The organism is Dactylosporangium sp. NPDC051087 (assembly GCF_055586325.1).
Window position 1 is genome coordinate 1 of record NZ_JBVJIJ010000027.1, and the last position, 56784, is coordinate 56784.

55 protein-coding genes (1 of these 55 only partly in view) are annotated in these 56784 nt (G+C 71.4%); 30 read left to right on the top strand and 25 right to left on the bottom strand.

The window, feature by feature from the left end; genetic code table 11:
* Positions 1–302: 302 nt before the first annotated feature.
* Genes ACZ6TV_RS40770 through ACZ6TV_RS40785 form a run of 4 tightly spaced genes read right to left on the bottom strand, consistent with a single transcriptional unit; the run spans position 303 to position 5304 of the window.
* Complete coding sequence (locus ACZ6TV_RS40770; protein WP_465304316.1) at positions 303–3125, bottom strand: Hsp70 family protein; 2823 nt, start codon at positions 3123–3125, stop codon at positions 303–305.
* A 51-nt stretch (positions 3126–3176) separates the two neighbouring features.
* Positions 3177–3368, bottom strand: coding sequence for a DUF5703 family protein (locus tag ACZ6TV_RS40775; protein ID WP_327010753.1), 192 nt, complete (start codon positions 3366–3368; stop codon positions 3177–3179).
* A gap of 12 nt (positions 3369–3380) precedes the next feature.
* The gene (locus ACZ6TV_RS40780) at positions 3381–4322 is read right to left on the bottom strand and encodes an NHL repeat-containing protein (RefSeq protein ID WP_465304318.1); all 942 of its coding nucleotides are present in this window, start codon (positions 4320–4322) and stop codon (positions 3381–3383) included.
* 10 nt (positions 4323–4332) lie between these two features.
* Positions 4333–5304, bottom strand: coding sequence for an aldo/keto reductase (locus tag ACZ6TV_RS40785; protein WP_465304320.1), 972 nt, complete (start codon positions 5302–5304; stop codon positions 4333–4335).
* A 106-nt stretch (positions 5305–5410) separates the two neighbouring features.
* Here ACZ6TV_RS40785 and ACZ6TV_RS40790 point away from each other — a divergent pair, with 106 nt between their 5' ends.
* The 8 genes from ACZ6TV_RS40790 (at position 5411) to ACZ6TV_RS40825 (ending at position 11708) form a co-directional block, all read left to right on the top strand.
* A complete protein-coding gene (locus ACZ6TV_RS40790) occupies positions 5411–6460 on the top strand; it encodes an LLM class F420-dependent oxidoreductase (RefSeq protein WP_465304322.1) in 1050 nt (349 codons plus the stop codon).
* On the top strand, positions 6457–7155 hold the full coding sequence (locus tag ACZ6TV_RS40795) for an MSMEG_4193 family putative phosphomutase (protein WP_465304324.1): 699 nt from the start codon (positions 6457–6459) through the stop codon (positions 7153–7155). Before ACZ6TV_RS40790 ends, ACZ6TV_RS40795 begins: the two co-directional genes overlap by 4 nt.
* A 140-nt stretch (positions 7156–7295) precedes the next feature.
* Complete coding sequence (locus tag ACZ6TV_RS40800) at positions 7296–7859, top strand: DUF3090 domain-containing protein (RefSeq protein ID WP_465304326.1); 564 nt, start codon at positions 7296–7298, stop codon at positions 7857–7859.
* A 5-nt stretch (positions 7860–7864) separates the two neighbouring features.
* The gene (locus ACZ6TV_RS40805) at positions 7865–8668 is read left to right on the top strand and encodes an SCO1664 family protein (protein WP_465304328.1); all 804 of its coding nucleotides are present in this window, start codon (positions 7865–7867) and stop codon (positions 8666–8668) included.
* Between the two features lie 83 nt (positions 8669–8751).
* A complete protein-coding gene (gene mshC / locus ACZ6TV_RS40810) occupies positions 8752–10002 on the top strand; it encodes a cysteine--1-D-myo-inosityl 2-amino-2-deoxy-alpha-D-glucopyranoside ligase (RefSeq protein WP_465304330.1) in 1251 nt (416 codons plus the stop codon).
* Positions 10003–10267: 265 nt separating this feature from the next.
* On the top strand, positions 10268–10606 hold the full coding sequence (locus tag ACZ6TV_RS40815; RefSeq protein WP_465304332.1) for an ArsR/SmtB family transcription factor: 339 nt from the start codon (positions 10268–10270) through the stop codon (positions 10604–10606).
* Positions 10603–11085, top strand: coding sequence for an SRPBCC domain-containing protein (locus ACZ6TV_RS40820; protein WP_465304334.1), 483 nt, complete (start codon positions 10603–10605; stop codon positions 11083–11085). Before ACZ6TV_RS40815 ends, ACZ6TV_RS40820 begins: the two co-directional genes overlap by 4 nt.
* Positions 11082–11708 (top strand): dihydrofolate reductase family protein, encoded by a 627-nt coding sequence (locus ACZ6TV_RS40825; RefSeq protein ID WP_465304336.1) that lies wholly within the window; start codon positions 11082–11084, stop codon positions 11706–11708. The genes ACZ6TV_RS40820 and ACZ6TV_RS40825 overlap by 4 nt, the downstream gene beginning before the upstream one ends.
* Positions 11709–11734: 26 nt before the next feature.
* On the opposite strand, the gene ACZ6TV_RS40830 is transcribed toward ACZ6TV_RS40825, so the two are convergent.
* Entirely contained in the window at positions 11735–12637 is a 903-nt protein-coding gene (locus ACZ6TV_RS40830) for a LysR family transcriptional regulator (RefSeq protein ID WP_465304338.1), read from the bottom strand.
* A gap of 71 nt (positions 12638–12708) precedes the next feature.
* Between ACZ6TV_RS40830 and ACZ6TV_RS40835 the strand changes: the two genes are divergently transcribed.
* From ACZ6TV_RS40835 to mctP, 3 genes are all read left to right on the top strand, one after another.
* Positions 12709–13623, top strand: coding sequence for a threonine ammonia-lyase (locus ACZ6TV_RS40835; protein ID WP_465304340.1), 915 nt, complete (start codon positions 12709–12711; stop codon positions 13621–13623).
* A gap of 313 nt (positions 13624–13936) precedes the next feature.
* Positions 13937–14158 carry a DUF3311 domain-containing protein gene (locus ACZ6TV_RS40840; RefSeq protein WP_465304342.1) on the top strand — a complete coding sequence of 74 codons (222 nt, stop codon included), beginning with the start codon at positions 13937–13939 and terminating at the stop codon, positions 14156–14158.
* Between the two features lie 6 nt (positions 14159–14164).
* On the top strand, positions 14165–15832 hold the full coding sequence (gene mctP / locus ACZ6TV_RS40845; protein ID WP_465304344.1) for a monocarboxylate uptake permease MctP: 1668 nt from the start codon (positions 14165–14167) through the stop codon (positions 15830–15832).
* Between the two features lie 51 nt (positions 15833–15883).
* On the opposite strand, the gene ACZ6TV_RS40850 is transcribed toward mctP, so the two are convergent.
* The 3 genes from ACZ6TV_RS40850 to ACZ6TV_RS40860 form a co-directional block, all read right to left on the bottom strand.
* Positions 15884–16996 (bottom strand): hypothetical protein, encoded by a 1113-nt coding sequence (locus ACZ6TV_RS40850; protein WP_465304346.1) that lies wholly within the window; start codon positions 16994–16996, stop codon positions 15884–15886.
* Positions 16932–17522 carry a sigma-70 family RNA polymerase sigma factor gene (locus tag ACZ6TV_RS40855; RefSeq protein ID WP_465304348.1) on the bottom strand — a complete coding sequence of 197 codons (591 nt, stop codon included), beginning with the start codon at positions 17520–17522 and terminating at the stop codon, positions 16932–16934. Before ACZ6TV_RS40855 ends, ACZ6TV_RS40850 begins: the two co-directional genes overlap by 65 nt.
* A gap of 1370 nt (positions 17523–18892) precedes the next feature.
* The gene (locus ACZ6TV_RS40860; RefSeq protein WP_354784580.1) at positions 18893–19687 is read right to left on the bottom strand and encodes a GntR family transcriptional regulator; all 795 of its coding nucleotides are present in this window, start codon (positions 19685–19687) and stop codon (positions 18893–18895) included.
* 162 nt (positions 19688–19849) lie between these two features.
* Here ACZ6TV_RS40860 and ACZ6TV_RS40865 point away from each other — a divergent pair, with 162 nt between their 5' ends.
* Entirely contained in the window at positions 19850–21064 is a 1215-nt protein-coding gene (locus ACZ6TV_RS40865; RefSeq protein ID WP_465304351.1) for a pyridoxal phosphate-dependent aminotransferase, read from the top strand.
* A gap of 19 nt (positions 21065–21083) precedes the next feature.
* Here ACZ6TV_RS40865 and ACZ6TV_RS40870 read toward each other — a convergent pair whose 3' ends face one another.
* Both ACZ6TV_RS40870 and ACZ6TV_RS40875 read right to left on the bottom strand, forming a co-directional pair.
* Positions 21084–21299, bottom strand: a complete 216-nt coding sequence (locus ACZ6TV_RS40870; RefSeq protein WP_465304353.1) for a hypothetical protein — start codon at positions 21297–21299, stop codon at positions 21084–21086.
* Positions 21300–21537: 238 nt separating this feature from the next.
* Positions 21538–22422 (bottom strand): PAC2 family protein, encoded by an 885-nt coding sequence (locus ACZ6TV_RS40875; protein WP_465304355.1) that lies wholly within the window; start codon positions 22420–22422, stop codon positions 21538–21540.
* An 87-nt stretch (positions 22423–22509) separates the two neighbouring features.
* Here ACZ6TV_RS40875 and ACZ6TV_RS40880 point away from each other — a divergent pair, with 87 nt between their 5' ends.
* The gene (locus ACZ6TV_RS40880) at positions 22510–24066 is read left to right on the top strand and encodes a DUF2142 domain-containing protein (RefSeq protein WP_465304357.1); all 1557 of its coding nucleotides are present in this window, start codon (positions 22510–22512) and stop codon (positions 24064–24066) included.
* A gap of 23 nt (positions 24067–24089) precedes the next feature.
* Here ACZ6TV_RS40880 and ACZ6TV_RS40885 read toward each other — a convergent pair whose 3' ends face one another.
* Complete coding sequence (locus ACZ6TV_RS40885) at positions 24090–25796, bottom strand: hypothetical protein (protein WP_465304359.1); 1707 nt, start codon at positions 25794–25796, stop codon at positions 24090–24092.
* A 61-nt stretch (positions 25797–25857) separates the two neighbouring features.
* On the opposite strand from ACZ6TV_RS40885, the gene ACZ6TV_RS40890 reads away from it, so the two are divergent.
* On the top strand, positions 25858–26844 hold the full coding sequence (locus ACZ6TV_RS40890) for a ketopantoate reductase family protein (protein WP_465304361.1): 987 nt from the start codon (positions 25858–25860) through the stop codon (positions 26842–26844).
* An 18-nt stretch (positions 26845–26862) separates the two neighbouring features.
* Positions 26863–27537, top strand: a complete 675-nt coding sequence (locus tag ACZ6TV_RS40895) for an HAD family hydrolase (protein ID WP_465304576.1) — start codon at positions 26863–26865, stop codon at positions 27535–27537.
* 109 nt (positions 27538–27646) lie between these two features.
* On the opposite strand, the gene ACZ6TV_RS40900 is transcribed toward ACZ6TV_RS40895, so the two are convergent.
* The 7 genes from ACZ6TV_RS40900 to ACZ6TV_RS40930 form a co-directional block, all read right to left on the bottom strand.
* Positions 27647–30202: an ABC transporter permease gene (locus ACZ6TV_RS40900; RefSeq protein ID WP_465304363.1), complete on the bottom strand. Its 2556-nt coding sequence runs from the start codon at positions 30200–30202 to the stop codon at positions 27647–27649.
* A gap of 5 nt (positions 30203–30207) precedes the next feature.
* Complete coding sequence (locus tag ACZ6TV_RS40905) at positions 30208–30975, bottom strand: ABC transporter ATP-binding protein (protein ID WP_465304365.1); 768 nt, start codon at positions 30973–30975, stop codon at positions 30208–30210.
* A 221-nt stretch (positions 30976–31196) separates the two neighbouring features.
* Complete coding sequence (locus ACZ6TV_RS40910) at positions 31197–33746, bottom strand: ABC transporter permease (RefSeq protein ID WP_465304367.1); 2550 nt, start codon at positions 33744–33746, stop codon at positions 31197–31199.
* Between the two features lie 3 nt (positions 33747–33749).
* Positions 33750–34535: an ABC transporter ATP-binding protein gene (locus tag ACZ6TV_RS40915; protein WP_465304369.1), complete on the bottom strand. Its 786-nt coding sequence runs from the start codon at positions 34533–34535 to the stop codon at positions 33750–33752.
* A 104-nt stretch (positions 34536–34639) separates the two neighbouring features.
* The gene (locus ACZ6TV_RS40920) at positions 34640–35311 is read right to left on the bottom strand and encodes a response regulator (RefSeq protein ID WP_465304371.1); all 672 of its coding nucleotides are present in this window, start codon (positions 35309–35311) and stop codon (positions 34640–34642) included.
* Positions 35312–35330: 19 nt separating this feature from the next.
* Positions 35331–36539 (bottom strand): sensor histidine kinase, encoded by a 1209-nt coding sequence (locus ACZ6TV_RS40925; RefSeq protein ID WP_465304373.1) that lies wholly within the window; start codon positions 36537–36539, stop codon positions 35331–35333.
* 1037 nt (positions 36540–37576) lie between these two features.
* Positions 37577–38440, bottom strand: coding sequence for a RecB family exonuclease (locus tag ACZ6TV_RS40930; RefSeq protein WP_465304375.1), 864 nt, complete (start codon positions 38438–38440; stop codon positions 37577–37579).
* Positions 38441–38519: 79 nt separating this feature from the next.
* Here ACZ6TV_RS40930 and ACZ6TV_RS40935 point away from each other — a divergent pair, with 79 nt between their 5' ends.
* From ACZ6TV_RS40935 to ACZ6TV_RS40945, 3 genes are read left to right on the top strand one after another with little or no spacing between them, the layout of a single operon-like run.
* Positions 38520–39710: a site-2 protease family protein gene (locus tag ACZ6TV_RS40935; RefSeq protein ID WP_465304377.1), complete on the top strand. Its 1191-nt coding sequence runs from the start codon at positions 38520–38522 to the stop codon at positions 39708–39710.
* The gene (locus ACZ6TV_RS40940) at positions 39707–40642 is read left to right on the top strand and encodes a tRNA (adenine-N1)-methyltransferase (RefSeq protein ID WP_465304379.1); all 936 of its coding nucleotides are present in this window, start codon (positions 39707–39709) and stop codon (positions 40640–40642) included. The genes ACZ6TV_RS40935 and ACZ6TV_RS40940 overlap by 4 nt, the downstream gene beginning before the upstream one ends.
* Positions 40620–41189 (top strand): hypothetical protein, encoded by a 570-nt coding sequence (locus ACZ6TV_RS40945; protein ID WP_033362888.1) that lies wholly within the window; start codon positions 40620–40622, stop codon positions 41187–41189. Before ACZ6TV_RS40940 ends, ACZ6TV_RS40945 begins: the two co-directional genes overlap by 23 nt.
* Here the strand turns inward: ACZ6TV_RS40945 and ACZ6TV_RS40950 are convergent.
* Positions 41184–41459, bottom strand: a complete 276-nt coding sequence (locus tag ACZ6TV_RS40950) for a ferredoxin (protein ID WP_465304381.1) — start codon at positions 41457–41459, stop codon at positions 41184–41186. The two genes, ACZ6TV_RS40945 and ACZ6TV_RS40950, sit on opposite strands and share 6 nt — an antisense overlap.
* Before the next feature lie 146 nt (positions 41460–41605).
* Between ACZ6TV_RS40950 and arc the strand changes: the two genes are divergently transcribed.
* Positions 41606–43372 carry a proteasome ATPase gene (gene arc / locus ACZ6TV_RS40955; RefSeq protein ID WP_033362890.1) on the top strand — a complete coding sequence of 589 codons (1767 nt, stop codon included), beginning with the start codon at positions 41606–41608 and terminating at the stop codon, positions 43370–43372.
* 196 nt (positions 43373–43568) lie between these two features.
* Here the strand turns inward: arc and ACZ6TV_RS40960 are convergent, their stop codons facing one another.
* A complete protein-coding gene (locus ACZ6TV_RS40960) occupies positions 43569–44837 on the bottom strand; it encodes a condensation domain-containing protein (RefSeq protein WP_465304384.1) in 1269 nt (422 codons plus the stop codon).
* 107 nt (positions 44838–44944) lie between these two features.
* On the opposite strand from ACZ6TV_RS40960, the gene dop reads away from it, so the two are divergent.
* The 6 genes from dop to ACZ6TV_RS40990 all read left to right on the top strand — a co-directional run bounded on the left by dop (position 44945) and on the right by ACZ6TV_RS40990 (position 49732).
* Entirely contained in the window at positions 44945–46462 is a 1518-nt protein-coding gene (dop, locus tag ACZ6TV_RS40965) for a depupylase/deamidase Dop (RefSeq protein WP_465304386.1), read from the top strand.
* Positions 46463–46508: 46 nt separating this feature from the next.
* Positions 46509–46724: a ubiquitin-like protein Pup gene (locus tag ACZ6TV_RS40970; RefSeq protein ID WP_033362892.1), complete on the top strand. Its 216-nt coding sequence runs from the start codon at positions 46509–46511 to the stop codon at positions 46722–46724.
* 98 nt (positions 46725–46822) lie between these two features.
* Positions 46823–47662: a proteasome subunit beta gene (gene prcB / locus ACZ6TV_RS40975; RefSeq protein WP_465304388.1), complete on the top strand. Its 840-nt coding sequence runs from the start codon at positions 46823–46825 to the stop codon at positions 47660–47662.
* 46 nt (positions 47663–47708) lie between these two features.
* The gene (gene prcA / locus ACZ6TV_RS40980; protein ID WP_465304390.1) at positions 47709–48545 is read left to right on the top strand and encodes a proteasome subunit alpha; all 837 of its coding nucleotides are present in this window, start codon (positions 47709–47711) and stop codon (positions 48543–48545) included.
* Between the two features lie 594 nt (positions 48546–49139).
* A complete protein-coding gene (locus ACZ6TV_RS40985; RefSeq protein ID WP_354784621.1) occupies positions 49140–49415 on the top strand; it encodes a hypothetical protein in 276 nt (91 codons plus the stop codon).
* On the top strand, positions 49412–49732 hold the full coding sequence (locus ACZ6TV_RS40990; protein ID WP_465304392.1) for a hypothetical protein: 321 nt from the start codon (positions 49412–49414) through the stop codon (positions 49730–49732). Before ACZ6TV_RS40985 ends, ACZ6TV_RS40990 begins: the two co-directional genes overlap by 4 nt.
* A gap of 54 nt (positions 49733–49786) precedes the next feature.
* Here the strand turns inward: ACZ6TV_RS40990 and ACZ6TV_RS40995 are convergent, their stop codons facing one another.
* Genes ACZ6TV_RS40995 through rfbB form a run of 4 tightly spaced genes read right to left on the bottom strand, consistent with a single transcriptional unit; the run spans position 49787 to position 52725 of the window.
* A complete protein-coding gene (locus tag ACZ6TV_RS40995) occupies positions 49787–50488 on the bottom strand; it encodes a glycosyltransferase family 2 protein (protein WP_465304394.1) in 702 nt (233 codons plus the stop codon).
* Positions 50475–50867, bottom strand: coding sequence for a DUF2304 family protein (locus tag ACZ6TV_RS41000; protein ID WP_465304396.1), 393 nt, complete (start codon positions 50865–50867; stop codon positions 50475–50477). Before ACZ6TV_RS41000 ends, ACZ6TV_RS40995 begins: the two co-directional genes overlap by 14 nt.
* A complete protein-coding gene (gene rfbD, locus ACZ6TV_RS41005; RefSeq protein ID WP_465304578.1) occupies positions 50864–51745 on the bottom strand; it encodes a dTDP-4-dehydrorhamnose reductase in 882 nt (293 codons plus the stop codon). Before rfbD ends, ACZ6TV_RS41000 begins: the two co-directional genes overlap by 4 nt.
* A complete protein-coding gene (gene rfbB / locus ACZ6TV_RS41010) occupies positions 51742–52725 on the bottom strand; it encodes a dTDP-glucose 4,6-dehydratase (RefSeq protein ID WP_465304398.1) in 984 nt (327 codons plus the stop codon). Before rfbB ends, rfbD begins: the two co-directional genes overlap by 4 nt.
* A 73-nt stretch (positions 52726–52798) precedes the next feature.
* Between rfbB and rfbA the strand changes: the two genes are divergently transcribed.
* The 5 genes from rfbA (at position 52799) to ACZ6TV_RS41035 (ending at position 56548) form a co-directional block, all read left to right on the top strand.
* Positions 52799–53668 (top strand): glucose-1-phosphate thymidylyltransferase RfbA, encoded by an 870-nt coding sequence (gene rfbA, locus ACZ6TV_RS41015; RefSeq protein ID WP_465304400.1) that lies wholly within the window; start codon positions 52799–52801, stop codon positions 53666–53668.
* Between the two features lie 64 nt (positions 53669–53732).
* Positions 53733–54332 (top strand): dTDP-4-dehydrorhamnose 3,5-epimerase family protein, encoded by a 600-nt coding sequence (locus tag ACZ6TV_RS41020; protein ID WP_465304402.1) that lies wholly within the window; start codon positions 53733–53735, stop codon positions 54330–54332.
* 35 nt (positions 54333–54367) lie between these two features.
* Entirely contained in the window at positions 54368–55726 is a 1359-nt protein-coding gene (pafA, locus tag ACZ6TV_RS41025) for a Pup--protein ligase (protein ID WP_465304404.1), read from the top strand.
* Positions 55727–55751: 25 nt separating this feature from the next.
* Entirely contained in the window at positions 55752–55973 is a 222-nt protein-coding gene (locus ACZ6TV_RS41030) for a hypothetical protein (RefSeq protein ID WP_465304406.1), read from the top strand.
* Entirely contained in the window at positions 55970–56548 is a 579-nt protein-coding gene (locus ACZ6TV_RS41035; RefSeq protein WP_465304408.1) for a hypothetical protein, read from the top strand. Before ACZ6TV_RS41030 ends, ACZ6TV_RS41035 begins: the two co-directional genes overlap by 4 nt.
* Here ACZ6TV_RS41035 and ACZ6TV_RS41040 read toward each other — a convergent pair.
* Positions 56534–56784, bottom strand: partial view of a DUF3866 family protein gene (locus ACZ6TV_RS41040; RefSeq protein WP_465304410.1) — the 3' end only. The gene runs 832 nt beyond the window's last position; 251 of the gene's 1083 nt are visible here — the last part of the coding sequence; its start codon lies off the right edge, out of view — the gene reads right to left on this strand; it ends in the stop codon at positions 56534–56536. The genes ACZ6TV_RS41035 and ACZ6TV_RS41040 overlap by 15 nt on opposite strands.

Here is a 56784-nt window from a genome sequence, read left to right on the forward strand (position 1 = left end):
AGTTGTGTCCACAACGCACAGACGATCACGCGGTGGCCGTGCTCTGTCCAGCCCCGTCAACCAGCAACATCCCGAACGGCGGCTGCCGTACTAGCTCGGCCGTCGCGCTCAGCCCCGCCGTCGCACCCGGCCCGGTCGGCCCGGCGCGACCGTCGTTTCGGCCCGGTCGAATCGTCCGGCCGGGTGTCGTGGGGTTCGCTGCGGCGGGTTTTGGGGCATCTCCGCGGGACGGGTCGACGGTGTCCGGGGTGGTCTGTCAGCGGAGGTCAGCTGTGCGTCCGTGGCTTCATGCCGTGGGTGAACTACAGCAGGCCGGTGGTGTCGAAGATGCGGCTGGTGCTGTCCAGGCCGCCGACGATGAGGCGGGTGCCGTCGGGGGTCACCGTCAGGCAGTCGGCGGAGATCCACTGGGATGTCGCGAGCAGGTCGTAGGTGGTCGCGTTCCAGAGGCGGAGCTTGTGGTCGCTGGACGTGACGGTGACGAACGCGGTGCCGGCCGGGCCGAACAGGACCCGGCTGACGAGTTCTTGGCCTGATTCGACGGACTTCAGTTCCTTGCCGTCGGCGATGTTCCAGATCCGGATCCTGCCGTCGGAGCCGCCGGAGAGCAGCTTCGTGGCGTCGGGGTTGAACGAGACGTCGTGGGCGCGGCCGGTGTGGCCGGGCAGGGTGCTGCGGAGGGTGCCGTCGGCGACGGTCCAGATGCGGAGCTTGCCGCTGTCCGCGGCGGCGGCGGCGAGGGTGCCGGATGTGTCGAAGGCGAGGGCGCGGACGCCGTCGCTGCCGGTGCTGAGGGTCCGGCGTTCCTTGCGGGTGGCGACGTCCCACAGGACGATTCCGCCGTCGGCGTGGCCGATGGCGAGGGTGCCGCCGTCGGGGCTGAACCTGACCGACGAGCCGGGGCCCGGGTACTTGGCGATCCGGCCGATCTGCGCCTTCGAGGCGACGTCCGTCACGGTCACGCCGCCCTGTACGGCGAACGCCACGACCCGGCCGTCCGGGCTGAGCGCGACCGTGTCGACGGTGACCATGGCGTCGCCCGTCTGGTGCAGGACCTCGGAACCGGTGCTGCCCAGCTGGTGCAGCTGGACCTTGCCGTCGAGGCTGCCGGTGGCGTACCTGGTGCCGTCCGCGGTGACGCTGACGCCGGTCACGTAGCTGTCGTTGGACTGGGTCATCGCGATCTGCCGGAACTCGGGGGTGGCCGGCGCCCGGGACGCCGACGGTCCCGGTGAGGCGCCGCTGCCGGTGGGTGCGTCGTTACCGTCGCCGGTGCCGGGCAGGTAGATGGCGGCCGCGACGATCGCCGCGACGAGGGCGAGGACCGCCACGACCCACCGGGCACCCTTGCCCGGCGCCGGCGGCGGGTCCGCCGTCACCACCGGCGCGGCAGGCGAAACCGGCAACGCCCCGGCAGCAGGCGAGACACCAGCCGCCGGCGAATCCGGTCCGGCGGCTGAAACCGGGACGGCAGGCGAATCCGGACCGGCAGGCGAGGCCAGCCCGAAAGGCAGAACCGGCGCGGCAGGCGAAACCGGCGAGGCGGCGAGAGCGGGCGAGACCGGCGAGGCGGTGGCAGCGGGCGAGACCGGCGAGGCGGTGGCAGGGGAAGCGGTGGCAGGGGAAGCGGCCGGCGACGTGGGCGCAGAAGCAGCAGGCGGGGCGGCGGGTGAGGCAGATCCGGCGGTAGCGGGGAAGATCCGCCCGGCGGCCGCAGGGGAGACCGGCCCGGCGGCGGCGAACGTGGAAGCGACCAGATCGGCGAACCCGCCGGAGACCGGCTCCGCGGTGCCACCGCCGACCGGCGCCGACGACTCCGCACCCCGCGGCCCGGGCAGAAGCGGTCCGGCCGGAAGCACCGCGGCCGGCAGCGACTCGGGCGGAACCACCGAAGGCGGCAGCGACTCGGGCGGAACCACCGAAGGCGGCAGCGACTCGGGCGGATGCCCAGCGGGTGGAAGCGACCCGGCCGGAAGCCCCCCAAGCGGCAGCGGCCCGGCCGGAGGTCCCGCAGACGGCAGCGCCCCCGGCGGCAGTGACCCGGGCGGCAGCACCGCCGGCGGAAGACCAGGGGACGAGGGAGTCGCGAGCAGGCTGCCCTCGGCGACCATCAGCTCAGGACGCTCCCGTACGACGGGCACGACGCCCAGCGTCTGATGCAGCAGGGTCGCCGCCAGCGGCATCCGCGACGAGCCGCCCACCAGGAACAGGGCGCGGTCCGGGGCGTCGCCCGCGGCCCGGATGACGGCCCGCGTCGCGGCGACGGTCCGGTCCAGGATCGGCCGGGCGAGCTGCTCCAGCTGGTCGCGCCCGAGGGGTACGGCGGTGTCGAACAGCGGCACGTGGATGAGGGTGGAGGAGGCGCGGGACAGCATCTCCTTGCCGGTGCGCACGTCGTCCCACAGCATCCGGGCGAGCCGCCGGTCCTGCCCGGTCGCCGGCTCGGTCAGCCGGGCCCAGCGCCGCGCGTCCTGGGCGGCGAAGACGGTGCCGAGGTACGCCACGACGGCCGCGTCGACGTCGAGGCCGCCGGTGTCCTCCAGGCCGCGTTCGGCGAGGACCTCGAACCCGGTGCCGGTGCGGCGGACGACGGTGGCGTCGAAGGTGCCGGCGCCGAAGTCGTACACGACGATGTGCGAGCCGGCGGGATGCTCGCCGGCGAAGGCGTGGGCGGCGGCGACGGGCTCGGCGACGAGGGTGACGGTGCCGAACCCGGCGGCGGCAGCGGCGGTGCGCAGCAGTTCACGGCGGGAGGGGCCCCAGCCGGCGGGGCAGGTGAGTGCGGCGTCGGCGACCGGCGCGCCGGCGACCCGGGCGGCTTCGGCGGCGACTCTGCGCAGGACGGCGGTGACCAGGTCGACCGCGGCGACCTCGGCCCCGCCGAGCAGGACGGTGCCCTCGTCGATGACGCGTTTCGGGTTGGGTTCGAAGGCCTCGGGCAGGGCCCGTGCGGCGTGCAGGGCGTCCCTGCCGACGAGCAGGTCCCCGTCCGCCGAGCGGCACACCGCAGACGGCAGCAGCTCCGCGCCGTCGAACTGCAGCGGTCTGGGCCGTTCGCCGGCGGTGGCGAGCACCGCGACGGTGTTGGACGTGCCGAAGTCGATGCCGATCCGGGTGCCTGCCACAGCAGGACTATAGGGGGCCGGATCGATGCGACGGCGGCCCTGGAAGCGGTTTTACGTGCTGAGGCCGGGCATGGCGTCGCTGGTGAGTTTGCGGCGGAGCATGACCTGGCGGGTGCCGTCGGCGTAGAGCCGCACCCTGGCCAGTTCCCAGCCGCCGTATTCGGCCTGGATCGTCAGCTGTGCGTTGGCGGTGAGGCGGTCCACGTTCGACGGCAGCCGCAACGGCACGTACTCGTAGTCCATGAACCGATATTGCTACGGCGTAATCCGCTGCACCAGCCCTTCAGCCGACCCGGCGACGACGACGGTGCCGGTGGCGGGGTCGGCGGCGACCGCGATCGGCAGGCGGACCGTGGGGTGGCGGGTGACCTCCCGGGGGGTGCCGCCGGACAGGTCGTAGCCCACCACCTGGTTACGTTCGGTGACCGTGACCCAGAGTGTCCCGCGGGCGAATGCGAGGGCGTAGGGGGTGCCGGCGACGGGGAAGCGCTGGCGCAGGAGCAGCGGGCCGGTCTCGAAGACCAGCAGCTCGCCGTCGCGGGCGTCGATGACGAGGAAACGCCCGGCGTCGTCGGTGGTCACGCTCACCGCTCCGTCGCCGGCGCGCAGCCCTTCGCGGCGGGTGCCGGAGGTGGCGTCGTACACGGTGAGTGACGTGTCGGAGGGGTCCAGGATCCCGATGAGGTCACCGGTGACGGCGACGCCACCGGGCTTCCCGCCGGTGTGCAGGGTCCGGGTGACGGCGCCGGTGGTGGAGAGGATGATCACGTCGCCGGTGGAGGGGGCGGTGACCGCGGTCCACCCGGACGGGTGCACGGCGAGCGCGGTCCCGGGCGCGGGGAGCTCCCAGCGGTCGACCGCGGTGCCCCGGACGGTGAGGACGGTGTTGCCGGCCACGGCCCGGAACCCGCCGCCTGGCAGCGCCACCACGGCGCTGACGGCCGAGGGCGTGGAAATGAGTGGATTATCCAGAATGGCCAGGCCGGTGGGCAGCGCGACCGCGGTCAGCGCACCGGACACGGCAACGGCGGCCGGCGGCCCCCCGGCAGGCACCGCGACGCCGGCGGGCGAGGCGGTGGGCGCAGGCGCCCACGTCGGGGTGGGGACCGTGGCGTCAGGGTGGTTCACCGGGGGACCGGCGTCGCAACCGGCCAGGAGCGCCACCAGTACCAGCGACAACACAGCGGAACGGGTCATGGTCCGGCAATTATGTCTGGCGCTCCGGATAGCCCGACGTCGGTGCCGACACGTCGTCGAGGGCGGCGCGGATCTCCCGCGGCAGTTCGATCTCCTCGGTCTGCAGGGCGCCGAGCAGCTGCCCGACGGTGCGGGCGCCGAGGACGGGCGCGACGACGCCCGGCCGGTCGCGGACCCACGCGAGCGCGACCTCGAGGGGCGACACGCCGAGGCCGCCGGCCGCGGTGGCGACCGCCTCGACGATCCCGGCGCAGCGGTCGTCCAGGTACGGCGCGACGAACCGCTCGAAGTGCGGCGACGCGGCCCGCGAGTCGGCGGGGACGCCGCCGCGGTACTTGCCGGTGAGGACCCCGCGGCCGAGCGGCGACCAGGGCAGCAGACCGATGCCGAGCGCGGAGCAGGCGGGCACGACCTCGCGCTCGATGCCGCGTTCGAGCAGCGAGTACTCGACCTGGGTGGAGACCAGCGGGGCGCGGCCCGGCCAGGCGGCCTGCCAGGTGGCGGCGCGGGCGGTCTGCCAGCCGGAGAAGTTCGACACACCCGCGTAGCGGGCGCGGCCGGACGACACGGCGGTGTCCAGGGCGCTGAGCGTCTCCTCGAGGGGCGTGTCCGGGTCGTACCCGTGGACCTGCCAGAGATCCACGTGGTCGGTGCCGAGTCGCTCCAGGGACGTGTCGAGCGCGCGCAGCAGGTGGCTGCGGGACCCGTCGCGGCGGCGCGTCATCCCCGGGCGCAGGCCCGCCTTCGTGGCGATGACCAGCTCGTCGCGGGGCACGAGCCGGCCGACCAGGGCGCCGATGACGGACTCGGCCTCGCCGTCGGCGTAGACGTCGGCCGTGTCCAGCAGCGTGCCGCCCGCGTCGCGGAACGTCTTGAGCTGGGCGGCCGCATCGTCGGCGTCGGTGTCACGGCCCCAGGTCATGGTGCCGAGGGCCAGCCGGGATACCGCCAGCCCGCTACGGCCGAGCGGTCGCTGTTGCATAGGTGGAACGATACGGCCGGATCCCACCGAAGGCGGGTAGGTGGGCCCCCCGCTACCCTTGGTGCCGCCCCGTGCAGGGTCGCACGGGGGACCCTGGGAGGCTGTTGTGCGACTCGCGTTGAACCTCGGATATCTCGCCGCGTGGAATGAACCCGCCGGTCACCTGGCCCTGGCCCAGGAGGCGGACCGGCTCGGATTCTCCTGCGTATGGGTCGCGGAGGCCTACGGGTCCGACGCGCCGTCGATGCTCGCGTGGTTCGCGGGGCAGACGGAGCGCATCGAGCTGGGCTCCGCGGTGTTCCAGATCCCGGCCCGCACCCCCGCCATGGCGGCCATGACCGCGGCCACGATCGACAAGCTGTCCGGCGGCCGTTTCCGGCTCGGTCTCGGCGTGTCGGGGCCGCAGGTGTCCGAAGGGTGGCACGGTGTCCGGTTCGGCAAGCCGCTGCAGCGCACCCGCGAGTACATCGACATCGTCAACCTCGCGCTGACCCGCAAGACCGTCGCCTACGACGGGCAGCACTACACGCTGCCGCTGCCCGACGGACCCGGCAAGGCCCTCAAGCTGACCCTGCACCCGACCCGCGACCACGTGCCCGTGTACCTCGCCGCCGTCGGCCCGAAGAACCTCGAGCTCGCCGGTGAGGTCGCCGACGGGTGGCTGGCGATCTTCTTCTCCCCGGAGTTCGCGCCGGAGTCGCTCAAGTCGATCGAGGCGGGGCGGGCCAAGGCCGGCAAGACGATGGACGGGTTCCAGATCTCCGCGGGTGTACCGGTCGTGATCGGCGACGACCCGCAGATGTGCGCGGAGCTGGTACGGCAGTACGCCGCCCTCTACGTCGGTGGCATGGGCAGCCGCGAGCAGAACTTCTACAACGCGCTCGCCACGCGGATGGGCTACGGCGACGCGGCCCGCGAGGTGCAGGACCTCTACCTGGCCAAGAAGCACCGCGAGGCGGCGGCCGCGATCCCGTTCGAGTTCATCGACCGTACGTCGCTGCTCGGGCCCGTCGAGCGGATCGCCGAGCGGCTCCAGGCGTACAAGGAGGCCGGTGTCACCGAGATCGCGACACTGATCTTCGGCGACCACGAGCACGGCATCCAGACCATGCGGGAGCTCGCCCGGGCGTGGGAGATGGCAGGCTTGTCGCTGTGACGACGCTCCTGCTGCTCCGGCACGGCCGCACCACCACCAACGCCAGCGGTGTCCTCGCCGGTCACCAGCCCGTCGGCCTCGACGAGGTCGGGCAGGCGCAGGCCCGCTCGGTCGGCGACCGGCTCGCCGCGGCGAAGCTGCCCCTGGCGGCGGTGGTGTCCAGCCCGTTGCCGCGCTGCAGGGAGACGCTGTCCCTCGCCCTGCCCGACTTCACCGACGTCACGGTCGACGAGGGGATCGTCGAGTGCCGGTACGGCGACTGGACCGGCCGGCCCCTCAAGGAGCTCGCGAAGGAGCCCCTCTGGGCCACCGTCCAGGCGCACCCGTCGGCGGCCGTGTTCCCAGGGGCCGACGGCGAGTCGATGGCCGTCATGTCGGCCCGCGCGATCGCCGCGGTCCGCTCCTGGGACGCCCGGCTCACCGGGTCGCACGGCGCCGACGCGGTCTGGCTCGCGTGCAGCCACGGCGACATCATCAAGGCGATCGTGGCCGACGCCCTCGGCATGCACCTGGACCTGTTCCAGCGCATCGCCGTCGAGCCCGCCTCGGTCACGGTGATCCGTTACACGCCGTTGCGGTCCTTCGTGCTCCGGCTCAACGACACCGGCGGCGACCTCTCGCCTTTTGTACCGAAGGTGGACGAGGAACCGACCTCCGATGCCGCCGTCGGGGGCGGTTCGGGCGGTTCTGTGTGATCTTGCTGCCTGGCGTGAGCGTTGACCGAAGGGTGCGGATAGAGTTCTTAGCATGAGCGGTCCGGAGCGAAGCGGCGGCGTGCTCATCATGGGCGCAGTTGGAGCTCGCTCCGTCGCTGGAGCGCAGCGGAGGTGACGGAGTGAGCCACCAGGTGTACGCATTCGAGCCGCCGGAGCGGTTCGTCGCGGGGACCGTGGGTGCGCCGGGGGAGCGGACCTTCTTCCTGCAGGCCCGCGGTGGGGGGCGGCTGGTCAGCGTCGCCCTCGAAAAGGTGCAGGTGACCCTCCTCGCCGAGAAGCTCGAGGAGCTCCTGCTGGAGGCGCAGCGCCGCTTCGGCGTCGACCTGCCCGAGACCGCGGCCGTCGACACCAGCGACAACGAGCCGCTGGACACGCCGCTCGACGAGGAGTTCCGCGTCGGCACGCTCGGCCTCGCCTTCGACGTCGACACGGCCACCGTGGTCATCGAGGCCATCGCCGTCGGTGACGAGGAGGTCGAAGCGGCCGAGGAAGAGGACGACGACGAGCTCAGCACCGCCGACCGGGACCGGCTCCGGGTCCGGCTGACCCCGCAGGCGACCCGCGCGTTCATCGACCGGGCCAAGCGCGTCGTCGCGTCCGGCCGGCCGCCGTGCCCGCTGTGCGGACAGCCCCTCGACGCCCGCGGGCACCTCTGCCCGCGCCACAACGGCTACCGCCGGTAGACGCCGTGCCGGCACTGCCCCAGGACGAGGCGCTGGAGCTGCTCCGCCACGGCACCATGGAGCTCGAAGGCCGGCTGATGGACGCGTCCAACGCGACCCTGCGCGCCGTCATCACCCACGGGTCGACCGTCGCCCGCTGCGTGTACAAACCCGTCAGCGGGGAGCGCCCCCTGTGGGACTTCCCCGACGGCACGCTCGCCGGCCGGGAGTATGCGGCCTGGCTGCTGTCCGAGGCCACCGGCTGGTCCGTCGTCCCGCCGACCGTCCTGCGCGACGGGCCTCTCGGCCACGGCATGGTCCAGCTGTGGATCGACGACGAGCTGCAGTGCGACGACGCGATCCTTGGCTTCGTCCCCGCCCGCAAGGTCCCCCAGGGCTGGAAGCGGATCCTCACCGCGCACGACGAGCGCGGCCGGCCCTTCGTCCTCGCCCACGACAACGACCCGCGGCTGGCCCGGATGGCCGTCTTCGACGCCGTCGCCAACAACGCCGACCGCAAGGGCGGGCACATCATCGACACCGTCGACGGCCGCGTCCACGGCGTCGACCACGGCATCTGCTTCCACGCCGAGGACAAGCTGCGCACCATCCTGTGGGGCTGGGCCGGCGAGCCGCTGCCCGACGAGGCCGTCGAGGTCCTGGAGAAGCTGCGTGCGCAGTACACCGCCGGGCTCGCCGAGGCGCTGTCGGAGCACCTGACGGCCGCCGAGGTCGGCACCGTCGCCCTGCGGATCACCCAGCTGCTGCAGGACAAGCGGTATCCGGCGCCCGACGAGGACCGGCACGCGATTCCGTGGCCGCCGATGTAAAGCCTGTCCAGGGCTATCTGGGCTAGGTTCGTCACACCGGTTTCCCCCGTGTTTCGGCCGGGCACCGCGGATAGTCTTGGCGGATGGATTCATGGTCGGCACCGGCGGTGCCCACGCTGCCCCGCACCGCTGCCGGTGCGACCACCCTCGCCCTCTTCGACTCGGCGCGCCGCGAGACCGCGCCGACGCTGATCGAGGGCAGGCCCGCCACCATGTATGTCTGCGGCATCACGCCCTATGACGCGACCCACCTCGGCCACGCCGCGACGATGATCGCGTTCGACCTGGCCAACCGCGTCTGGCGCGACGCCGGCCACGAGGTCGACTACATCCAGAACGTCACCGACATCGACGACCCGCTCCTGGAGCGCGCCGCCCGCGACGGCGAGGACTGGGTCGTCCTCGCGATGCGCGAGACCGCCCTCTTCCGCGAGGACATGGAGGCGCTGCGGATCATCCCGCCGAAGCGCTACGTCGGCGCCGTCGAGTCGATCCCGCAGATCGCCCGGCAGGTGTCGTCGCTGCTCGCGACCGGCCACGCCTATGTCCTGGAGGACGGCACCCGCGACGTCTACTTCAGCGTCGCGACCGCGCCCAGCTTCGGCAGCGAGTCCAACCTGTCCCGCACCGAGATGCTGCGCCTGGCCGCCGAGCGCGGCGGCGACCCGCAGCGCCCCGGCAAGCGCGACCCCCTCGACCCGCTGCTGTGGCGCGGCGTGCGCGAGGGCGAGCCCGCCTGGGACGGCGGCGACCTCGGCCCCGGCCGCCCCGGCTGGCACATCGAGTGTGCCGTCATCGCCCTGAGCCTCCTCGGCGACACCATCGACGTGCAGGGCGGCGGCAACGACCTGCTCTTCCCGCACCACGAGTGCTCCGCCGCCCACGCCGAGGCCCTCAGCGGCCGGACCCCCTTCGCCTCGCACTACGTGCACGCCGGCATGATCGGCCTCGACGGCGACAAGATGTCCAAGAGCCAGGGCAACCTCGTCTTCGTCTCCCGCCTCCGCGCCGACGGCGTCGACCCCATGGCGGTGCGGCTCGCCCTGCTCGCCGACCACTACCGCAACGACCGCCAGTGGACCGACGACATCCTCAAGACCGGCCAGCAGCGCCTGTCCCGCTGGCGTGCCGCCGCCAAGGCGAACGTCGGCCCGTCCGGGATCGAGCTGCTGGAGCAGCTCCGCGAGCGCCTCGCCGACGACCTCGACTCGCCGGGCGCCCTGGCCGCCGTCGACGCCTGGGTCGACGCGACCCTCGCCGACGCCGGCGAGGACCGCGACGCCCCGGCGGTGCTCCGCCTCGCCGTCGACGCCCTCCTGGGCATCAAGTTGTAGCCCGCTTCGTTGAGCACAGTGCGGGGTCGTTGCAGAGCTGTGCAGGATCGCGTGGGCGGGCAGGCCTGATCGCCGCGCCCGGGACCGTCGGACGTCCCGGGTCGCCATGAGCGGAGGCCTCCCCGCCCGCGCCGTTTTCGCCTCCGGAGACGTCATGAACTTCCTGGCCGGCGACCCGGCGCAGACCGAGGTCCTCGGCGACTCCTGACGCGCCCACGACACTTAGCTCTTGCGCTAACTGTTTTCGGCCCGAATACTTAGCTCCATGGCTCAGTATTCGGCGCAGCTCGACGACGTGTTCGTCGCCCTTGCCGACCAGACCCGGCGGGCCGTGATCCGCCGGCTGGGGCGGGGACCGGCCAGCGTCGGCGACCTCGCCCGCGAGTTCCCGATGGCGCTGCCCTCGTTCATGAAGCACGTGCGGACCCTGGAGGGCAGCGGCCTGATCCGCACGGCCAAGTCGGGCCGGGTGCGCACCTGCACGCTCAACCGTGAGCGGCTCGCCCTGCTCGACGACTGGCTCGCCGAGCAGCGCGGGATCTGGCAGGACCGCACCGACCGGCTCGAGCAGTTCGTCACCGACCCCGCGAAGGACCAGCCGTGAACCCAGCGCTCGACCTCACCCTGACCAGGGTCATCCGCGCCCCCCGCAGCACGGTGTGGAGCGCCTGGACCGACCCCGACCGCCTCGCGCAGTGGTGGGTGCCGGCGCCCGCCCGGACCCGCGTCGAGCGCCTCGACGTCCGGCCCGGCGGCGGGTTCGTGACCCGGCTCAGCGAGGACGGGGTCCGGTTCGCCCCGCACATCGACGCCTGCTTCCTCGTCGTGGAGGACCTCCGGCGGATCGTGTTCACCAACGCGGTCGACAGCGAGTGGCGCCCCGCGACCCCGGACCCGGTGGCCATGACCGCCGAGATCTCGTTCGGCGACCACCCGGACGGCACCGACTACCGCGTCGTCGTCCGGCACGGCGACCCGGCCGCCCGGCAGCGCCACGAGACCCTCGGTTTCATCGACGGCTGGGGTACCGTCACCGGCCAGCTCACGCGCCTCGCCGAGCGGGAGAGCGGAGCCGTCCGGTGAAGGTAACGGTCACGCAGTTCGTCACGCTGGACGGCGTCAGCCAGGGCCCCGGCTCGCCCGACGAGGACACCAGCGACGGCTTCACCGGCGGCGGCTGGCTCGTGCCGCACATCGACGCGCAGTTCGTCGACCGGGCGTCCGAGTGGCTCGGCCGCGCCGAAGGGCTGCTGCTCGGCCGGCGGACCTACGAGGCGTTCGCCCGCGACTGGCCGCGGATCACCGACCCGGACGACCCGTTCACCGAGCGGATGAACGGGCTGCCCAAGTATGTCGTGTCGGCCACCCTCACGGACCCCGCCTGGAACCCCGTGACGGTCCTGCGGGGCGACCCCACGCTGACGGTCGCGGCGCTCAAGGCGCGGCCCGGCCGGGAGCTGCAGGTGCACGGCAGTGCCCGGCTCGGCGCCGCGCTGCTGTCGGCCGGTCTCGTGGACGCGCTGCGGCTCGTCGTCGCCCCCGCCGTGGCGGGGTCCGGCCGCCGGTTCCTCACCCACCCGGCGCAGACCGCCGGCGTGCGGCTCGCCCACCACGAGGCGACCGCGAAGGGCCTGCTCCTGCTGGAGTACGAGACCACCGGCGACGCCCCGATCGGCACCTACACGGGCGCACACGTCACGTCCTAGCGCGGCACCCCGGGGTGCGTCGCGTCCTAGCGGGGCGCCCCGGGCGGCTCGCCGCCGCCCCGGGTGTCGTGGAGTGCGTCGAGGAGGGCGTCGAGCAGCGCGGCCGGGCCGGGAGGGTCCGGAGGCGCGCCGTACAGGGCGGCGCTCACGTGGCGGCCGTCGCCGGGGAGCCGCACCGCCCGGACGTCCGGCGAACGGTGCGCGCGCAGGGCCAGGTCCGGCAGGATCGTGACGCCGAGACCCGCCGCGACCAGGGCCTGGACGGCGACGTAGTCGTCGGTGGTGAAGGCGATCTCCGGCTCGAACCCCGCCGCCGCGCACCGCTGGACCAGGCTGGCCCGGCAGCGTTCGCAGCCGGCGATCCAGCGGGCGCCGGACAGGCCGGGCAGGTCGCGGGTCTCGTCCGGGCCGGTGACCAGGTGCAGCGGCTCGGCGAACAGCGGGGTCAGCCGCACCCCGTCCAGCGGCCCCGGCTCGGCATAGTCGAAGACCACGGCCAGGTCGACCTCACCGGCTCTGAGCAGCCGCAACGCCTCCGGCGGCTCCGCCTCGGCCAGGCTCAGCGCCACCCCTGGATGCGCCGCCGCGAAGCGGGCCGCGGCGAGCGGCACGAACGACCCCAGCGCCGACGGGAACGCGGCGAGGCGCACCCGGCCCGCGGTCAGGCCGCTGAGCGACTCGAGCTCCGCCTCCGCCGCGTCGAGCCGGCCCAGGATCTCCTCCGCGCGCTCGGCGAGCAGCAGCCCGGCGGGCGTCAGGCGGACGCCCCGGCCGACCCGCTGGAGCACGCGGGCGCCGGTCTCCGCCTCGAGGCGGGCCAGGTGGTGGCTGACGGACGGCTGGGCGTAGTGCAACGCCTCGGCGGCCGCGGTCACCGAGCCGTGCCGGGCGACCGCGAGCAGCACCCGCAACCGCGTCACGTCAAGCATCGACCGCACCTATGATTTTCCAAGAAACTCGGCATTAGCTTTATATATGGTACCGGCAGCAGGCTGGACCCATGATGAGCCTCAACGACGTGCTGCGGGCCAAGCGGCTGATCGGGACGTATCTTCCGGTGACGCCGTCGTGGTCGTATCCGCTGCTGGACGAGATCGCCGGGCGCAGCGTGGTGGTCAAGCACGAGAACGCGCAGCCGACGGGCGCGTTCAAGGTCCGCGGCGCGCTCAACCTCCTCGCCGGCCACCGGGGCGGGGAGCCGGTCGTGACGTACTCGACGGGCAACCACGCCCGGTCGGTCGCCTACGCGGCCCGCGTTTTCGGCGTCCCTGCGCACATCGTCATGCCGGTCGGCGCCGCCGAGTTCAAGGTCCGCGCCGTCCGGGCGCTCGGCGCGACGGTGACCCTGCACGGTGACGACATGGCCGGCGCGGAGGCGCACGCGGCGACCCTCGGCGGGCGGCTGATCAGCCCCGGGGACGAGCCGGCCGTGATCGCCGGGGTAGGGACCGTGTACCTGGAGCTGTTCGAACGGCACCCGGACCTCGACACGGTGGTGGTGCCCGTCGGCAGCGGGACGGGCGCGGCGGCCGCGTGCCTCGTCGCGGCCGCCGTCGCGCCCGGGTGCCGGGTCGTCGGGGTGCAGTCGGCCGCCGCGCCGGCCGCGCACGACTCGTGGCGGGCCGGTTCCTGTGTACGCCGGGACAACCGGACCCGGGTCGACGGGCTGGCGACCGGGCGCGGGTTCGAGGTGCCGCAGGCGCTGCTGCGGGCGCACCTCGCCGAGTTCGTGCTCGTCGGCGACGACGAGATCGACGCGGCCCGGCGGGTGCTGGCCGGGGCCGCGCACACGCAGGCGGAGGGGGCCGGGGCGGCGGCGCTCGCGGCGGTGCTCGCCCGGCCGGAGCTGATGGGGGAGCGGGTGGCGGTCGCTTTGACCGGCGGCAACGCCACGCCGGCGGAACTGTCCCGCTGACGAGGAGGATCGGTGATGACGGCCGGGGAACGGGCCGGGGACGACGGACGGGCCGCCGGGCCGCCGGCGCTCGGCACCTGTCCGTCCCGGCCGGGCGCCGCGCAGCGGCAGTGTCCCGCCCCGCAGGGTCGTACACCTGCCGCGAACGACACCGGATCGGCCTTTGGTGTGACGTGGGACACCGTCCGGCGCGCGGAACCGACCGTTCGCCGATCAGGGCTCCCGTCGATGCGCGGCCGGGCATTTGATCAGGTTACGTCGATCTGCCCCGGGCCGTCCGCCAGGCCCGGACACCCCGTGAAGGAGGTCTGCCGTGACCGGTCCCGAAAGGCCCGAAACCCCCCGGGCCGCGGACAAGAGTCCGTGGAACTGGCTGCTGTTCATCCCGATCGTGCTGCCGCTGGTCACCGTCTGGTACAACGCCGACAGCCCCAGGCTGCTCGGGTTCCCGCGGTTCTACTGGATGCAGCTGGCGATCATCGTCGTGGGCGTCAGCACCACGACGCTCGTCTACCAGATGACGAAGCGGCGGTGACCGGCCATGTGGCGTGACCATCAGCTCGAGATCGCGATCTTCGTCATCCTGTTCATCGGGGTGAGCGCCGTCGGGTTCGTCGCGGCCCGCTGGCGCCGGCCCGACAACCTCAACCACCTCGACGAATGGGGGCTCGGCGGCCGGAACTTCGGCGGCTGGATCACCTGGTTCCTCGTCGGCGGCGACCTGTACACGGCGTACACGTTCGTGGCGGTGCCCGCGCTGCTGTTCGCGGCCGGCGCCGCGGGGTTCTTCGCCGTGCCGTACACGGTGATCATCTACCCGCTGGTGTTCCTGGTCCTCGTCCGGATGTGGTCGGTGTCGCACCGGCACGGGTTCGTCACGCCGGCCGACTTCGTGCGGGCGCGGTTCCAGTCGCCGACCCTGGCGCTGCTCATCGCGATCACCGGGATCGTGGCGACGATGCCGTACATCGCGCTGCAGCTCGTCGGCATCGAGTCCGTGCTCAAGACGATGGGCGTCACCGGGTCCGGGACGATCGCCCGGCACCTGCCGATCATCATCGCGTTCGCGATCCTCGCCGCCTACACGTACTCCAGCGGGCTGCGGGCGCCGGCACTCATCGCGTTCGTCAAGGACACGCTGATCTACGTCGTCATCCTCGTCGCCGTGTTCTACCTGCCCTACAAGCTCGGCGGCTGGGGCGCGATCTTCGACGCCGCCGACGCGAAGTTCGACAAGACACCGGCACCGGGCGACGGCATCCTGCTCAACGCCAACAACCAGCTCCAATACATCACGCTCGCCCTGGGCTCGGCGCTCGCGCTGTTCCTCTACCCGCACAGTCTCACGGGTGTACTGGCCAGCAAGAACCGCGACGTGATCAAGCGCAACATGTCGGCGCTGCCGGCGTACTCGCTGCTGCTCGGCCTCATCGCCCTGCTCGGGTACGCCGCGATCGCCGCCAACGTGACGCCGCTGAAGAACCCGAACGGCACCAACGACAACAACACCGTCGTGCCGCTGCTGTTCGACAAGCTCTTCCCCGACTGGTTCGCCGGCATCGCCTACGCCGCGATCGGCATCGGCGCGCTCGTCCCCGCCGCCATCATGTCGATCGCCGCGGCGAACCTCTTCACCCGCAACGTGTACCGCGAATACCTCAAACGCGACGCCACCCCGCACCAGGAGGCGACGGTGTCGAAGGTGACGTCGCTGCTGGTGAAGGTCGGCGCCCTGGTCTTCGTCGTGTTCGTCGACCCGCAGTTCTCCATCGACCTGCAGCTCATCGGAGGCGTCATCATCCTGCAGACGCTGCCGGCCGTCGCGCTGGGCCTGTTCACCCGCTGGTTCCACCGCGGCGCGCTGATCGGCGGCTGGATCGCCGGGATGGGCCTCGGCATGTGGATGCTGTACCAGATCCCGAACGCGGCGACGAAACGGGCGCACTTCGGTGGCTCGGCGTTCCCGCTGAAGGACTTCGGGTTCGACTCCACGAAGACGATCTACGTCGGGTTCGTCGCGGTCGCGGTCAACCTCGCCGTCGCGGCGCTGCTCACCGTGATCCTGCGGGCGGCGTCGGTCACGGACGGCGGCGACGACACGAGCGCGTCGGACTACTTCGCCGACGAGGGCGACCCGCGGGCGTCCACCGCCGCGCACCCCGGCGTCACCGCCGAGCGTGCCCAGGTCGCGCCCGACCCGATCACCTGACGCCGATACCGGTGCCGGCCCGTCGAACGGGCCGGCACCGGTCGTGCTCCGCTACGGGATCGCGGCGGTCGCCACGGTCCAGGCGCCCTCGTTGTGCACGTCGGCGAGGGTGACGCCGTCCAGAATCCGGGTCATCTCCGTGTCGGTCAGCCGGTGCTCGCTGCTGACCTGGATGTTGACACCGTTGACCCAGCGGTTGCAGAAGCCGTTGCCGCACGTGACGCCCGGCGAGGGCTGCTGGTTGGAGTTGGCCGCCGGCACCACGTACACCACGAACGTCCCGGCCGGCGCGTCGCCGTCGACGCCGCCGTAGGGCTCGGTCAGCCCGGTCACCGGCAGCGGCGGGTTGCTGAACAGCAGCCCCGCGTAGTCTCCGTCGCGCGCCGAGGCGATGCCGTTCAGGCCCGTCATGGCGTGCATCGACACCTCGGTCAGCCGGTACCCGGCGGGCAGGTACGAGAACTTCACCGGCACCTTCGCCGCCGCGGGCGCGCTCGCCCGCAGGCCGGCCGCGAGGTCGGTCAGCTCCCGCGCCGACGGGAACGCGGCGTCGTCGGACATCGCCTCGATCACCGCCCACGCGCCGGTGTTGTACTGCCACGCGAGGGTCCGCTTGACCGCCCACCCGTGGTACGGGCCGCTGACCTCCAGGCCGCTGCGCCCGCCGACGGTCACCGGTCGCGCGCCGGTCAGCTTCGACGGGTCGTACGCGCCGGCCCGGTACACCGTCAGGTACGCGTACAGGTTGCCGCTCCTGCTCGACGGCCCGTTGGGGTCGGCGGCCCTGTCGTTCGTCGTCAACCCGTCCGCGTACACCGATGCGAGCTGATACGCGGCGGACACGTCGACCGGCCGCGCCACGCGCAGCTTGCCGACCCGGTACTCGCCGAACGTGAACGTGAACGGCTCCGCGGTGCCCGGCACGGGCTGCGCCTCGGCGACCGGCGCGCCGGGCTGCAACGGGTCGCCGGTCGCCGCGCCGAGCGACGTCACGGTCACCGCCGCGACGACCCCCAGCACCGCCACGGCGGCCGCGCCCGACGCCACCCAGCCGAGCCGGCGACGGCGCTGGGTGCGCTGCCCCGACTCGAGGATCTGGTCAACGTCGTACCGCAACGGCGGTGGCTCTGACGTCGCCAGCTCCACCAGGTCCTGCATTCGCATGGGTCCACTCTCCGAGTTCAGACGGTTCATCCAAGACCACGCCTCCGGCGGCGAGGGCCGCCCGGAGATTCGCCAGACCTCTGGTCGTCTGGCTCCTGACCGATGCCGCCCGGATCCCGAGCACCTCAGCGGCCTCCTCGGCGGTCATGCCGAGGTAGTACCGCAGCACCAGCACCGCCCGCTGCCGCACCGGCACCTCCTGCAGTGCCCGGCGGACGGTCAGGCGTTCGTCGGCGGCGCCGCTGTGATCGGCCTGCGCGACATCCGGCACCTTGTCCCCGGCGGTCCGTTCCCGGCGCCACCACGGCCGCCGGGTCTCGTCGATCGCCGCTCTGACCACCATCGTCTGCGCGTACAGATCTGGCCGGTCGAGCTTCGACCACCGCGGATACAACTTGGCCAGGGCGTTGGCAACCGCGTCCTCGGCCGCGTGCCAGTCCCCGCATGTGACGTACGCCAGGTTCCGCAACGCCGCCATCCGCGACGCCACGAACTCCCGGAACCCGTCCGGATCCTCTGCCTTCAACCGGCCGCTCCCTCCGCCGCGGATAGAACGGCCGCCGCCCACCCGAACGCTGCACGCCCGCCTGAACTTTTTCTCCACCCGCGCGCACTGAACCGCCCCCAGTCTGCCCGCGCCCCGCTTCCCCCTGCTGTCAGCCGGTCGTGGCCTGTTCCCTTCCCGTCTGCGTTCCCCATGATCCGGACGACTTTTTGTCGCCATAGCAGCAATATGTCTTCCGGATCATGGGAAAGCGACCGCGCCGGGACCTGGTCGGCTCGTCGACGGGTGGTCGGGCCGTCGGCCGTGGTCGACGAGCTTGCCGGTGGACGGGCCCGCGCTGGGGTCAAGGTGGTGGTCCGGCAGACCTTGCGTGTCGGGCTCGGTGGCAGGCCGGGTTTCGGAGGCCGGCGCCGGCACTCCGGGCACGGGAAGGCGACACTCGTCCGGCAGTTCTACGGGCTCGACTCGGCAGCGAACCGCGCCCACGACAGCCGCGCGTCCATGTCCAGGCCGTCGACCGGGTTCGGCGGTGGTTCAGGTGTGTTCCACGCCGGGCTTTGGCGGTTGCGGTCGCCGACGGCAGGGGCACGACTCGGCGTCGGGCCCGAGTGAGCCCCACGCTGGGCCTGAGGTGGGCGTGTCGAGTGAGCGCCCGCGCTGGCTCGGCGACAGCGGCCGGCCGAGGCAGGGGTGTCCCACCGCAGACGGCCTCCCGCACCGCGACGGGCCGCGACCCTTCTTCGACCGCGACCACCCACGCATGGAGCCCACCGAGGCAGCGCGAGCGCGGGACATCGCCGCCGCGGCCGGGCTCGGCGATGTGCTCAGGCGGGCACCCACGCTCGGCTTTGGCGGTTGGGGTCGGAGGGGCAGGGGCACGACACGACGATGGGCCCAAGTGAGCTCAGGTGAGCACCGACGCTGGGCCTGAGGCGGGCGGGTCGAGTGAGCGCCCGCGATGTACTCGGCGCCAACGGTCGGCCGAGCCCGGGCTCGAAGGTGTGCTCAGATGAGTCCCCGGCGCGGACCCAGGCGATGGGCGTGTCGAGTGAGCGCCAGACCGGGGTTCGGCGGTGGCGGTTGGCCGGGGCTGGGGTTCGGCGGTTGTGCTCTGGTGAATCTCCCAAGTCGGCCTGGCGGTAGGCGGGTCGATGCGCGCCGGCCCGGGTCCGGCGGTGGCGCCGCGCCCCCTGCCCGAGGTGGGTCGAGTGCGCGCCAGACCGGGTCCGGTCGGTGGCGCCGCACCGGGACCGAGATAGGTCGAGTGCGCCAGACCGGGTCCTAGCGCCGTGCGCTGGGCCTGAAGTGGGCAGGCCGAGTGCGCGCCAGGTCCGGCCACCGGAGCGGGCCGATGGCGGCTGCGTGTCGGGTTCAGGTTGGCGGGGGGTGGGTCAGCCCAGGGCCAGGTCGGGCTCGTCGGTGGGGAGGCCGGGCCGGACGCCCGGGATCTTGTACTCCTCGGTGAGGGACGTCATCGGGCCTGGCCAGGCGGCCTGGGCGACCTCGATCGGCTTGTGCTCGGCGTCATACGCGATGTGCAGCAGGACCAGGACAGGGGTGTCGGGGCGGATCTGGAGCAGCTCCGCCTCCTCGCGGGTGGGGAGGCGCGCGCTCACCTGGTCCTTCGCGCTCGTATACCGGCGGCCCAGCTCCGCCTCGACCTCCTGATAGAGGGGGCGGTCGAACACGTCGGGGCGCTCGATCGAGGTGCCGCGGACGTCGGCCGGGCGGAACCAGGAGGCGCCGACCTCGACGGGGGCGTCGCCGGTGCGGACGAGGTGGCGGCGGACGAGGAGCGGGACGCCGACGTCGATGCCGAAGCCCTCGGCGACGTCGGCGGGGCAGGGCATGACGCCGACCTGCATGAGGTGCTGGCGATAGCGGGCGGCGAGCTCGGCGTGGTAGCCGCGTTCGGCGCCGTAGCGGCCGCGGGAGAGCCGGTTCATCCGGCGCTTGGTGCCGCGGACGAACGTGCCCGAGCCCGGGCGGGTGATCAGCAGGCCCTCGATGCGCAGCTGGTCGATGGTGCGCTGGACGGTCTGTTTGGCGACGCCGAACTGGGTCGCCAGGGACGGGATGGACGGCAGTCGCTCGCCCGGCGCCCAGTCGCCGCGGTGGATCCTGGCCCGGAGCTGCGCGGCGATCTGCCGGTGCGGGAACTCCGCGGCCCCAGGGTTGATGGTCATACTCCAAAGCCTAGCCTCCTAGGAAGCTCCACGCAACAGGAACCGCGACACGACCAAACCACGAGCCAAAACACGAGCAGAAACACGAACCGCAACGCCAAAAGCACCACATCCTGAGAAGTGGCTACTGAGGCATGGGAGTGAGCCTCGTAGTGTGACTGCATGCAGGTGACTCAGTCCGCGAAGCTGGCCAACGTCTGTTACGACATCCGCGGACCGGTCATGGCCGCCGCCAAGCAGATGGAGGCCGAAGGCCACCACATCCTGAAGCTCAACATCGGTAACCCGGCGCCGTTCGGGTTCGAGGCGCCGGAGGAGATCCTCCAGGACGTCATCCTGAATCTGCCGGCCGCGCATGGGTACGGTGACTCCAAGGGCCTGCTGTCCGCCCGGCGCGCCGTGGTGCAGTACTACCAGCAGAAGCAGGTCTACGGCGTCGACATCGAGGACGTGTACCTCGGCAACGGCGTCTCCGAGCTCATCGTCATGGCGTTGCAGGCGCTGCTCGACAACGGCGACGAGGTGCTGATCCCGTCCCCGGACTACCCGCTGTGGACCGCGTCCGTCAGCCTCTGCGGCGGCAAGGCCGTGCACTACATCTGCGACGAGACCAACGACTGGATGCCCGACGTCGACGACATCGCCGCGAAGGTCACGCCGCGGACCAAGGCGATCGTCATCATCAACCCGAACAACCCGACGGGCGCCGTGTACTCGCGGGAGATGATCGAGCGGATCGCCGAGGTCGCCCGTCGGCACAACCTGCTGGTCTTCTCCGACGAGATCTACGACAAGATCCTCTACGACGGCACGACGCACGTGTCGACGGCCGCGGTCGCCCCGGATCTGTTCACGATCACGTTCAACGGGCTCTCCAAGGCGTACCGGGTGGCCGGCTTCCGGACCGGATGGCTGGTCCTTTCGGGGCCGAAGCACCACGCGACGAGCTACATCGAGGGCCTGGACATCCTCGCCAACATGCGGTTGTGCCCCAACGTGCCGACGCAGCACGCCGTGCAGACCGCGCTCGGTGGGTACCAGAGCATCAACGACCTCATCCTGCCGGGTGGCAGGCTGCTCGCCCAGCGTGACACCGCGTGGCGCATGCTCAACGACATCCCGGGCGTGTCGTGCACGAAGCCGCAGGGCGCGCTGTACATGTTCCCGCGCATCGACCCCGAGGTGCACCCGATCAAGGACGACCTGCAGTTCGCCCTCGACCTGCTGCGCAAGGAGAAACTGATGGTCGTGCAGGGCACCGGGTTCAACTGGCACCACCCGGACCACTTCCGGATCGTGACGCTGCCCCGGGTCGCCGACCTGGAGGACGCGATCGGCCGGATCGGTCGTTTCCTCAGCACGTACCGGCAGGTCTGAGCGAACCGGCGGCGGCCCGTCAGCGACGGAGCAGACGGACGGCCCGGACCGTCCAGACGACCATCGCGACGGCCGCCGCCACCACGCAGCACGTGAGCCCGGCGCTGAGCGGGCTGAACCCGGCCGACTCGGCGATCCACCCGGCCGCGCCCGCGCCGAGCGCCGCGGCCACCACGATCGCGGCGGCGTCGATCAGCCGGCGGCCCTGCCGGGTCAGGCGGCGATCCGGGACCACGTGAGCACCGCCGGTTCGGCGCCCGGCCGGGGAGGCGGGCGGCGTTTCAGGTTCTACTCGAACAAGGCGGGGTTCGCGGACACGGCCGACGGCAGCAGCGGCGAGCTGTCGAACAGCAGCGCCCGGCTCCTGCCGCCGGCGCACCACGGCGACGGCGCGGCGCAGCACGGCGACGGTGTCGGAGGTGCCGTCGTCGATCCCGCGGTCCGCGGCGGACCCGGGGATCAACGTGGCTGGGCTACCAGGCTCCTGTCGCCGACGGTCCGGCCTGTCCGCCCCGGCGGCGCAGGTATTTCTCGAACTCCTGGGCGATCTCGTCGCCGGACAGCGGCTGCAGGCCGGCGTCGCCGGAGCGCTCCTCCAGCTCGCGGACGTATTCGGCGAGCTCGGCGTCCTGCTCGGCGGCCTGCTTGAGCCGCTCCTCCCAGTCGGAGGACTCCTTGGCCAGGTCGCCGGTGGGGACGGGCAGGTCGAGGACCTCCTCGACGCGGTGCAGCAGGGCCAGGGTCGCCTTCGGGCACGGCGGGTTGTTGGCGTAGTGCGGGACGTGCACCCAGAAGGAGACGGCCTCGAGGTCGGCGCGCACGCAGGCGTCGTGCAGGACGCCGACGATGCCGGTGGGGCCCTCGTAGCGGGTCGGGGTGAGGCCGAGCCGCTCGGACGTGTCGGTGGTGGTGGCGCCGCGCGGCGCGGAGCCGCTGACCGGCAGCGGGCGGGTGTAGGGCACGTCGGCGAGCAGCGCGCCGAGCAGCACGATCCGGCTGACCTCGAGGCTGTGGCACACCTCGAGGACCTGTTCGCAGAACGTGCGCCAGCGCATGCTCGGCTCGATCCCGCGGATGAGGACGATGTCGCGTTCCGCGTCGGGCGGGGTGGCCACGGAGAAGCGGGTCGTGGGCCACTCGATGCGCCGGGTCTCGCCCTCGGACATCATCACCGTCGGCCGGTTGACCTGGAAGTCGTAGAAGTCCTCGGGGTCGAGCGCGGCGATCGGCTCGGCGCCCCATTCCTGCTCCAGGTGCTCGACGACGGCGGTCGACGCGTCGGCAGCGTCGTTCCACCCTTCGAACGCGGCAATCGCGACAGGGGAGCGCAGCACGGGCAGGCCGTCGAACTCGGTCACGGTCCCAGCCTACGTGGGTGACCGCCGGATGGCTTGCCGGCCGCGCCCGGGGTGTCAGTTTCCAAGATCACCTTGTACCATCCCGGGGTGCGTAACGGACGCCGTTCCTGGCTGGTCGCCTTTCTTGCGTTTTTCCTCGTCTTCGGGGCCTGGGGGGTGGCGGCGCCGTTCGACGGGCCGGCCGATGAGGTGCAGCACACGATCAGGGCGGCGGGCGTCGGATCGTTCGTGCCCGGACAGATCTTCGCCGAGCCGAGGACCGTCCCGGACGCGTTCGGCCGCCCCGGCATGGGCGCCTACCAGCGGGTTCCCGTCGGTCTCGACGCGCACGCCAACTGCTGGGGCTTCGACCCGACGAAGTCCGCGGCCTGCGAGAAGGGCCTCAGCGGCGGCCCTGTCGGCGAGGTGAGCACCAGCGCCGGCCGGTACAACCCCTTCTTCTACATGATCGTCGGCCCGCCGCTGCGGTGGATGCCGAACTGGGGCGGGCTCGTCGTCGCCCGGCTGATCAACGGGGCCATGTGCGCGGCCCTGCTCGCGTCGGCGTTCCTGGCGCTGCGCCGCTGGTCGCGGTTCGGGCTGCCGGCCGCGGCGCTGCTGTGCGTGGCCACCCCGATGCTCGCCCACCTGGCCGGTGGGGTGAACCCGAACGCCCTGGAGATCGCGGCGGGGATCGCGTTCTTCGCCGCCGGCATCCCGCTGTTCCTGGACCCACCCGACCCCGCGAAGAAACCGCTGGTCACGTTGCTGGGTGTCGCGTCGGTACTGCTGCTGACGCTGCGCTCCGGCGGACCCGCCTGGTTCGTGTTCGGGCTGCTGGCCCTCGCCGTCCCGTTGCGGTGGGCGTGGCTGAAGCAGTGGTGGCGGGTCACCCGCGTGAAGCTGTGGTGCGCCGGGATCGTCGTGGCCGGGCTGCTGTCCGCCGCGTGGATCATCGGCATGCGCACCGGTGAGCTGGTGCCGCCGCCGCCGGGCCTGTGGAACTACACGCCGGGCGAGGCCGTCACGCAGTACGTCGACAGCTGGTATCAGCTGCTCATCGGCATGATCGGCGTGGCCGGCTGGTTCGACACGAAGCTGTGGAGCCCGTTCTACCTGGTCTGGATGATGCTCGTCGGCGGTGTCGTCATCCTCGGCGGGCTCGTCGGCGGCTGGGTCACCCGGTGGAGGTACCTGGTCTTCTTCACCGGCGGGGTGATCCTCCCCGGCGTGCTGCAGGTCAGCCAGGCCAACGTCACCGGGTTCATCACCGGCGGCCGGTACATGCTGCCGCTGCTCGCGGGGGTGCCGCTGCTCGCCGCGTGGGTCCTGGAGCGGAAGCTCTTCGACGCCGGGCAGGTCCGCTCCCTGGCCCGCACGTTCGTGCTGTTCCTGCTGCCGGTGCACTTCGCGCTGCTGGTCTTCGCCATGGTCCGCTGGCAGCGCGGCCTCGCCCCGGACGCGGGCCTGGGCTGGTTCAACCCCCTCGCCGGGCAGTGGCACCCGCCGACCGGTTCGGTGCTCCCGCTGCTGCTCATGGTCGCCGGGCTGGCCGTGCTGGCCACGGTCGTCTGGCGTACGCCGGTGAGCACGCCCGACCCGGAGCCGGCCGCGCCCGCGGAGCTGACCGCCCCGGACGCGGATCCGGAGCCCGCCACCCGCTGAGCCGCGCACGGCGGCGGGGCGGGTCACCGGTCGGCGCTGACCGGCTCCGGGGCCTGGACGGCCTGGGCGACGGGGACACCGGACGGGACGGGCGGGTCGCCGCGGCGGTGCAGCAGCACCAGGGCGGCGACCAGCGCGGCGCACGACAGGGCGCTCAACGCCAGGTAGCCGCCGTGCAGGTGGTGGCCTTTCCAGACGGCCGCGACCCAGATCAGCGCCCAGTACGCGGCCTGCAGCGCGACCCCGGTCCGCACGAGCCAGCGGGGCAGCGCGGTGTAGAGGACGCCGAGGCCGGCGAAGAGCAGCAGCATCGTCGCGTAGGACCCCTGATGCAGGTGGGTCGTCGCCGGGCCGTACATGAGCAGCACCCACAGCCCGAGGGACGCCCCGGCGACGCCGAAGAGTAGGCGCAGTCCGCCCGGGTCGGCGCCCGCCCGGATCCTGCGGCGGCCGGCGCGGGTGAGCAGGGCGAGCCCGGCGAGGGTGAACGCGCCGAGGGACAGGGCGAGGTAGCGGAACTCCTCGTCGCGGACCACGCCGGTGCGGCCCTTGCCGAGGAGGTGGTACTGGGTGTTCTGCGCGCCGAGGATGGTGGCGAGGTTGGCCGCCTTGTTGCCGAGGGTGCCGGTGACGCCGTCGGCGCCGTAGCGGACGCGCAGCAGCTCACCGAGGGGCCGTTCGTCGGGTTCGGCCATGCCGGCGAGGTGCATCTTCAGCAGCCGGTCCCCGGGCGGGTCGTAGAGGCGCTGGTAGGCGACCCACGGGGCGAACATCAGCAGCGCCGCCGCGGTCGCCGCGCCCAGCGACGTCCACGCGGGCCGGCGCCGGGGCAGCAGCAGGGCGGCGCCGACCGGCACGAGGGTGAAGACGACACCGCCGTGCGCGACCATCGCCGCGCCCGCGGCGAGCCCGCCGATCGTCCAGCTCCACAGGCCGCGCCGGTCCAGGAACCACACGGTGCAGGCGAGCGTGACCAGGGCCGCGGGCAGCAGCTTCGGCCAGGTGAACACGGAGTTGAAGAAGAACGTGCCGGTGCAGGCGCACACGCCGGCGACGACGGTGAACGTCCGGGTGGGCACGCGCAGCGCCCGGTACAGGCCCCAGAGCGCCGGCAGCCAGAGCGCCTGGAGCAGGACGGTGAGCACCTCGTAGCCGATGATCCGCCAGCCGTGGGCCTCCGTCAGCGGCGCCTGCAGCAGCTGTACCCCGGACTGCAGCGGCGGGCGGTCGCTGCCCCGCCAGCCCCAGGTGACGGTGCGCGGGTCGCCGTGGTGGACGTTGTCGGCGAACAGCTGCGGCAGGACGTTGTCGCCGGTGAACCCGTTGAGGTGGCAGAAGCCGTTGACCTGCCCGGCGACCGGCCCGGCGGTGCAGGAGAACGTGATCGCCGTGTACGCGAGGGTGAGCAGCAGCATCAGGCCGAGCGGCGCGGCGACGTCGGTGCGCAGCAGCGCCGCCCGCAGCTCGCGCCGCACGGCGATCACGGCCGCGGACAGCACCGCGGCGGCCGCGAAGACCGCGACCGCGACGTCGCCGAGGCGGTGCGCCGCGAAGTACGCCCACAGCACCACGTATCCGGCGACGCAGCCGGCGAGACCGGCGACGGGCACGACGAGGTAGGCGGGGACGCGGCCGCGTCCGGCGAGCAGGAGGCCGGCGAGGAGGCCGGGCGCGAGCAGCCACACCGCCTGGACCAGCAGGAGCGGCATCAGCAGGACGCTCGGTTGCATAGCGTGATTGTCGCGACGGGCGTCCTTGATCGACGGGTTTCACGGGTTTTACGCTGGATCGATGCGATGGCTGATGTACGGGGCGGGCGCGGTCGGCGGTGTGGTGGCGGGCCGGCTGGCGGCCGCCGGGCACGATGTGGCGGTCGTCGCCCGCGGCGCCCACCTGGAGGCGATCCGGCGGGACGGGCTGACGCTGCGCGAGCCGTCCGGCGACACCGTCGTCAAGCTCGACGCGGTCGAGCACCCGGCGGACACCGGCAAGGACGTGGTCGTGCTCGGCATGAAGGGCATGGACACGCAGGCGGCGCTGGTCGCCCTGGAAGGGTTCGACGGGCCGGTCGTCTGCCTGCAGAACGGGGTCGCCAACGAGCGCGCCGCCCTGCGGCACTTCGCGGACGTGTACGGCGTGCACGTCATCCTGCCCGCCAGCCACCTGGAGCCGGGTGTCGTGATCGCGCACTGCGCCCCGGTCCCCGGCGTCCTCGACCTCGGCCGCTACCCGAGCGGCAGCGACAGCACCGCGGCGGCGCTCGCCCGGGACCTGGAGTCGGCCGGGTTCGTGTCGCAGCCGCGGGCCGACATCATGCGCTGGAAGTACCGCAAACTCCTCATGAACCTGGGCAACGCCGTCGAGGCGCTGTGCGGCCGGGTCGACGGGGTCGACGACGCCGCGGCGCCCGTGCACGCCGAGGGGGAGGCGGTGCTGCGGCAGGCGGGCATCGACGTCGCGTCCGCGCAGGAGGACCGGGAGCGTCGCGGCGACATCATGCGCTGGCCCTCGGACAGCAAGCTGGGCGCGTCGCGGGCCGGCGGCTCGTCGTGGCAGAGCCTCGCCCGCGGCACCGGCAACGTCGAGGCCGACTACCTCAACGGCGAGATCGTCCTGCTCGGCCGCCTGCACGGGATCCCGGCGCCGGCCAACGAGACGGCCCGGCGGCTCGTGCAGCACGCCGCCCGCCAGGGCCTCGGACCCGGCAGCATGACCCCGGCCGAGTTCCTCGACGCCGTCACAGCGGCCGTGAGCTTGGGCACGAATGACGGACGGTGAGCGGCCTTCTCGGGCAGGATCCGTCAGGTGGCTTCTGACGACCGGCTCGCGGCCGTGCTCTTCGACATGGACGGCACCCTCGTCGACAGCGAGAAGGTGTGGTCGGTCGGCCTGACCGAGCTCGCCACCCATTACGGCGGTGAGCTGTCCGCGCAGGCCCGGCACGCGATGGTCGGCAGCAACATGACCGACTCGATGCGGCTGCTGCACGCCGACCTCGGCCTGCCGGACACGATCAGCACCGACGACAGCGTCAGGTGGCTGGAGGCCAGGGTCAAGGAGCTCTTCCACGGCGGCGTCGAGTGGCGGCCCGGTGCCAAGGAGCTCCTCGCGGCGCTGCGGGCGGAGGGTGTACCGCTCGCGCTGGTCACCGCCACGCACCGGCACCTCGTGGACGTGGCGCTGCTGACGATCGGGGCGGACAACTTCGACGCGGTCGTCGCCGGTGACGAGGTCGACCAGACGAAGCCGCACCCGATGCCGTATCTGACCGCGGCGCGGCTCGTCGGTGCCACCACCGCCGCGGACTGCGTCGCCGTGGAGGACTCGCCGAACGGGGTGCGCAGCGCCCGCGCCGCCGGCTGCGCCGTCCTCGCCGTGCCGTGCGAGGTCGACCTGGACCCGACCGGGGTCACGCTCGTCGGTTCACTGCTCGACGTCGACGTCGCGTACCTGCGCAAACTCGTCGCCTAGGTTTCCCGGACAGCGAAAGGGGCGCCCCCGTGGACGCCCCTTTCCCGGTCGTGCTGATCGGTTGTGCTGATCGGTTGTGCTGATCGGTTGTGCTGCTCAGTCGTGCTGCTCAGTCGTGTGCGATCGCCTGCAGGACGTTGACCCGGGAGGCCCGGATCGACGGCACGATCGCCGCGATGACCCCGACCAGCGCCGCGAGCAGCAGGTACGTCGCCATCTGCGACCACGGGAACGCCATCTTGCTGAAGCCCTCGTCGCGCAGCGCCTTGACCACGGCCGCGCCGAGGCCGGTGCCGACGGCGAGGCCGAGCAGCGCGCCGAACGTGGAGATGACGACCGCCTCGACGGTGACCATCCGCATCGTCTGCGCCCGGCGCATCCCGATCGCCCGCAGCAGCCCCAGCTCCCGGGTCCGCTCCAGGACCGACAGGGCGAGGGTGTTGACGATGCCGAGGACCGCGATGAGGATCGCCAGCGCGAGGAGGATCTGGATCATCGTGAGCAGCTGGTCGAACTGCGCGGACTGCGCGTCGACGTACTCGGCCCGGTTCGCGACCGACACCTCCGGGTTGTCGACGAGCAGCTGGTCGACCTGCCGCTGGACGCCGGCGACGTCGGTGCCCTCGGCGACCCGCAGGTAGCCCCAGGACGGCTGCGCGCTGCGGTAGTCCTTCACCACGTCACCGGAGACGACGAGCCCGCCCATGACGTCGCTCTTCTTGTACACGCCGACGACCTTCACCTGGTGCGGCCCGCCGCGGGTGAACTGCATCGTCATCGTCGAGCCGACCGTCAGGTCGCGCTTCTTCGCGTCCTCCTCGTCGATGACGGCCTGGTCCGGGCCGCTCCACCGCAGCGTCCCCTGGGTCGCGGTGAGCTTGAACATGCCCGCGTAGGCGGCCATGTCGTCGGTCGCCGACACGCCCCGGCCCCCGCCGTCGACCTGGGCGAAGTCCCAGTACTCGCTGGCGGTGCTGGACACGCCCGGCAGCTTCGCCGCCGCGCTCATCACCGCCGGGTCGAACTTCGCCGGCCCGTTGTCGTCGCCGTCGCCGGAGATGATCAGGTCGACGGTCACCTGGGTCGACGCCTGCGACGACAGGCTCTGCTTCGCCGAGGCGAGGATGACGTTGACGCCGGTGATCAGGGCCAGACCGACCATGAGCGCGGCCGCGGTGATCGCGGTGCGCCGCGGGTTGCGGCCCGAGTTGAGCCGGCCCAGCTTGCCCGGCACCGACCAGGAGAACAGCCGGCCGAGCAGCGCCACCACCGGCTTGGCCAGCAGCGGGGTGAGCAGCGCGACGCCGATGAAGCTGATCAGGACACCGCCGAGGATCAGCCACAGCGTGTTGCCGCCCTGACCGGACAGGCCGAAGCCGAGCATCGTGCCGCCGGCGGCGCCGATCAGGGCGCCGCTCACGGTCAGCTTCGTCAGCGGCCGGTCCGGGGTCGCGACCTCCTGCAGCGCCGCGATCGGCGGGATACGGGAGGCGCGCAGCGCCGGGAGGACCGCGGCGACGACCGTCACCAGCAGGCCGACCACGAACGAGCTGATCACCGCGGCGGCCGGGACGCCGACGCTGGCGAGGGCGACGCCGCTGACGTTGCCGAACACCCAGGCGAGCAGGACCCCGACGCCGATCCCGGCGGCCAGGCCCAGGACCGAGGCGATGAGCCCGATCGCGACCGCCTCGATGATCACCGACCCGAGGGTCTGGCCCCGGCTGCCGCCGAGGGCGCGCATCAGCGCCAGCTCCCGCGTCCGCTGCGCGACGATGATCGAGAACGTGTTCAGGATGAGGAAGGTACCGACGAACAACGCGACACCGGCGAACCCGATGAGGACGTTGTTGAAGAACTTCAGGCCCTCCCGGAACTCCTTGGTCGTCTCGTCCGTCAGCTGCTGACCGGTCTTGACCTGGAACCCGGCGGCCTCACCGCCGAGCGCGGCCGAGACGTCGTCGCGGAGCTTCTCGTTGGACACGCCCGCCGCGGCCTTCACGTTGAGCCCGCTGTACACGTCCTTCTCGCCGAGCATCAGCTCCTGCGCGACCGGCGTGGTGAACAGCACCTCGAGGGAGCCGCCGAGGGAGTCGCGGTCGCCGCTGTAGCCGAAGATGCCGACGAGCTTGAAGACCTTCTTGCCGGGCTGCAGCGTCAGTACGCCGACGTCGTCGCCGACCTTGAGCCCGCCGGCGGCCTTGGCGGTGGTGACGTTGACGACGATCTCGTCGTCGGCGGTGGGCCCGCGGCCCTCCCGCAGCTGCAGCAGGTCCGACGTGCCGACCCAGTTGCCGCCGAGGCGCGGCGGGCCGAACGTGGTGACGACCTTGCCGTTCTTGCCGATGACCCGGGCACCGTCGGCGGTCGCGTCGCCGGTGACGCTCGCGACGCCGGGGACCGCGCGGACCTTCTCCAGGGTCGCGGCCGGGATGAAGCCCTGCTGCGACGGGCCGAAGTCCGCGTCGGCGACCTTCGGCTTCTGGGTGACGTTGACGTCGGTGCCCTCGAACACCGAGGAGAACAGGCTGTCGAAGGAGCGGCCCATCGTGTCGGTGAGCACGAACGCCCCCGACACGAACATCACGCCCAGCACCACGGCGAGGCCCGACAGGACCAGCCGCAACTTGCGCGACAGGAGGCTCTTGAGGGTTGCGCGCAGCATCGTCCTCAGACCGCCTTGTCCGCATGCGTGTCCAGGCGCTTGAGACGGTCCAGGACCGCGTCGGCCGTCGGCGCGTACAGGTCGTCGACGATGTGCCCGTCGGCGAGGAACACGACCCGGTCGGCGTAGGACGCGGCGTTGGGGTCGTGGGTGACCATGACGATCGTCTGCCCGAAGTCGCGGACCGAGTTGCGCAGGAACGACAGCACCTCCGCACCCGAGCGGGAGTCGAGGTTGCCGGTGGGCTCGTCGGCGAAGATGACCTCCGGCCGGGACACGAGCGCCCGGGCGCACGCGACGCGCTGCTGCTGGCCGCCGGACAGCTGGCTGGGCCGGTGGCTGAGCCGGTCCCGCAGCCCCACGGTGTCGATGACGGTGTTGTACCAGGCGGCGTCCGGCTTGCGGCCCGCGATCGACAGCGGCAGCAGGATGTTCTCCTCGGCCGTCAGCGTCGGCAGCAGGTTGAACTGCTGGAAGATGAACCCGACCTTGGTGCGGCGCAGGTTCGTGAGCCCCCGGTCCGACAGGCCGGTGATCTGCGTGTCGCCGATGAAGACGTCGCCGCGGGACACGGCGTCGAGGCCGGCGAGGCAGTGCATGAGCGTCGACTTGCCCGAGCCCGACGGGCCCATGATCGCGGTGAAACGGCCCTTCTCGAGCTCCACGGAAACCCCGCCGAGCGCGTTGACCTGCGCCTCGCCCGTGCCGTAGACCTTCCAGACGTCGACCGCCTTCGCGGCCACCTCGGTGCGCGTCGCAACCGATGCAGTCATGATTCCCCCTGGTGAATGGTGTGCCTTCATCCTCGGGGCTGTTCTTGCCTCGCTCGTCCGCCCGTGGGCCGACCCGACCACCGGTTTTGGCCCGGGGAATGGCCCGGAGCCGATCTCAGGGTGAACCCCTAGCCCACGTTTCTCAGCCTTCACAGAAAGCGCCCCGGAAATGCACGACGCCGGTCGGGGAAACCCCGACCGGCGTCGCGTCCCGCTGGTTTCTACTCGTATGCGATGGCGTTCAGGACGTTGAGCCTGGCCGCGCGGACCGCCGGGATGATCCCGGCGACGAGACCGACGAACACGGCGCCGATGACGTAGAACACCATCGTGCCCCACGGCATCGTGACGGCCCCGAACCCGACGACCCGCTTCAGCGCGGTGACGACCGCCGCGCCGAGCCCGGAGCCGACCGCGAGGCCGAGCACCGTGCCGAAGACCGTGATCACGACCGACTCGATCGTCACCATCAGCCAGGTCTGGCCGCGCCGCAGGCCGATCGCCCGCAGCATGCCCAGCTCCCGGGTCCGCTCGATCACCGACAGCAGCAGCGTGTTGATGACGCCGAGGACCGAGATGGCCAGGGCGGCCGTCAGCAGGATCTGCACGACGATCAGGATCGCGTCGAGGAAGGCCTTGCTGTTGCCGGCGTACTCCTTGGTCGTCAGGACGTCGACCTCGGGGTTGTTCTTGATCACCCCGGCGACCGCCGTCTTGGCGTCCGTGACGTCGACGCCGCTCTTCACCTTGAGGAACGCCTGGATCGGCTGCGGGAACGCGAAGCCGGCCTGCGCGTCGGTGTTGGAGATCGTCACGCCGCTGGAGCCGGCGTTGGTCTTGAAGATGCCGACCAGGGTGAGCGTCTTCGTGCCGCCCTTGGAGAACGTCATCGGGAAGCTGTCACCCAGCTTGTACTTGCGGTCCTTGGCGGTCTTCTCGTCCACCACGAACTCGCCGCTGTCGATCCGGTCGACCCGGCCCTCCGCGGCCTGCAGCTTCAGCACCGTCGAGGCCGCCGCCATGTCCTCGAAGGCGGCCACGAAGTCCTGCTTGCCGTTGAACTCCACCGCGTCGTAGGTGAACGCGGCGACCGTCTGGATCTGCGGCAGCGCCTTGATCCCGCGCAGCTCGTCGGGCTGGATGACCGGCGGCACATCGGACGTCTGCTGCCCCATGACGACCAGGTCGGCCTGCAGGTCCTGCTGCACCGACTCGTCGATCGCCGTGGACAGCGACGTGAACACCGTGCTGATCATCGTGATGATCGCGATGCCGATCATGACCGCACCGGCCGTGATCGCGGTCCGGCGCGGGTTGCGCGAGGAGTTGCGCTTGCCGAGCTTGCCCGGGACCGTCCACGAGAAGATCGACCCGAGCGCACCGACGAGCGGCTTGCTCAGCAGCGGGGCGAGCAGCGTCACCCCGATGATGATCAGCAGCACGCCGCCGAACACCAGCAGCAGCGTCGCGTCGCCGGCCCCGGCCAGCCCCCACGTCAGGGAGCCGCCGCCGAGCGCGGTGACGATCGCGCCGACGATGGTGATCCCGGTCAGCGGCCGGTCGGTCGCCGCCGCGTCCCGCATCGCGGCGATCGGCGCGACCCGGGCCGCCTTGATCGCCGGCACGACCGCCGAGATCATGGTGACCAGGATGCCGACCGTGAACGACACGATGATCGCGGTGAGCGGGAAGCCCACCCCGGCGGACTCCATGTCGGCGGACGAGGCGAAGAACGACGCCCCGAGCGTGCCGAACCCGAGCCCGACGAGGAAGCCGATCAGCGACCCGACCACGCCGATGATCAGGGCCTCGATCAGCACCGACTGGATGACCTGCCCGCGGCCCGCGCCCATCGCCCGCAGCAGCGCCAGCTCCTGGGTGCGCTGCGACACGATGATCGAGAACGTGTTGAGGATCAGGAAGATGCCGACCAGCAGCGCGACCGTGCCGAAGCCGAGCAGGAAGTAGTTGACGTACGCCAACAGGTCCCGCAGCTGCTTGCTGGACTCCTCCGACAGGTCCTCGCCCGTCTGCACCACATACCCGTCGCCGAGCGCGGCCTTGACGTTGTCGCGGACCTTGGCGTCGGAGAGGCCGCTGTCGCTCTTGACGTCGATGAGGTTGAACGCGCCCTTCTCGCCGAGCATGAGCTCCTGCGCGGTGGCCTCGGTGAACAGCACCGCGGTCTCACCCGCCATCGAGTCCCGGCCGCCGCTGTACTGCATGATGCCGGTGATCTTGAACGTCTTGCGCGGCTGGGTGCGGGTGATGACGTCGATCGGGTCACCGACGGCGAACTTGCCCGTGAGGGCGAGCCCGTTGTTGATGACCACCTCGTCGGCGGCCGCCGGCGCCTTGCCGGCGATGAGCTTCGTCAGCTCGTCCTCGCCGCCCCAGTTGCCGCCGAACTGCCCGGACCCGCTGGCCACGATCTTGCCGTTCTTGCCGATGGCCCGGGCGCCGGTCACGAAGACCTGCCCGGTCGCCGACCTCACCCCGTCGACCTGCTTGACCTTGTCGACGTCCGAGGACGTCAGCGGCTTCATCGACTGGGCCGGCCCGCCGCCCTGCGCCTCGACGTCGGCCTTCGTGGTGACCTGCACGTCGGTGTTGGTGTAGATGTCGGCGAAGATGTTGTCGAACGTGCGTCCGAGGGTGTCGGTCAGCACCAGCGAACTGGCGATGAACATCACGGACAGCACGACCGCCAGGGCCGACAGGATCAGCCGGAGCTTGCGCGCCAGCAGGCTCTTGAGCGTCGCGCGCAGCACGGCTCAGCCCGCCTGCGGCGCGTCGGCGGCGCTCTCGACCTTGGCGTCCAGGCCCTTGAGCTTGTCCAGCACCGCGTCGGCGCTCGGCGAGCGCAGCTCGTCGACGACCCGCCCGTCGGCCAGGAAGATGACCCGGTCGGCGTAGGACGCCGCGTTCGGGTCGTGGGTCACCATGACGATCGTCTGCCCGAACTCGCGCACCGAGTTGCGCAGGAACGACAGCACCTCCGCGCCGGAGCGCGAGTCGAGGTTGCCCGTCGGCTCGTCGGCGAAGATGACCTCCGGCCGCGACACCAGCGCCCGCGCGCACGCGACGCGCTGCTGCTGACCGCCGGACAGCTGGCTCGGCCGGTGCTTGAGCCGGTCCTTGAGCCCGACCGTCTCGATCACCGTCTCATACCACTTCGGGTCGGCCTTGCGACCCGCGATCGACAGCGGCAGCAGGATGTTCTCCTCCGCCGTCAGCGTCGGCAGCAGATTGAACTGCTGGAAGATGAACCCGACCTTGGTCCTGCGCAGGTTCGTCAGGTCACCGTCGGACATCCCTGTCAGCTTGGTGTCACCGACGAAGATCTCACCGCGCGTCACCGAGTCGAGCCCGGCGAGCGTGTGCATCAGCGTCGACTTGCCGGACCCCGACGGGCCCATGATCGCGGTGAACTGACCGCGCTCCAGCTCGACGCTCACCCCGTGCAGCGCGATGACCTGGGCCTCGCCGCTGCCGTACACCTTCCACACGTCCACCGCGCGGGCGGCGACCGCCTGCCCGGTCGTGACTGTCGTGGTCACGCTCGATCCCCCTCTGGTTTCGTGAATGACCTCACGCTACGGGGTGATCTCGGTCGTGCCGTCCTCCCGGGGTGCCGGTCGGGACTACTCCCTGCGAAGGAGACCTATGAGCCCGGTCGGACCAGACCCGTCTCGTACGCGAGGACGACGGCCTGGACGCGGTCCCTGAGACCGAGCTTCGTCAGTACGTGCCCGACGTGCGTCTTCACCGTCGTCTCGCTCACCGACAACGCCCTGGCGATCTCCGAGTTGGACAGCCCCCGCGCCAGATGCACGAGCACCTCCCGCTCCCGGTCGGTCAGCACCCGCAGGTCCCGCGGCGGCGCCGCGTCCGGGTCCGGCAACGCGTCGGCGAACTTGTCCAGCAGCCGCTTCAGGATCCGGGGCGCGACGACGGCCTCCCCGGCGGCCACGGTCCGGATCGCGGCGACCAGGTCGTCGGCGGGCACGTCCTTCGCCAGGAACCCGCTCGCCCCGGCGCGCAGCGCGCCCACCACGTACTCGTCCAGGTCGAACGTGGTCAGGATCAGCACCCGCACCGGCAGCTTCGCCTCGACGATCGCCCGCGTCGCGGCGACCCCGTCCATCCGCGGCATCCGGATGTCCATCAGCACCACGTCGGGCAGCAGGCGCCGGGCCAGCTCGATCGCCTCGACCCCGTCACCCGCCTCGGCGACGATGTCGAGGTCGGCCTCGCCGCCGAGCACCATCCGGAACCCGGTGCGCAGCAGCGGCTGGTCGTCCACCAGCAGGAGCCGGATCGGCCTCTCGTTCAAACTGGCTGCCTTTCGCTGGTCACGCCGGCTGCCGTTCGACGGTGTCCGCGTGCTGTTCGATGGGGATCCTCGCGTGCACACGGTAGCCGCCCCCGGGCCTCGGCCCTGTACGCAGCGTCCCGCCGTACAACATGACCCGCTCCCGCATGCCGAGCAGACCGTGCCCGATGGCGACGGTCCCGAGCTGCGGCCCGCGCCCCGTGTCGCACACCTCGACGACCACGTCGGTGCGCGTGAACGCCATCCTGACCTCGACCGTCGCCGCCCCCGCGTGCTTCAGCGCGTTCGTCAGCGCCTCCTGCACGATCCGGTAGATCGTCAGCGCGATACCCGGGTCCAGCTGCCCCGGCACCCCCTCCACCTTCAGCACCGCCTGCAGCCCCGCCTCGCGGATCTGCTCGACCAGGCCCTCCACACCCGCGAGCCCCGGCTGCGGCGCCAGCTCCCCGGCCGGCTCCGCCTCCGTGCGCAGCACCGTCAGCAACCGCCGCATCTCCCGCAACGCGGTCCTGCCCGTCTCCTCGATCGTGGCGAGGGCCTCGTCGGCGGCCCGCGGGTCCCGCTGCAGCATCCGCCGCGACCCCGTCGCGAGCACCCCCATCACGCTCACGTGGTGCGCGACGACGTCGTGCAGCTCCCGCGCGATCCGCCGCCGCTCGTCGGCGACCGCCTGCTCGGTCAGCGCCCGCTGACTCGTCTCCGCCGTCATCGCCCGGTCCTCCAGAGCCGCCACATACGCCCGGCGGGTCGCCATCATCCGCCCGACGGTGAAGCAGACCAGCGCGCTCATCGCGTTGAACAGCAGGAACACCTGCGGCCCCAGCACGAGCGGCTCCTCGTCGGTGCGCCCCATCACCGTCGCGAGCGCCATCCCCGGCACCCAGATCAGCACCCCGGCCGCGATGGCCCGCTTGAGCGGCAGATACGCGGCGGCCGTGTACGTCACGACGATCACCGCGAACCCGCCATACACGACCGGCAGCACACCGGTGAACGGCACCACGGTGTGCACCGTCGTGAACCACACCGCGAACCACAGCCACCGCCGCCGCACCGCCACCGCCAGCAACCCGACCGTGTCGAAGACCAGCTGCACCGTCAGACTGCTCGCCCCGAACATCTCCCGCGCCAGCGCCGTCGACGCCCCACTGACCACAGCGAGCACCACCGCCAGGGCGATGTCCTGCACCAACGGGTCCGCTCGGCGGCTCAGCACGCGCTTCAGCACCCTTCGTACGGTATCGGCTCCAGAACCCCTCGGATTCGTCGCCGCGTCCTACCCGCGCCTCCTGCTTGAGGATGAGACCCGCCTCACCCGCCCGGGGCCGTCGACGTTCCGGGAAGCCTGCCGCACCGGACCCGCGGCCAGTTGGCCGCTCACGTTCACCGCTGCGCCGGGCGCGGCAGGCAGCCGCCGCCGACCCGGGTCCGACCGTCGGACCGGACCGCGGCGGCACGCGTCAGATCCGAACCGACCCGCTGGCAGGACATCGAGCTGGACCGGCCACGCTGGACCGGGTCGAGCACACCGCGCCGGCACGTCGCCGCGCTGCCGTGGGCCGGGCAGATCGACCCGGGAGCGTGGCGGGGTTGTCGTGAGTGCGGCCGGACCGTCCTCCAGCTGCGCCGAACGAAGCCTGACCGCCGCAAACCTGACGAACAACTGGGAGCGGGGGTTGTGCAGGATTCACCCGAGCGAGGTCAGCCGCGCCGCACCGGCGATGGTCGAACCACGCCGGACCGGGCCGAGTCAGGCCGAGCGGCACCCGCACCGGACCGCGGCGGCCGCGTCTGACCCGAGCCGGGCTGGTTGCAGGACATCCAACTTGAACCAGGCGAGTTGAGCCGGACGAGCTGGACGGGACGATGGCCGAGCTGAGCCGGATCGGGCACCTGCCGAGACGCGGCCGCGCTGCCGTGGACCGGGCGGGCCAGACTTCGACAGAACCGGCCGGCGCCGCCCCCGACTCGACCGACGACCGAACCCTCTGGCCGACCGGACCCGACCGGGCCGGGGCGGGCTGGCCCGCGAACGTGGCGGGATGTCCCGAGCAAAGCTCGGACCGCTCGTCAGCAGCACCGAGCAATACCGACCGCCGCAAACCGGACGAATCACGCGGCCTGGACCGCTCGTCATCAGCGCCGGACCAGGCCTGACCGCGACACCCTCAGCCGGAGCGCGCCGCGCCGAAAGCAAGCAGCGTCCAGGGCAAGCGTCACAGCCCGGCCCGGCGGCACCGCACGACCCGACCGCGCGCGAGGAAGCTACTCGTCGCGGCCCGTCGGCGGCTCCTCGTCCGTCACCAGTGGCAGCGTGACCGTGGCCCGCTCCGGGAACGGTGGCGGCGTCCCCCCGAACGCCGGGCACAGTGCCTGGTGGGCGCACCACCCGCACAACCTGCTCGGGTGGGCGCGGAAGTCCTTGTCCTCGGTCGCCCGCTCGATCGCCTGCCACAGCGCCAGCAGCGTGCGCTCGAAGCGGACCAGCTCGTCGGCGTCGGGGGAGAAGTCGCAGACCTCGCGGTCCTTCAGATACATCAGCCGCAGCACCTTGGGCACCACGCCGCGGGTCCGCCACAGCACCAGGGCGTAGAACTTCAGCTGGAACATGGCCCGGGCCTCGAACGCCTCCCGGGGGGCGCCGCCGGTCTTGTAGTCCACGACGCGGATGTCGCCGGCGGGGGAGACGTCGAGGCGGTCGACATAGCCGCGGATGACGAGCTTGCCGTCGACCTCGGCCTCCACATACGCCTCGCGCTCGGCGGGCTCCAGCCGGTTGGGGTCCTCGACGGCGAAATAGCCGCCGAGCAGCTCCCGGCTCGACTCCAGGAACTCCTCCACGTCGGCGAACAGGTCGGCGAGCCCCTCCTCGGTCTCGACCAGCCGCTGCCACTGCGGCGCGACGAGGGCGGCGGCGCGCTCGGGGGTGCGGCTGCCGGAGGGCTCCTCGAACAGCGCCTCCAGGACCGCGTGCACCAGCGTGCCGCGCATCTGGTCCGCCGTGGGGCGTTCGGGCAGGCGGTCGATGGACCGGAACCGATACAGCAGGGGGCACGTCTTGAAGTCGGCGGCGCGCGACGGCGACAGCGTAGGCAGGGTGGTGATGGTCCCCGTCGTGGGTTGAGGCATGCGTGGAAGGTTAGGCCACGGGTACGACAGTTTTCGCGGACCGGCGTCCCGGCGCGGACTACCCGTAGCATCATGGGCAATGGACGACTACCGCTCGGCACCCGCGCCGGCGTCGTCGGCTGCCCGCCCCCGGAAGCCTGAGCGCGGCTCCGGGATTCCGCTGGGTCGGCTGCTCGGCGTCCCGGTCTTTCTCGCCCCGTCCTGGCTGCTGCTCGCCGCGCTGATCACGCTGACGTATGGCCAGTTCCTGACGTCGCGCCGGGAGTTGCCGGTGAGCACCGGGTTCGCGGTGGGGTTCGGGTTCGTGGTGTGCCTGCTGGTGTCGGTGCTGCTGCACGAGCTGGGGCATGCGATCACGAGCCGGCGTAGCGGCATCGGTGTGAGCGGTATCACTCTGGAGATGCTCGGCGGCTACACGGAGATGGAGCGGGAGGCGCCGCGGCCGGGGGTGGAGCTGTTCGTGTCGCTCGCCGGGCCGGTGGTGTCGCTGCTGCTGGGGCTGCTGTCCGGCGCCGCCGCGCTGGTGCTGCCGCAGGGCGGGATCGCCGAGACGTTCGCGTTCCAGCTGGCGTTGAGCAACATCGTGGTCGCGGTGTTCAACGCGCTGCCCGGGCTGCCGCTGGACGGCGGCCGGGCGCTGCAGGCGCTCGTGTGGAAGATCAGCGGCGACCCCAACCTCGGCCGCCGGGTGGCCGGCTGGTCGGGGCGCCTGGTCGCGGTCGCCACCGCCGTGACCGCGATCGTGCTGTTCTACGAAAAAGTGCTCAACGGGTATTTCGGACTGCTGTTCACGCTGCTGGTCAGCATCACCATGTGGGTCGGCGCCGGTCAGGCGATCCGGCACGGGAGGGTCGCGGCGAGCCTGCCGCCGTTCAACGCCAGGGAGCTGGCCAGGCCGATCGTCCCCGTCGCGGCCGGCACGCCGCTCGCCGAGGCGGAGCGGATCGCCGAGCAGGTCGGCGGCAAGCACCTCGCCGTGGTCGACGGCGCCGGGGCGATGCTCGGGTTCGTGCACGGCGCCTCGGCGCGGGCGGTCCCGGCGGAGCGCCGCCCGTGGGTCCCCGTCGGTGACGTCACCCGCAGGATCGACGAGCACCACGTCCTGGCAGGCGATCTGCGGGGCACCGACCTCCTGCACGCCATCCGGGACGACCCGGGCGGCGACTACCTGGTGGTCTCGGGTGAGGATGTGCACGGCGTCCTGCGCGGCGCCGAGTTGCTCTCGCTCGTGGAAACACGCCGGACCACCACCAGAAGGAATCGCACGTGACTGTGTCCCTCGACCTGCCAGCGACCCGCAGGGGACCGTTCCAACCGGGTGACCGGGTCCAGCTGACCGACCCCAAGGGCCGGATGCACACGATCGTGCTCGAGCCGGGCAAGGAGTTCCACACGCACCGGGGCGCCCTGCCGCACGACGATCTGCTCGGCAGGCCGGACGGCAGCGTCGTGACGTCGGCCGGCGGCACCGCGTATCTCGCACTGCGCCCGCTGCTGTCGGACTACGTGCTGTCCATGCCGCGCGGTGCCCAGGTCATCTACCCGAAGGACGCCGCGCAGATCTGCGCGATGGGTGACATCTTCCCCGGCGCGAGGGTCCTGGAGGCCGGGGCCGGCTCCGGCGCGCTGACCTGCTCACTGCTGCGGGCGGTCGGGCCGAGCGGCACCGTGACGTCGTACGAGATGCGCGAAGACTTCGCGGCCATCGCCCGCAAGAACGTCGAGGCCTTCCTCGGCGGCCCGCAGCAGGGGTGGACCTTGCGGGTAGGTGACGTAGCCGGCTGCGAAGATGTCGGTTTTGATCGGATAATCCTAGACATGTTGACCCCCTGGGAGATCCTGCCGCTCGTGTCGCGGGCGCTGATCCCCGGCGGGGTGTTCATCGGCTACGTGGCGACCACGCCACAGCTGTCCGAGCTGGTGGAGGCGTTGCGCGAGGACGGTGGCTACACCGAGCCCCGCGCCTGGGAGAGCCTGGTGCGCGACTGGCACGTCGAGGGACTCGCCGTACGACCCGATCACCGGATGATCGCGCACACGGCGTTCCTCGTCAGCGCCAGGAAGCTCGCACCGGGGGTGACGGCGCCGCCCCGGCGGCGTAAACCGAGCAAGGGCGCCGAAGCATATGCGGCGCGGCGGTTGGCGGCCGCCGCGGTCGCACGGGAGGAGGAGGCAAAGGATGAGCCGTCCGAGCTTCAGTGACCTACCTGCCGTATTTCCCGACTGGTCGCCCTATCCCGACCTCGAGTCGGCGGCCAGGGCGTACCTCCGGGACCCGGACATCGCACTCGACGCGATGGCCGGGGTCCTGCGGGGGCAAAGTGTGCTCGGCTTCACGCTCGAGCGGTTCGTCAACGACGTCAACGGGGTCTGGCAGGAGGTCGTCGTCTGCGACGGCACCCGGCTCATCCTGTGGCACGGCGAGGACATCCCGCCCGAGGAGGCGCCGCCGGGCTCGATGACGTCGTCGCTGCGGGTGGTGGCGCTGTCCGCGGTGACCGAGGTCGGCTGCCGCCGGCGGCTCAGCCGCAACCCCAACGGTCACGCCCGAGTGGACAGTGTCGATGTCTACCTGCTGCTGACCTCGCTGGACGAGGCGAACGTGGCCGCCGAGGAGGCAGGCTCCGTGATCCGCCACGACGCGTTGCGCTTCGGTAAAACTCTCGACGACGGCGGCGCCGGACAGATCGCCCGTTTGGAGGAATTTGCCCGGCTTGTTTCGTCGCTCGTGGGGAAGCCGATGCTATGAGGCGTTGGGCCCGGCGACCGGCACGTCGTCGGCCGCGCGGTGCACGTGGATGCAGTCGCCGGGGCACTCCTTGGCCGCGTCGATGACCTCGAGCCGGAGGTGTTCCGGCACGTCGACGCGGCTGCCGGGGGCCAGCAGCAGCTCCCCGTCGGCCCCCTTCACATAGGCCAGGCCGTCGACGTCGAACTCGAAGACCTCCGGGGCGTACTGGACACACAGCCCGTCGCCGGTGCACAGGTCCTGGTCAACCCACACCTCAAGAGCGCTCACGCTGCAACATTACAGGGCTGGTGAAAAGGGCCTCCAGGCCGCACGATTTGTAAAAGCCCTGTGGCGCACGGGTTCGAAGGGGCCCAGACCGGCGAACAACAGTTAGTGTTAGAGCACAACGTTCAAAGCCCCCGGGGAGGTGGGACGTGGCACGCAGCGACGACGCGGAGACGCGCGCCGCACGATGGGAGAAGGACGCCCACGATCTCTCCACGCAGGTCGCCTTCCTCCAAGAGGAACTCGCCCTGGTGCGGCGCAAGCTGACGGAAACCCCGCGACACGTGCGACAGCTCGAGGAGCGGCTCGCCGCAGCGCAGGCGCAGATTGCCCGGCTGACCGAAAACAACGAGCGGCTCGTGGCCACCCTCAAGGAGGCCCGCGCCCAGATCGTGACGCTGAAGGAGGAAGTTGACCGCCTGGCACAGCCGCCGAGCGGTTACGGCGTCTTCCTCGCCCGCCACGAAGACGGTTCTGTCGACGTCTTCACCGGCGGGCGCAAGCTGCGCGTCGCAGTGTCCCCGGCCATCGAGGTCGAGGAGCTGCGCCGAGGCCAGGAGGTCCTGCTCAACGACGCCCTGAACATCGTCGACGCGCTCGGGTTCGAGCGGGCCGGTGAGGTCGTCATGTTGAAGGAGATCCTGGAAGGTGGTGACCGCGCTCTCGTCATCTCGCACGCCGACGAGGAGCGGATCGTCCACCTGGCCGACACCCTCGCCGACGCGCCGTTGCGCGCCGGTGACTCGCTCATGATCGAGCCCCGCTCTGCGTATGCGTATGAGCGGATCCCGAAGAGCGAGGTCGAGGAGCTGGTGCTGGAGGAGGTGCCCGACGTCGACTACACCGACATCGGCGGTCTCTTCTCGCAGATCGAGCAGATCCGCGACGCCGTGGAGCTGCCCTTCCTGCACGCGGAGCTGTTCCGCGAGCACCTCTTGCGCCCGCCGAAAGGCGTCCTGCTCTACGGCCCTCCCGGCTGTGGCAAGACGCTGATCGCCAAGGCGGTCGCCAACTCGCTGGCGAAGAAGATCGCCGAGCGGCGCGGTGAGGAGCGCAAGACCAGCTACTTCCTCAACATCAAGGGTCCTGAGCTGCTCAACAAGTATGTCGGCGAGACCGAGCGGCACATCCGGCTGATCTTCCAGCGCGCCCGTGAGAAGGCGAGCGAGGGCACCCCGGTCATCGTGTTCTTCGACGAGATGGACTCGGTGTTCCGGACCCGTGGCTCGGGGGTCTCCTCCGACGTCGAGAACACGATCGTGCCTCAGCTGCTGAGCGAGATCGACGGCGTCGAGGGCCTGGAAAACGTCATCGTCATCGGCGCGTCCAACCGGGAAGACATGATCGACCCGGCGATCCTGCGCCCCGGCCGGCTCGATGTGAAGATCAAGATCGAGCGACCGGACGCCGAGGCGGCCAAGGACATCTTCTCCAAGTACATCCTCACCACCGTCCCGCTGCACAAGGACGACATCGCCGAGCACGACAACTCGCCCGAGGCGACGGTCGCGGCGATGATCGACGCGGTGGTCCTGCGGATGTACAGCGAGACCGAGGAGAACCGGTTCCTCGAGGTGACCTACGCCAACGGCGACAAGGAGGTCCTGTACTTCAAGGACTTCAACTCCGGCGCGATGATCCAGAACATCGTCGACCGGGCCAAGAAGATGGCGATCAAGGACTTCCTCAGCAACGGGCAGAAGGGCATGCGCCTCCAGCACCTGCTCGACTCCTGCGTTGACGAGTTCCGCGAGAACGAGGACCTGCCCAACACCACCAACCCCGACGACTGGGCCCGCATCTCCGGCAAGAAGGGCGAGCGGATCGTCTACATCCGCACGCTCGTCTCCGGCGGCAAGGGCGCGGAGGCCGGCCGGTCCATAGAGACCGCGACCAACACCGGCCAATACCTGTAGGACCGCGACACGAGCGGGCGGCGACCTCGATGGAGGTTGCCGCCCGCTTCGCGGTCTTCAACCAGGTTCATGGCCCAGGTCCGCCGTGGTGCGGACCGTTACTCCCGTGGGCGCCGGTCGGGCCTTGACGGCCCTCCCTCTCCCGCCGCCCGCAGTGGCCCGACGCGACCTGCCGGCCGCGGACACCCGCAACGTCTCAGACCCCCCGCGCGGCCTCCGTCAGGACGGTCTCGAGGGTCGTCAGCACCGTGGAAGCCTCCGCGAGCGAGACGTGGTGCGTGTCGGCGTAGCACGTCAGGACGGTGGCCCGGGCCGAGTCGTCGGCGTGCACGAAGAGCCGGCTCGACGGCGTGTCCTTGAACGGCGTCCACTCGAGGGTGCGGCGCGGCGCCGGCCCCCGCACCGCGGGCGCGCCCGGGTCGCGGCGGTCGTTGAGGTGGAAGTCGAGCAGGAACTGCGGCCCCCGCTCCGCCGCGATCCGCGCGACGAGGGACTCCTTGCCCGCCGTGTCGTAGTACGCGTGCTTGTACGCCACCGTCGCGGCCCGCCGGGCGCTGTCCACCACGGCACCGAACGGCGCGTCGGCGACGTCGACGAGGCACAGCCCCGGCTGGGCGACCGGCGCGACCACGTCCGCCAGCCCCGCCCGGAAGCGGTTGTTCGTGACCAGCAGGACCGGCACCGGGTCGACGCCCGCGCAGCGCCGCACCGCCACCGCGAACGCGGCCAGGAGCGTGGTGGCGGGATCGGCCCCGGTCCGCTCGGCCAGGACCCGCGAGGCCAGGGGGATCGCGGGGGAGACCAGCCGCCCCTTCCAGTGCCGCGGCCGCTCCCGGCGCCGCGACAGGCCCGGCCACGGCGCGGGCATCGCCCGCAGGACCCGCTCCCAGTGCCGCAGCGCGTTGCGGCTCTGCCGGGCCCCGGCCTCCGACGCCTGCCAGCCGGCCTGTTCGAGCGGCTGCATCCCGGCGACCGGCTCCTGCACCCGCGCGGCCACCTCGCGCAGCATCACCGCCGCCCCGGACCGGTCCATCGCCAGATGCCAGATCACGGCGCACAGATGGGTGACCCGGCCGTCGTGCCGCACCACCCCCATCCGGATCGGCCAGTCGCTCGTGAAGTCCACGGTCTCCCGCCGGAACCGCCGCACCATCCGGTCCGCCTCGGCGGCGGGGTCCGCCGCGTCGGCCACCTCCAGGACGGCCTCACCCGACGCGGCGACGACCTGCATCGGCGTCCCGTCGGCGGCGAACCGGACGCGCGTGCGGAGCACCTGGTAGCGGCTCATCAGGTACCGCAGCTCGGCGCACACGTCCTCGACGGTCGTCCCCGCCGGTACCGGCGAACTCCCACCCAGTGGGAGCTGCTCGCCGAACCGGGTCATCGACGCCCAGATGTCCTGCTGCCCCCACGACAGCGGCGCCTCGCCCGCGCCGGCACCCTCGAAAGCGACAGAAATTCGCATCAGTGGATGTTACGGGCGGCGACGGCTTCACAACAATCGGACATCATGCAAACCTGGCGTGCCGCGGTGGAGGCAGAGTGTCGTACCTTGCGACTAGGGTTGTGGGCATGAGTGTGCGGCGCGTGATGGGCACTGAGGTCGAATATGGCGTGTCGGTGCCCGGCCAGCCTGGGGCCAACCCCATGGTGACGTCATCCCAGGTGGTCAACGCTTATGGCGCACGGCCCGAGCTCACCAAGGGCGGCCGGGCCCGGTGGGACTATGAAGAGGAGTCCCCGCTGCGCGACGCGCGGGGGTTCACCTATTCGGGTGCCCTCTACGACCCGGCCGAGGCGCTCGCCGACGAGGACCTCGGCCTCGCCAACGTCATACTGACCAATGGGGCGCGGCTCTATGTCGACCACGCCCACCCCGAATACTCCACGCCCGAGTGCACCAACCCGCGCGACATCGTGCTGTGGGACAAGGCCGGCGAGCGGGTCATGGCCGAGGCGTCCCGCCGGGCCGCGACGATCCCGGGGACGCTGCCGATCCACCTGTACAAGAACAACACCGACAACAAGGGCGCCAGCTACGGCACCCATGAGAACTACCTCATGCGCCGGCAGACCCCGTTCGCCGACATCGTCATGCACCTCACGCCGTTCTTCGTCACCCGGCAGATCGTGTGCGGGGCGGGCCGGGTCGGCATCGGGCAGGACGGGTCCGCCCCCGGCTTCCAGATCTCCCAGCGCGCCGACTTCTTCGAGGTCGAGGTCGGCCTGGAGACGACGCTGAAGCGCCCGATCATCAACACCCGCGACGAGCCGCACTCCGACGCCGACAAGTATCGGCGCCTGCACGTCATCATCGGCGACGCCAACCTGTCGGAGATCTCCACCTACCTCAAGGTCGGCACCACGTCGCTCATCCTCGCCATGATCGAGGACAAGGTGCTGTCCGCCGACCTCGGCATCGCCGACCCGGTCACCGAGCTCAAGGCAGTCAGCCACGACCCCTCGCTGCGGCACCTGATCCGCATGCGCGACGGCCGGCGGCTGTCCGCGCTGGACATCCAGTGGGCGTTCTACGAGCGGGCCCGCGCCTATGTGGACTCCCGGCAGGGTTCCGACGTCGACGAGCAGACCGCCGACGTCCTCGACCGGTGGGAGAGCGTCCTGGACCGGCTCGGCCGCGACCCGATGCTGTGCGCCGGCGAGCTCGACTGGGTCGCCAAGCTGCGCCTCCTGGAGGGCTATCGGGAGCGCGAGTCGCTCGGCTGGTCGTCGCACAAGCTCCAGCTCGTCGACCTGCAGTATTCCGACGTCCGCGCCGAGAAGGGCCTCTATCAGCGGCTGGTGGCCCGCGGGTCGATGGCGACGCTGTTCACCGAGGACGAGATCCAGCGCGCGATCGTCGAGCCGCCGGACGACACGCGGGCCTATTTCCGCGGCCGGTGCCTGGCCAAATACCCCGCCGAGGTGGTTGCGGCCAGCTGGGACTCGGTCATCTTCGACGTGGGCAGGGAGTCGCTGGTCCGGGTGCCGATGATGGAGCCCGAACGAGGGACCAAGAAGCACGTCGGTGCACTGTTCGACAAATGCCCGAGCGCGAAGGATCTGCTCGAAGCGATCACTTCCGGGTAAGTTCGAAGCAGCGGTTGTTTGGTGGTCCCCCCGAGGAGGATGAGACATGGCTACGAGGGATACGGGCGGGCAGTCCCAATCCGGCAAGTCCAGGCGCGACGAGGAAGAGGACGTCGCCGCCCCCGAGGTCAATCCGGAGACCGCCGAGCGGGTCGAGCAGTTGGGTGAGGACGTCGACGACCTCCTCGACGAGATCGACTCGGTGCTCGAGGAGAACGCCGAAGAGTTCGTCCGCGGATACGTGCAAAAGGGCGGCCAGTAACCGCCACGAAGAAGGGTCCCGTCGGTCCGGACGCATCCGGGCCGACGGGCGTATTGTCTGACTCACCTACAGTCGATCATCCTGTGAAGGGAGCTCCGTTGCCGACGGGACTTGAGCACTCCGGTCGTCTCCCGGCCGCGTTCCACGCCGCGGGGACCTCGTCGTTCAGCGAGTTCCTGTCAGCGGTCGCGCCCGAGATGCTCCCGGGCCGCCGGCCGTTGCCGCCCGGCATGGCCGCGGACGTCAGCGCGCACGCCACCACGATCGTCGCGATCACCTGCGCCGACGGTGTCCTCATGGGCGGCGACCGCCGCGCCACGATGGGCAACCTCATCGCGCAGCGCGACATCGAGAAGGTCTTCGCCGCCGACGCCTACTCCCTCGTCGGCATGGCGGGCACCGCCGGCTTCGGCCTGGAGATGATGCGGCTGTTCCAGGTCGAGCTGGAGCACTACGAGAAGATCGAGAGCACCATGCTCTCCCTGGAGGGCAAGGCCAACCGCCTCGCCACCATGGTCCGCAACAACCTCGGCGCCGCCATGCAGGGCCTGGCCGTCGTGCCGCTGTTCGCCGGGTTCGACGTCGACGCCAAGTCCGTCGACCGGGCGGGGCGCATCTTCAGCTTCGACGTCGCCGGCGGTGTCTACGAGGAGCGCGGCTACGACTCGATCGGCTCCGGCTCGCTGTTCGCGAAGTCGTCGATGAAGAAGCGGTACAAGCCCGGCATCACCACCGCCGAGGCCGTGAAGGTCGCCGTCGAGGCGCTCTACGACGCCGCCGACGACGACACCGCCACCGGCGGGCCCGACCTGCTGCGCGGCATCTTCCCCGTCATCATGACGGCGACCGTCGAAGGCACCCACCGGCTCACCGACGAGGAGACCCGCGCGGTCGCCGAGGCGGTCATCGCCGAGCGTCAGGACAACCCGGGCGTCTGAGCCCGCTCTTCCCGCAAGCTCCCACTGAAGAAGGAGAACCCGCCCCGTGGCCATGCAGTTCTACGCCTCGCCCGAGCAGATCATGCGGGACCGCTCGGAATACGCGCGCAAGGGCATCGCGCGTGGTCGCAGCGTCGTGGTGCTCAGCTACGAGGGCGGCGTCCTCTTCGTCGCGGAGAACCTGTCGACCGCCCTGCACAAGGTCAGCGAGATCTACGACAGGATCGGCTTCGCCGCCGTCGGCCGCTACCCGGAGTTCGAGAACCTGCGCTCCGCCGGCGTCCGCCTCGCCGACCTGCACGGCTACTCCTACGGCCGCCGCGACGTCACGGGCCGTCAGGTCGCCAACGCGTACGCCCGCACCCTCGGCGCCATCTTCACCCAGGAGCAGAAGCCCTACGAGGTCGAGATCTGCGTCGCCGAGGTGGGCGCCACCGCCGAGGACGACGAGCTCTACCGCATCACCTACGACGGCTCCGTCCAGGACGAGCCCGGGCTCGTCACGATGGGCGGCCAGTCCGACGCCATCTCCGGCGCCGTGAAGACCCGCCTGCGGCCCGACCAGACGCTCGCTGAGGCGCTGAAGCTGGCGGTCGAGGGTCTGGGCAGCGTCGGCGGCGAGAGCGGCCAGCCGCGCAAGCTGGCGGCCAACCAGCTGGAGGTCGCCGTCCTCGACCGGCACCGCCCGGGCCGCACGTTCCGCCGCCTGACGGGCCTCGCCCTCACCGCGATCCTCGAGGACCCGGCCAAGGCCGACGCCGTCGAGGAAGGCCTCGAGGACAAGCCCCAGCCCCCGGCCTCCCCGAGCACCCCGGCCGACAACGCCAGCGGCCCCGCCCCCACCTCCGACGAGGTCGAGGGCGACAAGCCCGCCGCCGAGTAACCGTCCGAGGAACCACCCGGGCCGGGACGCGCGTCACCACCGCGCTCCCGGCCCGTCCCATGTCCACCGCCCGCGCCTTCACCACCGCGCCTCGGCTCGCCTGACGTCCCGTCACCCGCGCCTTCAACCCGCGCCCCGGCCTGCCGGACGCCCACCACCTGTGCTTTCACCACCGCGCCCGGCCGCCCGGTGTCCGACCACCCGCGCCTTCACCACGGCGCCCGGCTGTCCGGTGTTCAACCACCCGCGCCTTCACCACGGCGCCCGGCTGTCCGGTGTTCAACCACCTGCGTTTTCACTCCGCGGCTCGGTCTGCCCGTGTCCATCACCTGCGCCTTCACCCCGCGCCCCGGGCCGCTCCGTGTCCACCGCCTGCGACTTCGCCTTGCGGCCCCGCCCGATGTCCGCCGCCCGATGTCCACCGCGCGGTTCGACTTCGCGTGGTTCGGGCGCCCGCTTCGAAGGGTCCTGAGCTGGGCCGTCGGCCGTCGCGGGGTCGATCGCGCGGTTGCCGGCGGGGTGGCGCGGCAGGTCAGGACCGGCGCCTCGGGAGGGTCGTAGACGGAAGTCTGACGGGCGTCGTACATTGGAGGCATGCCGTACCGCTGGTGGCCGGCGACCCTGGCAGCGCTGGTCGGGATCACCGACGCCGAGGTGCTGCAGGCGTTGAACGCCGATCGGCGACGCCCACTTCCGGGCTTCGCGCTCGGCATTCCGGCGCTCAGCATCTGGGCACGCACGGACACGGGACGGGCGCTGATCGTCGTCGTGAAGCAGGAAGGCCAGTTCAGCTGGGGCATTCTCGGAGCGCGGGACATGACACCGGATGAGCTCGCCGAGTTCGAGAAGTGGGAGGCGAGCGCAGCATGAACACCGATCCGCTCAGTGAGCAGCAGATGGACGCCATGGTGGCGGCCGTCGCCGCCGGGGAGTTCACGTTCGACCGGGCCGCGCCCACGCCGGCGCTGCCCCCGAAGCCGGACGCCGAGGTCATGGCCGTCTATTCGATGCGGCTGCCGTCGGACGTGGCCCAGCGCCTCGCCGCGGTCGCGAAGAGCAAGGGCGTGAAGCCGTCGACGTTGATGCGGCAGTACGTCGAATGGTGCCTGGCGACCGAGGTCAGCGACCGCCCGATCTCCCTCACCGACGCGCTGCGCGCCCTCACGCAGCTCCGCCCGGCCGCGTAGCAGCGGGCCGGGCGGAAACAACCGCTCGAGCAACGACCGGCGGGGAACGACCGCTCAGGTGCGGATCAGCGCCAGGAGCAGCACGATGCCGGCCCGGCCCAGGTAGATCGTGGACTTCATCGGCGAGGCGCTCGGCGTGCCCGCCATCCGGGCGCGCATGCTCACCGGGATCTGGGTGATCCGATAGCCGGAGCGGGCGACCCGCACCAGGACCTCGATCGTGTCGCCGAGGTACTCCGCCGGATACCAGTGCGCGAAGAACTCGATGAGCTTGCGGTTGCACGCGCGATGCCCGGACGTGGTGTCGGTGAGCTTCGTGCGGGCGAGCTTCGACAGCACCATCGACAGCATCCGCATCGCCCACTTGCGCGGGCCGGTGACGCTGTAGCCGCCCTCGCCCGCGAACCGGGCGCCGATGACCAGGTCGTGCTCGTCGAGCGCGTCGACGAGCTTCGGGATGTACCGCGGATCGTGCTGCCCGTCCGCGTCGACCTGGATGGCGACGTCGTAGCCGTGGTCGCGGGCGTACCGGTACCCGGTGCGCATCGCCCCGCCGACGCCCAGGTTGAACGGCAGCCGGGCCACGATCGCCCCCGCGTCAGCGGCCCGCAGCGCGGTGTCGTCGGAGGAGCCGTCGTCGACGACGATGATGTCGACGCCCGGCAGCTCGCCGAGGACCTCGGTGACGACGTCGGAGATCGAGCCGGCCTCGTTCCACGCCGGGATGATGATCAGGACCTTCTTACCGTTGATCATCTGAGACCTCGAGGGTGGAGGGGGCCGGCACCGCCGACGTGTCACGCGGGCGGCCGAGCTCGCTGCGCAGCAGCGCCAGGTCCTCCGCGAGGGTGCGCGTCTCCTCCTCCAGCCGGCTCACCTCCCAGCTGAGATGCACCGTGACCATCAGCAGGAACACGATGCCGAGGAAGAGCACGAGGCTGACGCCGGACTTGATGCCCAGCGCCTCCGCCACGCTGTTGATGATCGGGGGGAAGAACGCCATCGGCAGGATCAGGATGCTGACGGCCAGCCACAGGATCGCGTACTTCTCCTGCAGCTGCCGCCGGCGCAGCAGCTCGACCATGAAGGCCAGGACCGCGAGGGCGGTCAGCCCCGTGACGATGATGAGCTTCATCCGGCACCTCCACCGCTCGCGCTGACGACGGCCGCGAACGCGGGGTCGCGCAGCGCCGCGGTCAGCATGGTATGCCAGTCCCGCATCGGCGCCATCCCCACGGCCGCCCACCGGTCGTGGCCCAGGACGCTGTAGGCGGGCCGGGCGGCGGGCCGCACGTAGGCGGCGCTGGTGGTCGGGCGGACCCGGGCCGGGTCGAGTCCGGTCAGCGCGAAGACGGCCTGGGCGAGTCCGTGCCAGGTGGTCTGCCCCGAGGCGGTGCCGTGGTAGATCCCGGCGGGCGCGCCGGAGTCCGCGAGGTCGACGAGCCGCTGCGCCAGGTCCCTGGACCACGTCGGCTGGCCCACCTGATCGTCGACGACGTCGACGAAGTCGCGGGTGGCGGCCAGGCCGAGCATGGTCTTGACGAAGTTGCGGCCCTGCGCGCCGTACAGCCACGCGGTGCGCACCACGTAACCGGACGAGGGCAGCGTCGACAGTACGGCCTGCTCGCCGGCCAGCTTGCTGTGCCCGTACGCGTTCAGTGGCGCCGTCGGTGCGTCCTCCTGATACGGCGCCGTCCCCGCGCCGTCGAAGACGTAATCGGTTGAAACGTGGACAAGTCGCGCACCGAAGGCGCGGCATGCCTCGGCGAGCACCGTCACGCCCGTTCCGTTGACCGCGAGGGCGGCCTCATAGTCGCTCTCCGCACCGTCGACGTCGGTCCAGGCGGCCGCGTTGAGGACCACGTCGTGCCCCTCGACCGCCGCGCGAACCGCCGGGACGTCAAGGATGTCCAGGTCCGCGCGTTTCAGCGCGGTGACGGGACGCCCGTCCAGGGCCGCCAGGAGGTCCTGGCCGAGCATCCCGCCGGCACCGGTGACCAGGTAACGGGTCACAGCGCCGCGCGCGTCTTCAGTGGCTCCCACCAGGAGCGGTTCTCCTTGTACCAGGCCACCGTCGCGGCGATGCCGTCCTCGAACGTGACCGCCGGGGCGTACCCGAGCTCGTTGCTGATCTTCTCGTGGCTCAGCGAATACCGCCGGTCGTGGCCCTTGCGGTCCTCGACGGGGCGCACCGCCGACCAGTCCCGGCCGGTCGCCTCGAGGAGTACCTCGGTCAGCTCACGGTTGGTGAGCTCCCGGCCGCCGCCGATGTTGTAGACCTCGCCGGCGCGGCCCTTCTCCAGGGCGAGCTGGATGCCGGCGCAGTGGTCGGACACGTGCAGCCAGTCACGGATGTTGCCGCCGTCACCGTACAGCGGGACCTGCTGACCGTCGATCAGGTTGGTGACGAACAAGGGGATGACTTTTTCCGGAAACTGGTAATGCCCATAGTTGTTGGAGCACCGGGTGACCACGACCTCCATGCCGTGGGTGCGGTGGTAGGCCAGCACCAGCAGGTCCGAGCCGGCCTTCGACGCCGAGTACGGCGAGTTCGGCTGCAGCGGCCACTCCTCGGTCCACGAGCCCTCGTCGATCGACCCGTACACCTCGTCGGTCGAGACGTGCAGGAAGCGTCCGACGCCCGCCCGGCGGGCCGCGTCGAGGAGGACCTGGGTGCCGATGACATTTGTCGTCACGAATGGACCGGCGCCGAGGATCGACCGGTCGACGTGCGATTCCGCGGCGAAATGCACGACCGCGTCGTGCCCTGGCATGAGCTGCTCGACGAGGTCGGCGTCGCAGATGTCGCCCTCGACGAAGGTGAGGGCGGAGTCGCCGGACACGGGTGCCAGATTGTCCCGGTTGCCGGAATAGGTGAGCTTGTCGAGCACGGTCACGGCCGCCCCGGCATGGGCCGGGTAACCGCCTCCGAGGAGGGTGCGGACGTAGTGGGAGCCGATGAACCCGGCACCGCCGGTGACGAGGATTCTCACGGGATCGGGAGTCTAGTGCACTCAGTAGGGCGCTGAGTCGACCGAGGGTCCGCACAACCCGTAAGGTGGCCAGGTGCGTGGCATCATCCTCGCCGGTGGCACCGGCTCCCGCCTCTGGCCGCTGACCAAAGCGGTATCGAAGCAGCTCATGCCCGTCTTCGACAAGCCGATGATCTACTACCCGCTGACCACATTGGTGATGGCCGGGGTCCGGGAGATCCTCGTCATCACCACACCCGAGGACCAGGACCAGTTCCAGCGGCTGCTCGGCGACGGCACCCAGTGGGGCCTCGAGATCAGTTACGCGGTGCAACCGCGCCCCGAGGGGCTCGCCCAGGCGTTCATCATCGGCGCCGACTTCATCGGCGACGACTCGGTCGCGCTGGTGCTCGGCGACAACATCTTCCACGGCGCGCTGCTCGGCCAGCGCCTCGCCGACAACGGCGAGCTCAAGGGCGGGCGGGTCTTCGCCTATCCGGTGGCCAACCCGCAGGACTACGGCGTGGTGGAGTTCGACGACGACGGCAAGGTGCTGTCGATCGAGGAGAAGCCGGCCCGGCCGAAGTCGCGCTACGCGGTGCCCGGGTTGTACTTCTACGACAACCGGGTCGTGCAGATCGCCCGCGAGCTCAAGCCCAGCGATCGCGGCGAGCTGGAGATCACCGCCGTCAACGCGGCCTACCTGGAGCGCGACGAGTTGCACGTCGCGATCCTGGATCGGGGCACGGCGTGGCTGGACACGGGTACCTTCAACACGATGGTCCAGGCCGCCGAGTTCGTCCGCGTGATCGAGGAGCGGCAGGGCCTCAAGATCGGTTGCGTGGAGGAGGTCGTGTGGCGTGCGGGCTTCATCGACGACGCACAGCTGCGGGCACTGGCCGAGCCGTTGCGCAAGAGCGGCTACGGCGAGTACCTGATCCAATTGCTCGATTGGGAAGCCTGAGCACCGCCCCCACAATGAGCCGACCGATCAACACAACGACATCGCGACGGGTGGGGCCGCACACGTGAAGTACCGACAGCTTTCGATCGCCGGTGCCTGGGAGATCACCCCGGTGCAGCACGGCGATCCCCGTGGGCTGTTCCTGGAGTTCTACCGGTTCGAGCAGCTCAGCGCCGAGGTCGGCCATCCGCTGCGGCTGGCGCAGGGCAACCTGTCGGTGTCCGCGCGGGGGGTCGTGCGGGGCATCCACTTCGCCGACGTCCCGCCGGGCCAGGCGAAATACGTGACGTGCACGAGGGGCGCCGTGCTCGACGTCGTCGTCGACATCCGGGTCGGATCCCCGACATTCGGCCGCTGGGAGGGTGTCCAGCTCGACGACGTCGACCGCCGCGCCCTGTATCTCGGCGAAGGCCTCGGACACGGGTTCTGCGCGCTCACCGACGACGCCACGATCACCTACCTGTGCTCGGAGAGCTACAACCCGACGGGTGAGCACGGCATCCACCCGCTCGACCCGGAGATCGGCATCGTGTGGCCGACCGACGAGCCGCAGCTGTCCGCGCGGGACGCGGTCGCGCCGTCGTTCAGGGAGATGCGCGAGGGCGGCCGGCTGCCGGACTTCGCCACCTGCGAGGCGTATACGCAAAGTCTGCGGGCGCAATAGGGCCGGAATGGCGTTCAGGCGGCTAATGTTCCTACATGGACCGGCGAATTTTCGGCCTTGAGACCGAATACGGGGTCACGTGCACCTATCGGGGACAGCGCCGCCTGTCCCCCGACGAGGTCGCCCGCTATCTGTTCCGGCGCGTCGTGTCGTGGGGCCGTTCCAGCAACGTGTTCCTGCGCAACGGCGCGCGCCTCTACCTGGATGTCGGCTCCCACCCGGAATACGCGACGCCCGAGTGCGACTCGGTGCCCGACCTGGTCACCCATGACCGGGCCGGCGAGCGGATCCTCGAAGGCCTGCTGGTCGACGCCGAGCGCCGGCTGCACGACGAGGGGATCGCGGGCGAGATCTACCTGTTCAAGAACAACACCGACTCCGCCGGCAACTCGTATGGCTGCCACGAGAACTACCTGGTCAGCCGGCACGGCGAGTTCGGGCGCCTCGCCGACATCCTGATCCCCTTCCTCGTCACCCGCCAGCTCATCTGCGGCGCGGGCAAGGTCCTGCAGACGCCGCGCGGCGCCGTCTACTGCCTGTCGCAGCGCGCCGAGCACATCTGGGAGGGCGTCTCCTCGGCGACCACCCGGTCCCGACCGATCATCAACACCCGCGACGAGCCGCACGCCGACGCCGAGCGCTACCGGCGCCTGCACGTCATCGTCGGCGACTCCAACATGAACGAGGTCACCACGCTGCTCAAGGTCGGCACCGCCGACATCGTGCTGCGGATGATCGAGGCCGGCGTCGCCATGCGCGACCTCTCGCTGGAGAATCCGATCCGCGCCATCCGGGAGGTGTCCCACGACATCACCGGCCGCCGCCGGGTCCGCCTCGCCAGCGGCAAGGAGGTCAGCGCCCTGGAGATCCAGCAGGAGTATTTCGACAAGGCGACGGAGTTCCTCGACCGGCGCGGCGCCGACGCGCCGACCAAGCGGGTCATGGAGCTGTGGGGCCGCGTCCTCAACGCCGTGGAGAGCGGCGACCTCAAGAACGTCGAGCGTGAGATCGACTGGGTGACGAAGCTCGGTCTCATCGAGCGCTACCAGCAGAAGCACGACCTGCCGCTGTCCCACCCGCGGGTCGCGCAGATGGACCTGGCGTATCACGACCTGCGCCGTGGCCGGGGCCTCTACGGCCTCCTGGAGCGCCGCGGCAAGGTCGACCGGGTCGCCGGTGACCTCGACATCTTCGAGGCCAAGGAGACCCCGCCGCAGACGACCCGGGCCCGGCTGCGCGGTGAGTTCATCCGGCACGCGCAGGAGCGCCGCCGCGACTTCACCGTCGACTGGGTCCACCTGAAGCTCAACGACCAGGCTCAGCGCACCGTGCTGTGCAAGGACCCGTTCCGGGCCTACGACGAGCGCGTCGACCGGCTCATCGCCAGTATGTGAACGATCGGTTAGGCTGACCGGCGCTATGGATGACAACCCCGCCGGTCAGCCCGCCCCTCCGGAGAAGTCGAAGGCGAGCGACAACCCGGACAAGCCGCGGTCCAACCGCCATGGTCGCCGGCTGCAGCGCATCCGTGAGGAGATCGAGCGCAACCGCACCGACGGCCCGGCGATCCCGACCTGGGTCCTCGCGCTCACCCTCGTGCTCATCATCGCCGTCATGACCGCCCTGGTGGTCTTCTCATGAGAAGGCTCGCCGCGATCGTGACCGCGGCGGTCGTCCTGGCCGGCTGCACCGACGACGGCGAGCGGCGCACCCCGCTGCCGGCCAACCCGACGAACGCCGGGCCGGCGTCCGAGCTGCCGCTGCCGTCACCGAGCCTGCCGCCGGTCGTCAACTCCGACGGCTGCCAGGGCCTGGTCACCGCCGCCCAGGTGCAGAAGGCCAGCGGGCTGTCCGTGCAGGCCAGCACCGGCGACGGCGCCGCCGCGGTCGCGCAGTACGGGCAGGCGGTGCAGAGCCTCGGCCTCAACGCCAAGGCCCGCATGTGCCCGTTCGGCAACGCCGCCGGCGACCAGGTCACCGTCGTCGCGCTGACGTTCCCCGACGCGGCCCAGTCGCAGAAGCTGTGGACGACGATCAAGTCCCTCGAGGCGGTCGGCGGTGTCGGCGAGGCCGCGCTCAGCGACAAGACCAAGACGCTGCTCGCCCGCCGCGGCAAGGCGATCGTCGCGGTCTACCTGGTGGCGTCCGCCGCGCCCGAGGCCAACCATCTGAGCCAGCTGCAGTCGGTGGCGAACGTGGCGCTAGCCAAGGCCTGACGCCGCCGCCCGCCCGGCCGCCGCGGCCGACAGGAAGTAGGCCCGGTCCTGCGCGTAGCCGCGGCCCATGGTCGACAGCTTGACCGGCAGTGCCAGCAGCGCCGGCTCCAGGTCCTCCGCGGGGGGCGTGACGATCCGGTGCGGCGGGCACATCGGCCGCAGCTGCTCATGTACGACCAGGGCCAGCTCCGCGTCCAGATCCGCCGGCACGACCAGGTCCGCCGGCGCGAGGGCGA

Coding starts and splice junctions, on each gene's coding strand:
- ACZ6TV_RS40970 (WP_033362892.1), top strand. CDS start 46,509: ATGGCTACGAGGGATACGGGCGGGCAGTCCCAATCCGGCAAGTCCAGG.
- ACZ6TV_RS40930 (WP_465304375.1), bottom strand. CDS start 38,440: ATGCCTCAACCCACGACGGGGACCATCACCACCCTGCCTACGCTGTCG.
- ACZ6TV_RS41030 (WP_465304406.1), top strand. CDS start 55,752: ATGGATGACAACCCCGCCGGTCAGCCCGCCCCTCCGGAGAAGTCGAAG.
- ACZ6TV_RS40815 (WP_465304332.1), top strand. CDS start 10,268: ATGGCTCAGTATTCGGCGCAGCTCGACGACGTGTTCGTCGCCCTTGCC.
- ACZ6TV_RS40860 (WP_354784580.1), bottom strand. CDS start 19,687: ATGACCATCAACCCTGGGGCCGCGGAGTTCCCGCACCGGCAGATCGCC.
- ACZ6TV_RS40775 (WP_327010753.1), bottom strand. CDS start 3,368: ATGGACTACGAGTACGTGCCGTTGCGGCTGCCGTCGAACGTGGACCGC.
- ACZ6TV_RS40885 (WP_465304359.1), bottom strand. CDS start 25,796: ATGCAACCGAGCGTCCTGCTGATGCCGCTCCTGCTGGTCCAGGCGGTG.
- ACZ6TV_RS41000 (WP_465304396.1), bottom strand. CDS start 50,867: ATGAAGCTCATCATCGTCACGGGGCTGACCGCCCTCGCGGTCCTGGCC.
- ACZ6TV_RS40995 (WP_465304394.1), bottom strand. CDS start 50,488: ATGATCAACGGTAAGAAGGTCCTGATCATCATCCCGGCGTGGAACGAG.
- ACZ6TV_RS40785 (WP_465304320.1), bottom strand. CDS start 5,304: ATGCAACAGCGACCGCTCGGCCGTAGCGGGCTGGCGGTATCCCGGCTG.
- mshC (WP_465304330.1), top strand. CDS start 8,752: ATGGATTCATGGTCGGCACCGGCGGTGCCCACGCTGCCCCGCACCGCT.
- mctP (WP_465304344.1), top strand. CDS start 14,165: ATGTGGCGTGACCATCAGCTCGAGATCGCGATCTTCGTCATCCTGTTC.
- ACZ6TV_RS40945 (WP_033362888.1), top strand. CDS start 40,620: ATGAGCCGTCCGAGCTTCAGTGACCTACCTGCCGTATTTCCCGACTGG.
- ACZ6TV_RS40990 (WP_465304392.1), top strand. CDS start 49,412: ATGAACACCGATCCGCTCAGTGAGCAGCAGATGGACGCCATGGTGGCG.
- ACZ6TV_RS40830 (WP_465304338.1), bottom strand. CDS start 12,637: ATGCTTGACGTGACGCGGTTGCGGGTGCTGCTCGCGGTCGCCCGGCAC.
- ACZ6TV_RS40985 (WP_354784621.1), top strand. CDS start 49,140: ATGCCGTACCGCTGGTGGCCGGCGACCCTGGCAGCGCTGGTCGGGATC.
- ACZ6TV_RS41035 (WP_465304408.1), top strand. CDS start 55,970: ATGAGAAGGCTCGCCGCGATCGTGACCGCGGCGGTCGTCCTGGCCGGC.
- dop (WP_465304386.1), top strand. CDS start 44,945: ATGAGTGTGCGGCGCGTGATGGGCACTGAGGTCGAATATGGCGTGTCG.
- ACZ6TV_RS40890 (WP_465304361.1), top strand. CDS start 25,858: ATGCGATGGCTGATGTACGGGGCGGGCGCGGTCGGCGGTGTGGTGGCG.
- ACZ6TV_RS40865 (WP_465304351.1), top strand. CDS start 19,850: ATGCAGGTGACTCAGTCCGCGAAGCTGGCCAACGTCTGTTACGACATC.
- ACZ6TV_RS40935 (WP_465304377.1), top strand. CDS start 38,520: ATGGACGACTACCGCTCGGCACCCGCGCCGGCGTCGTCGGCTGCCCGC.
- ACZ6TV_RS40780 (WP_465304318.1), bottom strand. CDS start 4,322: ATGACCCGTTCCGCTGTGTTGTCGCTGGTACTGGTGGCGCTCCTGGCC.
- pafA (WP_465304404.1), top strand. CDS start 54,368: ATGGACCGGCGAATTTTCGGCCTTGAGACCGAATACGGGGTCACGTGC.
- ACZ6TV_RS40905 (WP_465304365.1), bottom strand. CDS start 30,975: ATGACTGCATCGGTTGCGACGCGCACCGAGGTGGCCGCGAAGGCGGTC.
- ACZ6TV_RS40850 (WP_465304346.1), bottom strand. CDS start 16,996: ATGCGAATGCAGGACCTGGTGGAGCTGGCGACGTCAGAGCCACCGCCG.
- ACZ6TV_RS40835 (WP_465304340.1), top strand. CDS start 12,709: ATGATGAGCCTCAACGACGTGCTGCGGGCCAAGCGGCTGATCGGGACG.
- ACZ6TV_RS40960 (WP_465304384.1), bottom strand. CDS start 44,837: ATGCGAATTTCTGTCGCTTTCGAGGGTGCCGGCGCGGGCGAGGCGCCG.
- ACZ6TV_RS40900 (WP_465304363.1), bottom strand. CDS start 30,202: ATGCTGCGCGCAACCCTCAAGAGCCTCCTGTCGCGCAAGTTGCGGCTG.